The organism is Leucobacter chromiireducens (genome assembly GCF_003917135.1).
In the GTDB taxonomy this organism is placed as follows: Bacteria; Actinomycetota; Actinomycetes; order Actinomycetales; family Microbacteriaceae; genus Leucobacter; species Leucobacter chromiireducens_A.
Map to the genome: position 1 here is coordinate 57,672 of NZ_RPDI01000006.1, position 57,671 is coordinate 115,342.

At 69.8% G+C, this 57,671-nt stretch carries 48 protein-coding genes (2 of these 48 cut by a window edge); 28 read left to right on the forward strand and 20 right to left on the reverse strand.

The genetic code is table 11. The features are described 5' to 3' along the window. Both EGM46_RS04355 and ychF read right to left on the reverse strand, forming a co-directional pair. Positions 1–4,164: the 5' portion of an SdrD B-like domain-containing protein gene (locus EGM46_RS04355; protein WP_241156172.1), read on the reverse strand. Its footprint begins 12,177 nt before the window's first position; the window shows 4,164 of its 16,341 coding nt (coding positions 1–4,164); the start codon lies at positions 4,162–4,164; the stop codon falls past the left edge of the window. A gap of 184 nt (positions 4,165–4,348) precedes the next feature. Continuing rightward, entirely contained in the window at positions 4,349–5,422 is a 1,074-nt protein-coding gene (gene ychF, locus EGM46_RS04360) for a redox-regulated ATPase YchF (RefSeq protein ID WP_125098953.1), read from the reverse strand. A gap of 51 nt (positions 5,423–5,473) precedes the next feature. Here ychF and EGM46_RS04365 point away from each other — a divergent pair, with 51 nt between their 5' ends. The 3 genes from EGM46_RS04365 to rmuC all read left to right on the forward strand — a co-directional run bounded on the left by EGM46_RS04365 (position 5,474) and on the right by rmuC (position 9,440). Continuing rightward, a complete protein-coding gene (locus EGM46_RS04365) occupies positions 5,474–6,058 on the forward strand; it encodes an exonuclease domain-containing protein (protein ID WP_125098954.1) in 585 nt (194 codons plus the stop codon). A 169-nt stretch (positions 6,059–6,227) separates the two neighbouring features. Further along, entirely contained in the window at positions 6,228–7,988 is a 1,761-nt protein-coding gene (locus tag EGM46_RS04370) for an HNH endonuclease signature motif containing protein (protein ID WP_164512811.1), read from the forward strand. Positions 7,989–8,090: 102 nt separating this feature from the next. Continuing rightward, positions 8,091–9,440 carry a DNA recombination protein RmuC gene (gene rmuC, locus EGM46_RS04375; protein ID WP_125098956.1) on the forward strand — a complete coding sequence of 450 codons (1,350 nt, stop codon included), beginning with the start codon at positions 8,091–8,093 and terminating at the stop codon, positions 9,438–9,440. A gap of 10 nt (positions 9,441–9,450) precedes the next feature. Here the strand turns inward: rmuC and EGM46_RS04380 are convergent, their stop codons facing one another. Then, complete coding sequence (locus EGM46_RS04380) at positions 9,451–9,927, reverse strand: hypothetical protein (RefSeq protein ID WP_125098957.1); 477 nt, start codon at positions 9,925–9,927, stop codon at positions 9,451–9,453. 151 nt (positions 9,928–10,078) lie between these two features. After that, positions 10,079–11,062: a class II fructose-bisphosphatase gene (gene glpX / locus EGM46_RS04385; protein WP_125098958.1), complete on the reverse strand. Its 984-nt coding sequence runs from the start codon at positions 11,060–11,062 to the stop codon at positions 10,079–10,081. Positions 11,063–11,240: 178 nt separating this feature from the next. Between glpX and fbaA the strand changes: the two genes are divergently transcribed. Further along, positions 11,241–12,269 carry a class II fructose-bisphosphate aldolase gene (gene fbaA, locus EGM46_RS04390; RefSeq protein ID WP_125098959.1) on the forward strand — a complete coding sequence of 343 codons (1,029 nt, stop codon included), beginning with the start codon at positions 11,241–11,243 and terminating at the stop codon, positions 12,267–12,269. After that, positions 12,269–13,093, forward strand: coding sequence for a DUF6264 family protein (locus tag EGM46_RS04395; RefSeq protein ID WP_125098960.1), 825 nt, complete (start codon positions 12,269–12,271; stop codon positions 13,091–13,093). The genes fbaA and EGM46_RS04395 overlap by 1 nt, the downstream gene beginning before the upstream one ends. 70 nt (positions 13,094–13,163) lie before the next feature. Here the strand turns inward: EGM46_RS04395 and EGM46_RS04400 are convergent, their stop codons facing one another. Further along, positions 13,164–13,784: a M15 family metallopeptidase gene (locus tag EGM46_RS04400; RefSeq protein ID WP_125098961.1), complete on the reverse strand. Its 621-nt coding sequence runs from the start codon at positions 13,782–13,784 to the stop codon at positions 13,164–13,166. A 104-nt stretch (positions 13,785–13,888) separates the two neighbouring features. Continuing rightward, positions 13,889–14,920 carry a 4-hydroxy-3-methylbut-2-enyl diphosphate reductase gene (locus EGM46_RS04405; protein WP_125099022.1) on the reverse strand — a complete coding sequence of 344 codons (1,032 nt, stop codon included), beginning with the start codon at positions 14,918–14,920 and terminating at the stop codon, positions 13,889–13,891. 141 nt (positions 14,921–15,061) lie between these two features. On the opposite strand from EGM46_RS04405, the gene xseA reads away from it, so the two are divergent. Both xseA and EGM46_RS04415 read left to right on the forward strand, forming a co-directional pair. Continuing rightward, complete coding sequence (gene xseA, locus EGM46_RS04410) at positions 15,062–16,279, forward strand: exodeoxyribonuclease VII large subunit (protein WP_125098962.1); 1,218 nt, start codon at positions 15,062–15,064, stop codon at positions 16,277–16,279. 142 nt (positions 16,280–16,421) lie between these two features. Beyond that, positions 16,422–16,946, forward strand: coding sequence for an Lrp/AsnC family transcriptional regulator (locus EGM46_RS04415; protein ID WP_125098963.1), 525 nt, complete (start codon positions 16,422–16,424; stop codon positions 16,944–16,946). 21 nt (positions 16,947–16,967) lie between these two features. Here the strand turns inward: EGM46_RS04415 and EGM46_RS04420 are convergent, their stop codons facing one another. Beyond that, positions 16,968–18,116, reverse strand: coding sequence for a class II histone deacetylase (locus tag EGM46_RS04420; protein ID WP_125098964.1), 1,149 nt, complete (start codon positions 18,114–18,116; stop codon positions 16,968–16,970). Positions 18,117–18,375: 259 nt separating this feature from the next. Between EGM46_RS04420 and EGM46_RS04425 the strand changes: the two genes are divergently transcribed. The 8 genes from EGM46_RS04425 (at position 18,376) to EGM46_RS04460 (ending at position 25,806) form a co-directional block, all read left to right on the forward strand. Continuing rightward, positions 18,376–19,374, forward strand: coding sequence for a sugar ABC transporter substrate-binding protein (locus EGM46_RS04425; RefSeq protein WP_125098965.1), 999 nt, complete (start codon positions 18,376–18,378; stop codon positions 19,372–19,374). Positions 19,375–19,399: 25 nt separating this feature from the next. Beyond that, positions 19,400–20,971 carry an ATP-binding cassette domain-containing protein gene (locus EGM46_RS04430; RefSeq protein ID WP_125098966.1) on the forward strand — a complete coding sequence of 524 codons (1,572 nt, stop codon included), beginning with the start codon at positions 19,400–19,402 and terminating at the stop codon, positions 20,969–20,971. Between the two features lie 13 nt (positions 20,972–20,984). Further along, positions 20,985–22,034, forward strand: a complete 1,050-nt coding sequence (locus tag EGM46_RS04435) for an ABC transporter permease (protein ID WP_241156173.1) — start codon at positions 20,985–20,987, stop codon at positions 22,032–22,034. A gap of 23 nt (positions 22,035–22,057) precedes the next feature. Continuing rightward, positions 22,058–22,345, forward strand: a complete 288-nt coding sequence (locus EGM46_RS04440) for an exodeoxyribonuclease VII small subunit (protein WP_125098967.1) — start codon at positions 22,058–22,060, stop codon at positions 22,343–22,345. Between the two features lie 2 nt (positions 22,346–22,347). Next, positions 22,348–23,043, forward strand: coding sequence for a DUF4245 domain-containing protein (locus EGM46_RS04445; RefSeq protein ID WP_125098968.1), 696 nt, complete (start codon positions 22,348–22,350; stop codon positions 23,041–23,043). After that, a complete protein-coding gene (locus tag EGM46_RS04450) occupies positions 23,040–23,714 on the forward strand; it encodes a carbonic anhydrase (RefSeq protein ID WP_125098969.1) in 675 nt (224 codons plus the stop codon). Before EGM46_RS04445 ends, EGM46_RS04450 begins: the two co-directional genes overlap by 4 nt. Positions 23,715–23,770: 56 nt before the next feature. Further along, a complete protein-coding gene (locus tag EGM46_RS04455) occupies positions 23,771–25,177 on the forward strand; it encodes a class II fumarate hydratase (RefSeq protein WP_125098970.1) in 1,407 nt (468 codons plus the stop codon). Between the two features lie 116 nt (positions 25,178–25,293). After that, a complete protein-coding gene (locus EGM46_RS04460; protein WP_125098971.1) occupies positions 25,294–25,806 on the forward strand; it encodes a tetratricopeptide repeat protein in 513 nt (170 codons plus the stop codon). On the opposite strand, the gene EGM46_RS04465 is transcribed toward EGM46_RS04460, so the two are convergent. Beyond that, on the reverse strand, positions 25,803–27,023 hold the full coding sequence (locus tag EGM46_RS04465; protein WP_125098972.1) for an MFS transporter: 1,221 nt from the start codon (positions 27,021–27,023) through the stop codon (positions 25,803–25,805). The genes EGM46_RS04460 and EGM46_RS04465 overlap by 4 nt on opposite strands. 155 nt (positions 27,024–27,178) lie before the next feature. On the opposite strand from EGM46_RS04465, the gene EGM46_RS04470 reads away from it, so the two are divergent. Beyond that, complete coding sequence (locus EGM46_RS04470; protein WP_125098973.1) at positions 27,179–27,853, forward strand: FadR/GntR family transcriptional regulator; 675 nt, start codon at positions 27,179–27,181, stop codon at positions 27,851–27,853. A 407-nt stretch (positions 27,854–28,260) separates the two neighbouring features. Here the strand turns inward: EGM46_RS04470 and EGM46_RS04475 are convergent, their stop codons facing one another. Further along, positions 28,261–29,655 (reverse strand): PhoH family protein, encoded by a 1,395-nt coding sequence (locus EGM46_RS04475; RefSeq protein WP_125099023.1) that lies wholly within the window; start codon positions 29,653–29,655, stop codon positions 28,261–28,263. Between the two features lie 266 nt (positions 29,656–29,921). Between EGM46_RS04475 and mtnA the strand changes: the two genes are divergently transcribed. The 6 genes from mtnA (at position 29,922) to EGM46_RS04505 (ending at position 36,379) form a co-directional block, all read left to right on the forward strand. Further along, entirely contained in the window at positions 29,922–31,004 is a 1,083-nt protein-coding gene (mtnA, locus tag EGM46_RS04480) for an S-methyl-5-thioribose-1-phosphate isomerase (RefSeq protein ID WP_241156175.1), read from the forward strand. Positions 31,005–31,091: 87 nt separating this feature from the next. Then, positions 31,092–32,147 (forward strand): BMP family ABC transporter substrate-binding protein, encoded by a 1,056-nt coding sequence (locus EGM46_RS04485; protein ID WP_125098974.1) that lies wholly within the window; start codon positions 31,092–31,094, stop codon positions 32,145–32,147. A 125-nt stretch (positions 32,148–32,272) separates the two neighbouring features. Beyond that, complete coding sequence (locus tag EGM46_RS04490; protein ID WP_125098975.1) at positions 32,273–33,859, forward strand: ABC transporter ATP-binding protein; 1,587 nt, start codon at positions 32,273–32,275, stop codon at positions 33,857–33,859. Further along, positions 33,856–34,995 (forward strand): ABC transporter permease, encoded by a 1,140-nt coding sequence (locus EGM46_RS04495; protein WP_125098976.1) that lies wholly within the window; start codon positions 33,856–33,858, stop codon positions 34,993–34,995. The genes EGM46_RS04490 and EGM46_RS04495 overlap by 4 nt, the downstream gene beginning before the upstream one ends. Next, positions 34,992–35,906 carry an ABC transporter permease gene (locus tag EGM46_RS04500; RefSeq protein WP_125098977.1) on the forward strand — a complete coding sequence of 305 codons (915 nt, stop codon included), beginning with the start codon at positions 34,992–34,994 and terminating at the stop codon, positions 35,904–35,906. Before EGM46_RS04495 ends, EGM46_RS04500 begins: the two co-directional genes overlap by 4 nt. Further along, positions 35,903–36,379: a cupin domain-containing protein gene (locus tag EGM46_RS04505; RefSeq protein WP_125098978.1), complete on the forward strand. Its 477-nt coding sequence runs from the start codon at positions 35,903–35,905 to the stop codon at positions 36,377–36,379. The genes EGM46_RS04500 and EGM46_RS04505 overlap by 4 nt, the downstream gene beginning before the upstream one ends. Here the strand turns inward: EGM46_RS04505 and EGM46_RS04510 are convergent. From EGM46_RS04510 to EGM46_RS04545, 8 genes are all read right to left on the reverse strand, one after another. Beyond that, positions 36,369–37,433, reverse strand: coding sequence for a CPBP family intramembrane glutamic endopeptidase (locus tag EGM46_RS04510; protein ID WP_125098979.1), 1,065 nt, complete (start codon positions 37,431–37,433; stop codon positions 36,369–36,371). The genes EGM46_RS04505 and EGM46_RS04510 overlap by 11 nt on opposite strands. After that, on the reverse strand, positions 37,430–38,464 hold the full coding sequence (locus EGM46_RS04515; protein ID WP_125098980.1) for a DUF1648 domain-containing protein: 1,035 nt from the start codon (positions 38,462–38,464) through the stop codon (positions 37,430–37,432). Before EGM46_RS04515 ends, EGM46_RS04510 begins: the two co-directional genes overlap by 4 nt. Continuing rightward, positions 38,461–38,856 carry a GntR family transcriptional regulator gene (locus EGM46_RS04520; protein WP_125098981.1) on the reverse strand — a complete coding sequence of 132 codons (396 nt, stop codon included), beginning with the start codon at positions 38,854–38,856 and terminating at the stop codon, positions 38,461–38,463. Before EGM46_RS04520 ends, EGM46_RS04515 begins: the two co-directional genes overlap by 4 nt. A gap of 41 nt (positions 38,857–38,897) precedes the next feature. Beyond that, positions 38,898–39,821, reverse strand: a complete 924-nt coding sequence (locus EGM46_RS04525; protein WP_206427496.1) for a class C sortase — start codon at positions 39,819–39,821, stop codon at positions 38,898–38,900. A 116-nt stretch (positions 39,822–39,937) separates the two neighbouring features. Next, positions 39,938–41,413: a SpaH/EbpB family LPXTG-anchored major pilin gene (locus tag EGM46_RS04530; protein ID WP_164512812.1), complete on the reverse strand. Its 1,476-nt coding sequence runs from the start codon at positions 41,411–41,413 to the stop codon at positions 39,938–39,940. Between the two features lie 113 nt (positions 41,414–41,526). Further along, a complete protein-coding gene (locus tag EGM46_RS04535; RefSeq protein ID WP_125098982.1) occupies positions 41,527–44,307 on the reverse strand; it encodes an Ig-like domain-containing protein in 2,781 nt (926 codons plus the stop codon). A gap of 246 nt (positions 44,308–44,553) precedes the next feature. After that, entirely contained in the window at positions 44,554–45,717 is a 1,164-nt protein-coding gene (locus EGM46_RS04540; protein WP_125098983.1) for an acyl-CoA dehydrogenase family protein, read from the reverse strand. A 67-nt stretch (positions 45,718–45,784) separates the two neighbouring features. Next, positions 45,785–46,972 carry a CaiB/BaiF CoA transferase family protein gene (locus EGM46_RS04545; RefSeq protein ID WP_241156176.1) on the reverse strand — a complete coding sequence of 396 codons (1,188 nt, stop codon included), beginning with the start codon at positions 46,970–46,972 and terminating at the stop codon, positions 45,785–45,787. Positions 46,973–47,110: 138 nt separating this feature from the next. Here EGM46_RS04545 and EGM46_RS04550 point away from each other — a divergent pair, with 138 nt between their 5' ends. After that, positions 47,111–48,637 (forward strand): PucR family transcriptional regulator, encoded by a 1,527-nt coding sequence (locus EGM46_RS04550; RefSeq protein ID WP_125098985.1) that lies wholly within the window; start codon positions 47,111–47,113, stop codon positions 48,635–48,637. Here the strand turns inward: EGM46_RS04550 and EGM46_RS04555 are convergent. Both EGM46_RS04555 and EGM46_RS04560 read right to left on the reverse strand, forming a co-directional pair. After that, positions 48,634–49,611: a LysR family transcriptional regulator gene (locus EGM46_RS04555; RefSeq protein WP_125098986.1), complete on the reverse strand. Its 978-nt coding sequence runs from the start codon at positions 49,609–49,611 to the stop codon at positions 48,634–48,636. The two genes, EGM46_RS04550 and EGM46_RS04555, sit on opposite strands and share 4 nt — an antisense overlap. An 83-nt stretch (positions 49,612–49,694) precedes the next feature. Continuing rightward, positions 49,695–50,879, reverse strand: coding sequence for a MalY/PatB family protein (locus tag EGM46_RS04560; RefSeq protein ID WP_125098987.1), 1,185 nt, complete (start codon positions 50,877–50,879; stop codon positions 49,695–49,697). 376 nt (positions 50,880–51,255) lie between these two features. On the opposite strand from EGM46_RS04560, the gene EGM46_RS04565 reads away from it, so the two are divergent. The 5 genes from EGM46_RS04565 to EGM46_RS04585 are packed head-to-tail and all read left to right on the forward strand — an operon-like array spanning position 51,256 to position 57,548. Then, positions 51,256–52,884, forward strand: coding sequence for an ABC transporter substrate-binding protein (locus EGM46_RS04565; protein WP_125098988.1), 1,629 nt, complete (start codon positions 51,256–51,258; stop codon positions 52,882–52,884). 8 nt (positions 52,885–52,892) lie between these two features. Next, a complete protein-coding gene (locus EGM46_RS04570; protein ID WP_241156177.1) occupies positions 52,893–53,882 on the forward strand; it encodes an ABC transporter permease in 990 nt (329 codons plus the stop codon). Next, positions 53,879–54,745 carry an ABC transporter permease gene (locus tag EGM46_RS04575; protein WP_125098989.1) on the forward strand — a complete coding sequence of 289 codons (867 nt, stop codon included), beginning with the start codon at positions 53,879–53,881 and terminating at the stop codon, positions 54,743–54,745. The genes EGM46_RS04570 and EGM46_RS04575 overlap by 4 nt, the downstream gene beginning before the upstream one ends. Next, on the forward strand, positions 54,742–56,400 hold the full coding sequence (locus EGM46_RS04580; RefSeq protein ID WP_241156178.1) for an ATP-binding cassette domain-containing protein: 1,659 nt from the start codon (positions 54,742–54,744) through the stop codon (positions 56,398–56,400). Before EGM46_RS04575 ends, EGM46_RS04580 begins: the two co-directional genes overlap by 4 nt. Next, on the forward strand, positions 56,397–57,548 hold the full coding sequence (locus EGM46_RS04585; RefSeq protein ID WP_125098990.1) for a peptidase C39 family protein: 1,152 nt from the start codon (positions 56,397–56,399) through the stop codon (positions 57,546–57,548). The genes EGM46_RS04580 and EGM46_RS04585 overlap by 4 nt, the downstream gene beginning before the upstream one ends. A 114-nt stretch (positions 57,549–57,662) precedes the next feature. Here the strand turns inward: EGM46_RS04585 and EGM46_RS04590 are convergent, their stop codons facing one another. Then, positions 57,663–57,671, reverse strand: partial view of a hypothetical protein gene (locus EGM46_RS04590; protein WP_125098991.1) — the end only. 624 nt of this gene lie beyond the right edge of the window; 9 of the gene's 633 nt are visible here — the last part of the coding sequence; its start codon lies beyond the right edge, outside the window; its stop codon occupies positions 57,663–57,665.

Here is a 57,671-nt window from a genome sequence, read left to right on the forward strand (position 1 = left end):
GACGCCGTCGAGCTCCGCGGTGCGCTCACCGAAACCGGCGACCTCCTCGAAGATCGCCTCGAAGCGCTTCGGGAAGGAGCCTTCCTGGCCGAACGAGACGGTGAACGTCCCGTCGCCATCGTCGTGGATCCCTCGCTCGCGGGAGTTGTCGTAGTCGAAGCGCGGGGCTTGCGTGAGCGGGGCGGCGAAGTCGGCGGCGAGGATATCGCCGCGCGCACCGATCACCCGAACCCCGGTGAGGTATTTGAGCGTGCTCGTATCGGTGATCGAGACGTGGGTCGCGTCGAGATTGTAGACGGCGTCGTCGGCCGGAGTCGCGGGATACACGAACTCGTAGACGAGGGTGTCGTGGAACGACGCCGGATCGTACATGCCGAGCCACTCGTCGTACTCGGTCGCAGCGGGCACGTATACGTCTGGCCCGTGGCCGGAGTAGTAGGACCAATTGGCGGTGTTCACGTTCCAGATGCTCGCGAGGTACTCCCCCGTGCTCCCCATCGGGATCACCTTGTTCGCAAGCGACGTGTTGTCATTCGCGCCAGTACGAGACTGCGCGAACGGGTAGGCGACGAGCGAGTTGATCGAGGTGCTGGCGGTGCGGGTGAGCTCGCGATCGCGCCCGAACGTGTCGGTGGCGGTGAGCTTCGTCGCCTGTTTTCCCGTCACGGATGACGAATGGAAGCGGCCCATGTACTCGATCACGTCGTTCTGCGTGCCGGCCATCTGCGGGGCCGCGTCGTTGCTCTCGCGCGAGAACTCGAGGTGCACCGATACGCGCGAGACGGGCGACTCGGGCTGCACATCCGCGTCCCAGGCCTCTTTGTAGTATGGGTGCTCACTCACTCCGGCGACGGAGTCGTACGTGGTGAACAACTCGCTGTCCGGGGTGCCAGGCCGGGCGGTGGCGATGCGCCAGAACCCGGCGCCCTCCTGGGAGTTCTCCACCCAGGCGTCGCCGGGAACGGTCTTCCAGAGCACTTCCTTTCCGTCGACCATGCGGAAGAGGTCGACCGAATCGAGGTACGGTCGCATGTCCTCGCGGATCTTCAGGTAGTACAGATCGAACTGTGTGTGCGGGAGCGCGACATCGACGCTGACGCGCTGGTCGTTGTTTTCTGACGCAGCTGTCGGCCGGGTGAGCGTCGTGGTGAAGCCGCCGAGCGACTTGTAGCCCTGGTCGAGGGTGTAGTCCTGCGTGTTGTAGGTGGAGCCGCGGTTCCACCAGCGGTAGATGTCGACCGAGTAGGCATTTCCCGCGCCGAGCGGCTGCGTCACCTGGTTCACGCCCTCGATCTTCACCGCGGTCTGCGTCTCGCGGACGTTCACCTGGTGCTGCTGGCGCGCGAGCTTTGCCTCCTCGTAGGGAGGTTCCTGCGTCCCGATGAAGGTGGCGCGCAGCGTCTGCGACGAGCCGATCTCGATGTCCGCGCGGTACTCGACGAGCGCGACCGCGCGAAGCCCTTGGACGCGCAGATCCTCCCCCGAAACGACGATCTTCGCGATGTCGCCGAGCGTCACATCCGCCGCCGAGACCTCTGCGCCGCTGAACCGCTGCTCCTTTCCTGCGGCGCTCACGAACGTGATCACGGGATCCGTGATGGCGTCGAGGAACGGCTGCTGGAGCGCGATCTTCGAGAATTTGAGCGCCCCCGTCTTCGTGGGCGCAAGCATGTCGATCGTGTAGCTCGAGTGGGGCGAATTCACGCCCTTCGTGTCGATCTGGTACTCCGCAGCGAAGGTCGACTCGTAGCCGACGTTCGTGGTCTGCTGCGTGCGCTGCGAGGCGTAGACGCCGACGACGTCGACGACGGGCGCGAGCTCATTGGGGAGCCGGATGTCGATCGTGCCGGTCGCTTCACGGGTGGCGTCCCGATCATAGGGCTTCGGCTGATAGGTGCGGATCTTCGCGTTGATCAGGTGCTGCGTGTCGAGCTTCGCGCCGGCTTTCGCCGTGATCGTTGCGAATTTCACGGCACCGTCGGTGGCGAGCGCACCGGTCTCGATCACGATCTTCGCCGCGTGCTCGGGCAGGGCGATCACCACGTCGCCATTCGCCTCGGGGCTCCCGAGATCCAGCTCGGTGGCGGTGCCGTCGAGCGTTTCGACGCTCACGCGCACCCGCTCCGCCTGCGCGAAGAGCGCGGAGCGAAGGGTGAGCTCGGCGTCGCGGAGCCGCTCGACCTTCGGGTTCACCTCGAGGGTCGTCGTCGAGTTCGCGGCCGCGGTGCCGTTCACGCCGAAGAGGAAGTCGATCGCGGTCATCGCGCCGTAGTCCACCGTCGCCCGGTCCGCCGTGCCGTCGATGCGCACGGCGATGTTCGGCACGACCTCCTTCGGGTAGATCACGGTGTAGCCCGCATCGATCGGCGTCTCGTGCGGAATCTCGGTGTATGTGGTGTTGCCGCCGAAGTCGTCGTTGCTCGCGACCTTCTCGATGAAGACCGCGGTCGCGGTCGCCGACACGTCGCCGACGCGGACTGGTGCACCGAACACCTTGATGGTGACGGGCAGAAGCTCGCCGGCCTCCACCCGATCACCGAGCCCGAGGACGAGCGTGCGGTCCCAGCCCAGCTCCCGCAGCTCCGCAAGATCGAAGGTGAGCGTGACGAGGCCCGTGGTCGGATCCGGCTCGGAGACCGTCGGCGTGAGTGACTCGGCCGATGTTTCCCCGGTCTGCTCGTCCGTGATCCGGTAGCCCACGCGCGCGTCCGCGAAGCGCTCGAGCTCTGCCTCAGGGATCTCGTAGCTCACGCGATCCGGCACAACATCCGGATCAAGCTCATAGCGCACCGTCGGGTCGAAGGTCGGCGCGTTCGATGCGCTCCGCAGCTCCGCAATCTCGGTGTAGGTCTCGTATCCGTAGACGACCTCCCGCTGCTGGGCGGTGTGCGAGAAAGTGAATGCGTACTCTGGCACAACGATCTCGCGCTCGACGATGCGCGTCTTCGACCAGTTCGCGCTCTTCGCGAAGAGGACGTTGGTGATCGCGGTGACCCGGAACGTGGTGGGCGGGTTCGGGAAGCCCTGCCGGCTCAGTGGCAGGGAGATCAGGAACTTGCGCTCGGCCGCGCCCGCCGCGCCCGCTGGCGTGATCGCCTGCTTGTTCGCGCCGTGCTCGCGGTCAATCGTGAGCATTCCGGTTCCGGAATACGTGTACGGGATCTCGTCGGTGAGCTCGCTCGTGCCGTCCCAGTCGGTGACGTCGTAGATGAGCACGCCGCCCTGGCCAGGCACGCCGACGAACTGCCCTGATGTGTCGTTTCGATCCTCATTCGGGGTGGCCGGACCGTCTTCTGCGTACCGCCAGCGGTTGATGTCGAACGGGATGATGCCGTTCACATCGCTGTCGGTCGAATCAATGTCGAAAGTGACCGAGTAGCCGTCGATGTTGGCGGCGACGTTGTCCGAGGTGTTCGAGAGGGAGTAGAGGTAGTCAACGTACTGGTAGCGATCCCAAATGGGAACGAGGTCCGGGCCGCCGCCCGGGACGTGCGACTCGATCTTCGTCTCCCAGCGCAGGTCCGAGGAGATCACCGAGACGCGCGACTCGTCGTCGAGCTCGTTCGGGGTGGTCCACGAGGAGCCCTCGACGCGGTTGAACATCTCATAGGAGACGGAACCGTTGATCTCAAAACGTGTGCCTTCCGGCACGCCGCCGTACGGCCCGTCTGAGCCGTCGTTGTAGGTCGTCAGGAAGATATCGAACGCCGGGTTCACTCCGGCACGCAGGTCGCCGTCGTACTCCATCACGATCGGGCCGCCCTGCACGGTCGTGTCCGAGAGCACGTTCCAGCCGCCGCCAGCGCTCACCCGCCCTTGCACACCGAGCGGGCTCGGGGCGCGGTCCCGCCCGACCACCCGATACTCGTCACCGACGTACTCGAGCGAGGGCAGGAAGATGGAGACGGTGACGCCGGTCGCCGCCCCGGATGCGTAGCCGGGAACGAGGCGGTAGTTGATCTTCGTCTCGGAGCCGGTCGAGAGCACGATCGACTTCGAGTTGAGGTATCCCGGATCGCCCTCGGCGACGGTGCCATTCAGCGTGATGCTCGGCGTCTCGGCGGCGTGGGCCGCGGGGAGTGCGCTCGCGCCGCCCGCCACATCAGCGAGCACCAGCATGAGAATGAGGGCAGCCGACGCCACCCCTGAGAAGATCTTCTTCAACGCCTGTCCCCCGAGGCTGCGACGGCCTCAATCCTCTCGCTCTGTTCCCCGACCGACCCGCGCGGATCGGTGTGTGCGTTCGATCGCCACCTGCGACCGCGCACGCACGCGCCTGTTCGCCCCATTGCGCACCGATCCTCCCCCCGAGGATCAGCCTCGTCCGGGAGTACTCCCGGACGTCACGCTAGACGTTGAAGCGCCACTCGCAGACGTCGCCGTCCTGCATCACGTACTCCTTGCCCTCCATGCGTGCTTTGCCCTTGGCACGGGCCTCGGCGACCGACCCCGCCTCGACGAGGTCGTCGAAGGAGATGATCTCGCCCTTGATGAAGCCCTTCTCGAAGTCGCCGTGGATCACGCCGGCGGCCTGGGGCGCGGTGGCGCCCTTGCGGACGGTCCACGCGCGGGCTTCCTTGGGGCCTGCCGTGAGGTAGGTCTGCAGGCCGAGGGTGTCGAAGCCGACGCGCGCGAGCTGGTCGAGGCCGCTCTCCTCCTGGCCGATCGACGCGAGCAGCTCAGCGGCGTCCTCGTCGCTCAGCTCGATGAGCTCGCTCTCCAGCTTCGCGTCGAGGAAGATCGCCTTCGCCGGGGCGACCAGTGCGGCGAGCTCGTCGAGCTTCGCCTGGTCCTGCAGCACGCCCTCATCGACGTTGAACACGTACAGGAATGGCTTCGCAGTGAGCATGCCCAGCTCACGGATGGGCTCGAGGTCGATCCCGCTCAGCGAGAGCAGCGTGCCGGCGTTGAGCGCCTCAGCGGCGGCCTTCGCCGTCGCCACCACGGCCGGATCGATCTTCTTGGACTTGAGCTCCTTCTCGTAGCGCGGCAGCGCCTTCTCGATGGTCTGCAGGTCGGCGAGGATCAGCTCGGTGTTGATCGTCTCCATGTCGCTCGCGGGGTTCACGTCGCCGTCGACGTGGATCACATCGGGATCGGAGAAGCCGCGCACCACCTGCGCGATGGCGTCGGCCTCGCGGATGTTCGCGAGGAACTGGTTGCCGAGTCCTTCGCCCTCGCTCGCCCCGCGCACGATTCCAGCGATGTCGACGAACGACACCGGGGCGGGGAGGATCCGCTCGGAGCCGAAGATCTCGGCCAGCGTGTTGAGCCGCGGGTCGGGCAGGTTCACCACGCCAACGTTGGGTTCGATCGTTGCGAACGGGTAGTTCGCGGCGAGCGCGTCATTCTGAGTCAGCGCGTTGAACAGGGTCGACTTGCCGACGTTGGGGAGACCGACGATTCCGATAGTAAGAGCCACGAGAGTCCAGTCTACCCGGCCGGTGTCAGAGGGGTATGCAAAGCTGAGTAGGTGCCCGTAGATTTCACCGCGATCGATTTTGAGACCGCCAACAGCCATCCGTCTTCGGCGTGCTCCGTTGGGCTGGTGCGCGTGCGGGGTGGCGTGGTCGTTGACCGCGCCGAGTGGCTCATCAAGCCGCCCCCTGGGCACGCGCAGTTTCTCCCGTTCAACATCAAGATCCATGGCATCACTCCGGCCATGGTGGCCGGCGCGCGCGACTGGGCCGAGCAGTTGACCGAGCTGCGCGACTTCATCGGGAGCGACATCGCGGTCGCGCACAATGCGAGCTTCGACATGGGCGTCATCCGGGCCGCGTGCGCGGAGACCGTGACGCCGACCCCGAAGCTGCGGTACCTGTGCAGCGTGCAGGTATCGCGGAAGACCTACGAGATCGCCTCGCACCGGCTGCCGCTGTCGGCCGCCGCCGCCGGCTTCGTCGATTTCGCGCACCACAACGCGCTCGCCGACGCCGAAGCGTGCGCCGCCATCATCACCGACGCGGCGCGGCGGCACGGCGCGAGCGACCTCACCCAGTTGGCGAAGACCGCCGGGCTCCGGATCCAGCAGCTCAAGGCCATCCCGCTCAAACTGTAGCCTCGGCCTGCGCGCTGGGCTTCCGCCGGACCCGCGTGCCACCCCCAACTTTCGGATGAATTTCTTTCCGCTTTCGGGATCTGGGCTTCCTCGTGCGCCGGCGGATTTTCCGCGTGATTCCGCGGTTTTCGGAGCCCTGAATGTCAGTGGTCCCTGCTTTACTGGCGGCATGCCTTCCACCCCAGACCCTCCCCACTTCGCCCCGCAGAGCGAGCGCCGCGGCGGCGCTCCTCGCTCGGGATCTCGCGTGCGTTTCGCCCCCGCGTGGCCGCCTGACCCGCCGCCGGACACGGGACCCCAGCTCGCAGCGGGCGCACCGGACGCACCGAGCGCACCGGGCGCACCGGGGAGCGCCGACCTGCCCGACGATCCCGACCCCGATGGGCGGCTCGCGGGGGCCGTGCGCGGCGTGCTCGCGGCGCACCGTGGGAGCCGCGCGGCGATTGCGCGCCTCCTCCCCGGCGCAGACACCGATGTCGTGCCCCCGGCCGTCGGGCTCAGCATTGTCGACGAGGTGGTCAGCGCACTGGAGGCCTTCGAGGTCCTCCAGAACACGATCGCCGCGGCCCGCTTTCACGCGCTCTCGGCCGCGCATGACGCCGCCGTGCGTCGCGTCGAACACGGCACGGGGGATTTCCCGCACCGCTCGTTGCGCGCCGAGATCGCCACCGCCCTGCACCAGAGCGAGCAACGCGTCGACCAGGAGATCTCCCTCGCGAGCGCACTCACCGCCCAGTTCTCTGCGACGCTCGCAGTGCTGCTTCGCGGCGAGATTTCGGCGGCGCACGCGAGAGCGATCGTGGAGTGCGCCTCGCCACTCGGGCACGCGACGGACGCGCGCGCCGCCCAGCTTCGCGCGCGCTACGAAAGCGAGACGCTCGCGCGGGCTCGCACTCACACGCCGCACGGCCTGCGCCCCATCGCGCGGCGAATCGCGCAGCAACTCGCTGCGACACTCCCACCGCCGGATGCGCCTGACCCGTCTAACACCCCGGACGGCGAGGGGAGCCCCGATGCTCCCACCCTGCCGGAAGTGAAGCTGGGCGATGATCGGCGGGTGCGCGTGTGCGATCTCGACAACGGGATGTCCGAGCTCATCGCGTTCATGCCAACGATCGAGGCGCACGCGATCACCGACCGCCTGGCGCAGCTCGCCAAGTCTGCCGCGGTCACCGAGCCCCAGCCCGCGGCATCACGGCCCGCCGGCGAGCCCGGCGTGCGCGACGCGCGCAGCGGTCTCCCGCGGAGGAGCTCCGACCAGATCCGGTCGGACGTGCTGCGAGATCTGCTCCTGGCCGGCACGCCCACGCGATTGATCGCGGGATCGCCAGAAGAAGCCGTGCGAGCTCGCGTGCAGGTCATCGTGACCGCGAGCGACCCAGCCGACTCGCCGAGCGTGACGACACGCCCTGCAGCGACCCGAGCGGCGCCGGCGGAGGCACGGTTCGAGGTCGCGGAGCTGGTCGGCGCGGGCGTCCTCCCGCCGGAGGCCGTGCGCGGCTACGCGAGGCACACGGACACCTGGGAGCGCGTCACGGTCTCGCCGGAGAGCGGCGCGGTGCTGCGCGTGGACACGTATCGCCCCAGCGCCGCCATGCGGCGGTATCTCGGGGCGAGGGATCTGCACTGCAGGTTCCCGGGCTGCCGGGTGCCGGTGCACCGCTGCGACATCGACCACACCGTCCCAGCGGCAGTCGGCGGGGACACCGCGACGAACAACCTCGCGCACCTGTGCCGAGCCCACCACACGATGAAGCACAACTCGGACTGGGAGATGCGGCAGTTGGCTGACGGGACGATCAGCTGGCGCGCTCCAACCGGGCGGCTGCACACGACCGAACCGCCCAGCCGGACACGGTTCGTCCGATCCGATACGCCGACGCCTGCACACCGCCTCGCCGTCGAGCACCCAGACGGCATCCCGTTCTAGCGCAGTGAGCCTCACGGTCGCTGCGAGGCTCACAGCCCCCGCCGACATGCCGAACGCACCCCGACACCCACCAATGTCCGAGGTCCCTGCCATCCTGAACCCATGACTCCCCTGACCCTCACCCTTCTCATCGTGCTCGTCGCGCTGCTCGCCGCCGCGGTGGGCGCCGGAGCGGGCGTCGCGGTTCGCGGCCGTGCCGCCCAGCGAGATCTTGCGCGCGTCACCGCGGAGCACGCCGCAGACGCACAGCGCGAGGTCTCGCTCGCCACGCAGCACGCGCGGCTGGACGCGGAAGCGGGCGCCAGGATCCTGCGCGAGGAACTCGCGGCGGCAGAAACACGAGCGGAAGGCCTCGAAGCTCGCCTCCGCGACGCGCACGCGAACGCGCAGCAGCGCTCCGAGCTGGATCGCGAGGAGCAGCGGGTGCTGCAACAGCTCGCGCCGCTGCGCGAGAGCCTCGGCAAGCTCGAAACCACCGTCGCGACCATGGAGCAGCAGCGCGCCGCGCAACACGGCGAGCTCACCCAGCAGCTCAAGCAGGCCGCCCTCGCGGAGGACAAGCTGCGCGGCACCGCGGAGAGCCTGGCCGCGGCGCTGCGTTCGAACAACACGCGCGGCATCTGGGGGGAAACGCAGCTCCGGCGCATCATCGAGGCCGCAGGCATGCTCGAACGGGTCGACTTCGACGTGCAACCGCAGTTCACCACCGAGAACGGTACGCTCCGCCCCGACGTGGTCGTGCGCCTCCCCGGAGGCAAGTCCATCGCTATCGACGCGAAGGTGCCCTTCGCCGCCTACCTCGAAGCGCAAAACCTCACCAGCACGGATGCGAGCGTCGACGCGCGCCGCACCGAGCTCCTCGCCCAGCACGCGCGAGCGCTCCGCGACCACATCATCGCGCTCAGCAAGCGCGACTACGCGTCGGCGCTCGCCGACTCCCCCGAGTTCGTCATCGCGTTCCTGCCCAGCGAGTCGCTCCTCTCCAGCGCGCTCGACACCGACCCCCTGCTGCTGGAATACGCCTTCGAACGCCGCGTCGCGCTCGCCTCACCCGTGAGCCTGTGGGCCATCCTCAAATCCATCGCGCACAGCTGGCGGCAAGACTCACTCACCGCGGAGGCACGCACACTCTTCGACCTCAGCCGCGAGCTCCACGTTCGCATCGGTCGCAGCGCGAACCACCTCGACAAACTCGGCCGCACGCTCGCGCGCGGAGTCCAGGACTACAACGCCTACGTAGGCTCGTTCGAGCGCCAAGTGCTTCCCACCGCGCGCAAGATCAGCGCGCTCAACGGGGAGCAGATCGCACCGGAGCCGACGCAGCTCGACATCGCGGTCCGCCCGCTCATGGCCCCCGAGCTTCGCGCGAACGACACGGACGACAGGGATGAGGCGGACGACACGGACGAGACGGACGACACTGACGATCCCCGGGGAACCGCCCAGCCGTGAGCGCGGGGCGCTACCCGCCCTCGCCGGGAAGCGCCATCATCTCCAACGGGGTCCCGTTAGCCGTGCACTTCGAACGGATCTCCTCGGCCACCGCGGAGAGCGTGTCGGGATCGTTCGCGGCAGCCGCCTTCTGCGCCTTCACGAGGAGATCCGACACCTCCGATTCCTGCGGCGCGATCGACCGCCACAGATCGTTCAGCATCTGCTGCTGGGCGGCAGCAACGTCGGGGTCCCCCTCAGCGTTCCAGAAATTGCTCGTGAGGCGCAGTTCAAAGAAACTGAGGATACTGACCTGGCCGCACTCGTAGTCCGTGTCGGTGCTTCGGGATGGCACGTCGACCACAGGGTTCTCGGACGGGGTGCTCTCCGGCGCCACCTCGTGTGAGCGGGCCTCCGCTTCCACCTCGGGGGCGGAACCGCACGCGGAAAGCGCCAGGAGCGCGGCCCCCGCAATCACCATCACTGTCGCCTGAGCGCTTCGCATCATTGACCTGCCTCACGTGAGTGCGCCGAGCCGCGCTCAATCACGGGCCACGGCCTGCAAATAGTGCTTTTGAATAGCCTACTCACAGGTTCCGCGAAGTGCAGGTCTCAGCGCCCGCCGCGCCAGGTGGGCGTCCGACGCACTGCAGCAGGGATTAGTCCCAGCGGCTGGGATCCATGTCGCTGATGACGTGGCGGATGGTGCCCGAGTGCGAGCGCATCACGATGCTCTCCGCGCGCACGAACGGCCCGCGGCGCTGCACGCCGTCGATGAACTCGGCGTCGGTGATCCCAGTCGCCACGAAGTAGCAGTTATCGCTCGACACGAGGTCGTTGGCCTCAAGTACCCGGTTCAGGTCGTGCCCGGCGTCGATCGCGCGCTGGCGCTCCTCGTCGTCCTTCGGCCACAGACGCCCCTGGATCACGCCACCGAGCGCCTTCACGGCGCACGCGGTGATGATGCCCTCGGGGGTGCCACCGATGCCAACGCACATGTCAATGCGCGAGTCCCAGCGGGCTGCGTTCACGCCGCCCGCGACGTCGCCGTCCATGAGGAGGCGAGTGCCGGCGCCCGCCTCGCGGATCTCGCGGATGAGGTCGTCGTGACGGGGACGGTCGAGCACCGCGACGCGGATGTCGGACACGTCCACCTGCTTCGCGCGGGCGAGCGCGCGGATGTTCTCGCCGATCGGACGGGTGATGTCGACCACCCCGACGCCCTCCGGGCCGCACACCAGCTTGTCCATGTAGAACACGGCCGACGGGTCGTACATGCTGCCGCGATCCGCGACCGCGATCACCGAGAGCGCGCCGGGACGCCCCTCAGCGGTGAGGCGGGTTCCGTCAATCGGATCGACCGCGACGTCGCACTCGGCGCCCTCGCCATTGCCGACCACCTCGCCGTTGTACAGCCAGGGCGCGTCGTCCTTCTCGCCCTCGCCGATCACGACGGTGCCCTTCATGTTGACCGTCGAGAGAAACCGACGCATGGCATCAACCGCGGCACCGTCGGCGGCGTTCTTGTCGCCACGGCCGATCCACGGGGTCGCACGCATGGCCGCAGCCTCGGTCGCGCGGACGAGCTCCATCGCGAGGTTGCGGTCGGGCTGCCATTCGCCAAGCGAAACAGGTTCAGTCATGCCAGCTAGCCTATCGCTTCCACCTGCCGTTCACGGCCCGAACACGTAGACTGGAACCGCGAATCGGTGCGCACCGGGTTTCGCCACAGACGTCCGGCGCGCCACGCGAGCGGACGGAACCGTCACCGCAGGCGCAGCCACACCAGCACCACCACACCACACAACACGAGGAGCACACATGCCCGTCGCAACCCCGGAACAGTACGCAGCGATGCTTGACGCCGCGAAGACAGGCGGATTCGCCTTCCCCGCGGTCAACGTCTCGAGCTCGCAGACCCTCAACGCTGCGCTCCAGGGTTTCGCCGAGGCCGGCTCCGACGGCATCATCCAGGTGAGCTTCGGCGGCGCCGACTACTTCGCGGGCCACACTGTGTCGAACCGCGCGGGCGGCGCTATTGCCTTCGCCAAATTCGCTGAGGAGGTCGCGAAGGCCTACGACATCACCGTCGCGCTCCACACCGACCACTGCCCGAAGCAGCACCTCGAGAACTTCGTGCTGCCGCTCGTCGCTGCGAGCGAGGAGCGCGTCGCGCAGGGTGGTCTCCCCTACTTCCAGTCGCACATGTGGGACGGCTCGGCTGTGCCGCTCGGTGAGAACCTGGACATCGCCAAGGAGCTCCTCCCCCGCATGGCCGCCATCAACGTGATCCTCGAGGTGGAGATCGGCGTCGTCGGCGGCGAAGAAGACGGCATCACGCACGAGATCAACGATCAGCTCTACACGACCCTCGACGACGCCGTCGCGACGGTCGAGGCGCTCGGGCTCGGCGAGCAGGGTCGCTACCTCACCGCACTCACCTTCGGCAATGTGCACGGCGTGTACAAGCCCGGCGGCGTGAAGCTCCGCCCCGAGCTGCTCGCAGAGATCCAGTCGGGTCTGCAGGCGAAGTACGGCACCGGCGCGAAGCCGCTCGACCTCGTGTTCCACGGCGGCTCGGGATCCTCTGCTGAGGAGATCGCTGAGGCGGTGCGCAACGGCGTGATCAAGATGAACATCGACACCGACACGCAGTACGCGTTCACCCGCCCCGTCGCAGACTTCATCCTGAAGAACTACGACGGCGTCCTGAAGATCGACGGCGAGGTCGGCAACAAGAAGCAGTACGACCCGCGCGCCTACGGCAAGGTCGCGGAGAGCGGCATGGCCGCGCGCATCGCGCTCGCGGCTGAGCAGCTCGGGTCTGCCGGCAAGTCGGTGAGCGCATAGTGTCTGACCCGCAGGCGCAGCAGCCCGAGGCGCAGCAGCCGGACGCGCAGCAGCCGGACGCGCAGCACGCACCGGCGCCGCACGCACAGGCGCGCCCGGCGCAGCCCGCGTACGGCGAGTACGCCCCGGAGGGGTGGGAGTGGAAGCCCGAGGGCGCTGACACCGCCCCGCAGCCGGACGCCCCGCGGACGCTCGGCGTGCCGCACAACCTCGGCGCGCCGGCGGCCTCCGCCACGCCAGGCGCCGCGGCACCCGGGACCGGCTCGGCCTCGCAGGCGCCCACCGCGCCGAGCAACGTGGGAGCGCCCGGAGCGCAGCAGCCGGGCGAGCAGCAGCCTGGAAACCCGCAGGCCTACCGCGCCGCCGCTCCCCAGCCGGGCCCCGTGTACGGGATGCCCGGCCCCGATCGACCGCGCACGGGCGACCGCGTCATCACGATCATCCTGCTCGTGTTCGGCGCGTTCGGCGCGCTCAGCGTTGCGCGCTCGTTCTTCGGGCTCGAGACGCAGATCAGCCTGATGGGAACGCTGATCGGGATCGAGGAGCCACGGGTCGCCAGCTGGGTCGGCACCCTTGGCACGGTCAGCGCGCTCGTCGTGCTGCTCGTGTGGGCACTCAACCTGCTGTTCTCGATTCAGCGGATGCGCGCCAGGAAGCTCGCCTTCTGGGTGCCGCTCGTCGCGGCGGTCATCGCGTTCGTGATCGTGATGGTCGTACCCATGGTGGCGATGGGCGGCGCGCCCGAGATCATGCAGCAGATCGAGGCGGACCCCAACGGCTCGCTCTCGAAGATGCTCGAGTCCCTGCAGGAACTGCAGCCGTAGGCTGCGGACCTACCCCGCTGAACGCAGCACGCGCTCCGCGCGCGTCCACACGACCAGCGCCGTCGCACGCTCACTCCGGGCGGGCGGCGGCGCTGTCGTATGGGGCCGGGCACGCCCCATCGGCGTCAATGGTGGCGAGCTCGAAGTGCCAGTTCTCGTTGGCGTAGATCTGGCACAGCCCAAACTGCGCGCCGTACTGCCCCAGCCACAGCGCCTCCTCGAGCCCGCCGATGTCCACGGCATCGCCCCGCACGTGCGCCGAGCGCTCCGGGGTGTCCACCCAGTGGCTGGCCTCCTCCTCGCTGCCGTACTCGGCGATCGCGTCGGCGCGCAGCTCCGCCTGATAGGCGGGGCTGCGCCAGCCGGAGTTGAGCCGCAGCTCCAGCCCGTCCGCTCGCGCACCCGCTGCCGCAGCCTGGACGGCCTCCCGCAGCTCGGGATCCAGGCCGCGCACCCCCGGGTGGTCGGCGTCGACCGCGATCCCGCTCGGATCGTCGACGGCGCCGTTGCCCCCGAACTGGGCTTCGGAGGCCAGCGCACCGGGGCCCAGCGCTCCGGGGCTCTGTGCCGCGCGAGCCCCCTCGCCCGTCTGCAGGAGCAGGAATCCCCCGACGAGCGTGGCGACGGCGAGCGTGGCGACAATTGCGGCGATCGCGGCGTTGGCCGCGCGTGAGCGATACGACATGAACATGCGTCCAGTCCACCAAGACCGGTGTTGCCACGTCGTATGCGCTGCAGCATACGCTCACGATATGCCTGCGCGAGAACGTTCGGCGGGCAGATCGCGGCGGAAATCTAGCGGACGCGGCCGCCCAGCGCGCGCTCGTCGCGCTTGCCGCTGGCGTCCTGGCGGAGCTCCTTCGGCAGCGAGAACACGAGATCCTCCTCGGCGGTAACGGTCGCCTCGACGTCCGCGTAGCCGGCGTCGGCGAGGTCGTCGAGCAGCTCCTGCACGAGCACCTCGGGCACCGACGCGCCGCTCGTCACGCCGATGGTGCGCGCACCGTCGAGCCACTCCTGCTGCACCTCGCTCGCGAAGTCGACGCGATACGCGGCCTTCGCGCCGTATTCGAGCGCGACCTCCTTCAGCCGCACCGAGTTCGACGAGTTCGACGAGCCGACCACGAGCACCACGTCGGCCTGCGGGGCAATCTTCTTGATCGCCACCTGCCGGTTCTGTGTTGCGTAGCAAATGTCGTCGCTCGGCGGATCCTGCAGATTCGGGAAGCGCTCGCGTAGGCGGCGCACCGTCTCCATGGTCTCGTCGACCGAGAGCGTCGTCTGCGAGAGCCACACGAGCTTGTCCGGGTTCTTCACCTCGAGCGTGTCGACGTCCTCCGGCGAGTTCACGATCGTGATGTGATCCGGCGCCTCACCGGCCGTGCCCTCGACCTCTTCGTGCCCGGTGTGGCCGATGAGGAGAATCTCGAGATCCTGCTTCGCGAAGCGCACGGCCTCGCGGTGCACCTTCGTGACGAGCGGGCAGGTCGCGTCAATGGCGTGCAGGCCGCGATCGTCGGCCGCCTGCACGACCGCAGGCGAGACCCCGTGCGCCGAGAACACGACGTTCGCCCCCTCGGGCACCTCGTCGACCTCCTCGACGAAGATGGCGCCCATCTTCTCGAGCGTGTTCACCACGTGCACGTTGTGCACGATCTGCTTGCGCACGTACACGGGGGCACCGAATCGATCCAGCGCCTTCTCGACCGCAACGACCGCGCGGTCCACCCCGGCGCAGTAGCCGCGAGGAGCCGCGAGCAGCACCTTCTTCGCCCCCTCAACGGGAACGTCTTTGAGCCGGCCGACCTCGCGCCGCATGCGCGGCATCGCGAGGCTCACAACGGGGGCGCCGATGGTGCGCTGATCGGGCTGTTGCACGGTCGTAGTCATGCGGAAGATTCTACCCGGCCTTCCTCAACGCTCGCGGGGACGGCGGCAAACCAGGATCCCGATCAGTAGGGTGGTCGCATGGCCGAATCAGGAACCGCCCCAGCGACCCGGGACACCCCCTGGCCCGTTGCGCTCATGAGCGAGAAGATCGCCGCCTGGATCGAGCGGCTCGGCCAGGTGTGGGTCGAGGGCGAGATCACGCAGTGGCAGGTGCGCGGCGGGCACGTGTACGGCAAGCTCAAGGACCTCGGACAGGACGCCACCGTGAGCTTCACCGTGTGGCGCTCCGTCGCGCAGCGACTCACCAGCGACTTCGCGCAGGGCGACCGGGTGATCGCGCTCGTGAAGCCCAACTTCTGGGTGAAGGGCGGCTCGCTCACCGTGCAGGTGTTCGAGCTCTCGCACGTCGGCCTCGGCGAACTCCTCGAACGGCTCGAACGACTCCGCCGCCAGCTGCAGGCCGAGGGGCTCTTCGACGCCGCACGGAAGCGAGCACTCCCCTTCCTGCCCGGGCGGATCGGGCTCATCACCGGGCGCGACTCCGACGCCGAAAAGGACGTGGTGCGCAACGCGACCCTGCGCTGGCCAGGCGTGCAGTTCCGCGTGCACTACGCGGCGGTGCAGGGCGATCGGGCGGCCGGCGAGGTGGCGGCCGGCATCGAGGCGCTCGATCGGGATCCCGACGTCGACGTGATCATCGTCGCCCGCGGCGGCGGCGACTTCCAGAACCTGCTCCCGTTCAGCGACGAGCTCGTGCTACGCGCTGCGGCAAGCGCGACAACGCCGATCGTGTCGGCCATCGGGCACGAGGCTGACCGGCCCCTCCTCGACGAGGTCGCCGACCTCCGCGCCTCCACCCCGACCGATGCCGCGAAGCGCGTGGTACCCGACGTCGGCGAGGAGCTCGCGGGCATCGACCAGGCGCGGGCGCGGATGTCGTCACGCCTCAGCCAGCTGCTCGCGCACGAGACCGACCGCATCGCACAGCTGCGCGGCCGCCCCGTCCTGAGCGCCCCGGAGCGGCTCGTCGACGAGCGCGCAGAGGAGCTCGTGCGCTGGATCGCGCGCGGCACCGAGCTCACCGACCGCGCCGTCGAGGATCGCCGCAGGGAGCTCGCCGATCTGCGCGCGCGGGTCACGGCACTGTCGCCGCGCGCCACGATGGAGCGCGGCTACGGCATCGTCCAGCTCGCCGATGGCTCGGTGCTCCGCGGCACCGCAGGCGCGCCGGAGGGCACGGAGTTGACGATCGCGCTCGCCGACGGGCGGATTGGCGCGGTCTCACGGGGGGCGTAGCTGGCGCGGCGCGGGGGTGCAGCTCCCACGGCGGGGCCGCAGCTCGCCGGGCGGGGCCGCAGCTCGCCGGGCGGAGGCCTCCGCTGACCGGCGCGCCGCCGCACTCCGCTGGGGCGCGGCTCCCCCGTGCCATACTGCACGAATGGCTAAGTCACGCAGCGAAGCGACGGACCCCCGTCCCCCGCGCACCGAGGGAACCGAGGAACCGCCGCCGCTGTTGGACCGCGTCGACGAGCAGCTCATCGGCCTGCTCGAGGAGGACGGCCGCATGAGCTACGCCGACCTCGGCGCCGCCGTTGGGCTGACGCCGGGCGGGGCGCGAGCGCGCGTGAAGCGCCTCCAGGAGCGCGGCGTGATCCGTGTCATCGGGGTGACGAGTCCGCACGCGGTGGGCCTCCGGAGCATCGCGTCCCTGCACATCGAGGTGAGTCACGACATCGACCGCGTCGCGAACGAGATTTCCGCGATCGACGGCGTCCGCTACGTGGTGCTCGGTTCAGGCAGCTTCAGCCTCCTGGTTGAGGTGTACGCACCGGCGCCGTCGGATCTCTTCTCGCTCATCAACCGCCAGGTCAGGGAGGTCGATGGGGTCTCGCGCATCGAGACGTTCATGTACGACTCCGTGCACACGCACCGCCCGGTCTTCCCGACGACCAACGGGCGATAGCCGCGCTGCCCGAGCCGTGCGTTACGGCGTGGCCGCGCCGCCCGCTCCATCCTCGACGATCATGCCGAGCGCACGCGCGAGCTCCGCGGACTGCGTGATCACGTCGGCCTGCCAGGCTGTGAGCGGCTTGGTCGGCGATGCGCCGATGGACACCTCGAACGGGTCCACCACGTCGGTGGTGATCCCGCTCATGGCCTCGAGCACCGCGATGCCGCAGAAGGGCACGTGCACCGAGGAGTAGCCGCCCTCGTGAGAGAACACGACGCGCCCCTCGCAGGCCTCGTCCGCGATGTCGAGCAGGCGCTCCGCGATCCCACGGAAGCCGTGCGATGTCACGCTCATGCGGCCCAGCGGGTCGAACGCCGACGGGTCGAAGCCGCTCGACACGATCAGCAGGTCAGGGGCGAACGCGCGGATCGCGGGACCGGCGACGCGCTCAACCACGGACCAGTACGCACCGTCACCGGAGCCTGCCGGCAGCGGGACGTTGATGTTCGTCCCAGCGCCGGCACCCCCGCCCTGCTCATGCACCTGCCCGGTGTCGACAGGGAAGAGCCCATCCTGGTGGACAGAGATCGTCAGCACATCGGGATCATCCCAGTAGATCTTCTGCGCCCCGTTGCCGTGGTGCACGTCGTAGTCGAAGATCGCGACACGCTGCACGAGCCCCTCAGCGCGCAGTGCCTCGATCGCAATCGGAACGTTCGCGAACAGGCAGTAGCCGCGCCCCTGATCGGGTTCCGCGTGGTGCCCAGGGGGGCGCACGAGCGCGTACGCGTTGCGCACCTCCCCGCTGAGCACGGCGCGCGCGGCGGCGAGTGTGCCACCGGCGGCGAGCTTCGCAAGCTCAAACGCCCCACGCCCGAACGGGGAGAACCCGTCCCCCGCGTCGCCGCCCTCGGCTTCGGACTGCGTGCGAATGCGCGCGACGTGCGCCTCGGTGTGCACGCGGAGGAGATCCTCGTCGGAGACCTCGCGCGCCGGGACCCTCGTGAGTGATTCCAACAGGCCGGACACTTCGACCAGGCCAGCAAACCGAGCCTTTGAATCCGGACTCTCAAAGTTCCGGTAGGGCTGCACGTAGCCGCCTGAGGGCACGAGCCCAGCGTGCGTGCCTGTGTCGTGCCACGCGTACTTCTCGTGCCACACGTACCCCGTCTTGCGCGTCATTGCGGTGTCCTTTCGGGTTGCCCAGAATGCCGGCGCGCATCGTCGCCCTTGCCGGCGCGATCAACCATAGGGATTGAATTCATAATTCGCAATCGAAAACGCGTTTTGAGTGACGAAACAGAAACAAACAAAATTCATGATTGACTATCCAATCCATCTCGTGGTCATATTGTTCACGCCGCGGGTCAAGGAATCGCCCCGCGGAACCGCTGTTCCCGCGTTCCGCGTGGAGCCGCGTCATCGACAAAGGAGTCAAGACATGAAACGTATGCGCCGAACCCTCGCCGTCGCCGCGGCCACCGCCATCACCGCGCTCGCGCTCAGCAGCTGCAGCACCGGCGGGGGCGCCGGCGCGCAGCCCGGTGGCGACGCCGGCGGCGCGGGCGCCGAGGGCGCTGTCGCGATGAGCTTCGCCGGCCTCGACATCCAGATCTGGAACGACATGTTGCCGTTCATGGAGGCGAAGGTCACCGAGGCTGGCTACGAGTTCGTCACCGACGATCCCAAGTGGAACGCGCAGACGCAGGTGCAGGACTGGGAGTCCTGGATCGTCCGCGGCGACATCAAGGCCATCATGGGCTACCCCGTACAGTCGGACGCAGTGGTCGCCGTGACGAGTCAGGCGAGCGATGCCGGCATTCCAGTGCTTGGGTACGGCAGCACCTGGGACGGCGTCAGCGGCGCGGTCGTGCTGGATCACGAGGCCGACGGCCGCGACGCCGGCACGCGCGCCGCCGAGTGGATCGCGGAGAACTACGGGTCAGAGCAGGTGGACGTGGCATTCCTCGGCTGGCCCGACACCGATCTCGGGCGCCTGCGCGGCAAGGGGATGCTGGACGCCCTGAACGAGGCTGACCTGAACCTCAACATCACAGAGCACAAGGTCCTGAGCCTCGATGACGGCTACGCCGCAGTGCAGAACCAGCTGAACGCGGTACCCAATACGAAGGTCTGGCTGGCGATCGCGAATGATCCGGCGCTCGGCGCCTACCAGGCGCTCACGGACTCGGGAGTCTCGCCGACCGACGACAGCATGCTGCTGCTCAACCTCGACGCGACGGACGCCGAGCTCGAGATCATCGCGGAGCCCAAGTCGTTCTGGCGCTACGCGTTCATCGCGCCGGCGCGGGAGCTCGCGGAAGCGAACGCCGACATGCTGATCGACGCGGCGCAGGGCAAGAGCGTCACTGATCAGACCGTCCCCACGACGGAGATCACGGCGGCAAACGCAGAAGACTTCCTCCTCGCCAACCAGTAGTCGGATCGCCCCGAAAAGGACACACATGCACGCGCACACAGCACCCAGCAGTGCAGCTCCGCGGCTCGCGTACTCGGGCGTCACCGTCGAGTTCGGCGCCACCCGGGCGCTCGACGAGGTGAGCTTCGCGGCCGCCCCTGGCGAGATCATCGGTCTCCTCGGCCACAACGGCGCAGGGAAGAGCACCCTCTGCAATGTGACCACCGGCGTGATCCAGGCGAGCTCCGGCGAGTTCAGCATCGACGGGGTACCCGTCTCTCGCAAGCTGACCCCGCGGGATGCATCGCAGCTCGGCATCACCGTGATCCACCAGGAGCCGGCGCTGGCCCCCAACATGACGGTCCTGGAGAATCTCTTCCTCGCCAGGAAGGCGCCGCACCGGCACGAACGGCGTCGGCTGGCGTCCGAGGCACTCGCCACCGTTGGCGCGGATATCGCGCTCGACATGCCGGTCGAGACCCTCGGGCTCGGCGAGCGGCAGCTCGTCGACCTCGCCCGCGGACTCCTCGCCGGGGAGATGAAGGTGCTGCTCCTCGACGAGCCGACGGCCGCGCTCGGGAAGGCGGAGACGGAAGCGCTGCACGCGCTGATCCGATCCTTCGCTGCCCGCGGTGTCACGGTGCTCTATGTGTCACACCGCCTCCCCGACATCCTCGAGGTGTGCACGAGGATCGTGGCGCTCCGCGGCGGCCGCCAGGTCGTCGACGGCCCCACCGCCGACTTCACGCCAGCCAAGCTCGCGGCCGCGCTCGTCCCCAACCTCCGCTCGCTCGATCTCACCCACACGGCCCCGGGCCGGCCACTCGTTGAACTCACGCGTGCGGGGAAGGGCGGGGCGGTCGGAACGCTGGGCTCGGCGGCTGAGCCGCTGGGCGGAGGTGCTCAAGCCCAGCAGCTCGATCACGCCGAAGCCGAGCTCGTCGTTCGCGCGGGCGAGGTGGTCGGCCTCTTCGGGATGGCTGGCGGAGGCCAGTTCGCGCTCGCGGCCCGCCTCGGGGGCGCGGCGGAGCCGCTCCCGTTCCGGCTCGACGGGGCGGCCGTCAGATTCACGTCTCCGGCGCGCGCGATCGCGCACGGCGTGTTCTTCGTTCCTCCGGACCGCGACACGGAGGGGCTGATCAGCTCGGAAACCGCCCTCGACAACGTCATGCTCCCCTGGTACGGGCGCTTCGGCGCCGGCGGGTGGTGGGTCACCTCGCGCTCGGGCGCCTCGGTGTACGAGCGTGCGCGCGCTGGCCTCGACATTCACGGCCCCGCCGCCGACGCGGAGGTCTCGCAGTTCTCGGGAGGCAATCGCCAGAAGCACCTCCTCGCACGCTGGTTGTACCCGGTCACCCCGCGCGTGCTGATTCTCGCGCAGCCCACACAGGGCGTCGACGTCGGCGCACGGCTCGACATCGTCGAGGCCGTGCGCGCGGCCGCGGCCGACGGCGCGGCGGTCATTGTTGCCTCGAGCGAATCCGACGAGATCGCCAGCATGTGCGACCGCGCCGTCACCGTGCTCGGCGACGAGCTGCGCGCGGTCCCCCGCTCACCCCAGTTCAACGAGGATCTCCTCGCGTCACTCCTGACCCCGGCCGCAGCCGTCCGGGCCTGATCGAAAGCTTGCCATGAACTCTGAACGTCTGAAGATCTTCGCTGCGAAAAACGGCATCTTCCTCGCCCTGATCGTCCTCATCGCCGTGTTCTCGATCATGCGGCCCAACTTCTTCTCCTTCGCGAACGGTCAGAGCATTCTGCTGCAGGCCGCCGAACTCGGTCTCATTGCGATCCCCGCGGCGTTCCTCATCATGTCGGGGAGCATCGACCTCTCTGTTGGCTCGGTGGCGTCGGCGGCGGCCATCACCGGCGGGCTCACCATGAGCAGCACGGGCTCCACCCTCCTCGGATTCCTCGCGGCGATCGTGACCGGGATCATCGCCGGCGCACTGAACGGTTTCCTGATCTCCTACCTCGGGCTGAACTCCTTCGTGGTGACGCTCGGCGCACTCTCCGTGTGGGGCGGCCTCGCTTTGCTCCTGTCGGACGGGCGGACCATCCCGCGCGCGGAGCTACCCGACGCGTTCCGAGCCATCGGCACGCTGAAGATCGGCCCGGTGCCGGTCCAGATCGTCGCGCTCATTCTCGTGATCGCCCTCGGGTGGTACGTCCTGAACCACACGAAGTTCGGCAAGGAGGTGAAGGCGATCGGCGGCAACGAGCGCGCCGCGCGCCTGATGGGCATCAACGTGAAGCGTTCGCGCTTCCTGCTCTTCATCGCCACCAGCGCGTTCGCCGCGATTGCCGGGCTGTTCCTGTCGGCGAAGGTGCAGTCGGCGAACCCCAACATCGGCTCCGGGATCGAGCTCGAGGTGCTCACCGTCGTACTGCTCGGCGGCGTGGCCTTCGAGGGCGGTGTCGGCCGGATCAGCGGCGTCGTCGCTGGCCTCCTCTTCTTCCGCGTGCTGCGCGCCGGGCTCGTCTTCATGCAGGCCTCCCCGTTCCTGCAGACGATCCTCGTCGGCGCAACCCTCATCGTCGCCGTCGCGCTCGACAGCTCGGTGCAGCGCATCATCCGCTCCTCGTGGGCCAAGCTCGGCCGCACCGCCGCGTCGGACGACGATGCCTCGCCCGATCGGCCGGGCACGCCTGCGCAGCAGGAGACACGCAGCCCGAGCTGAGCCGCGGCGGCTAGACTGGGCGCATGTCTGTTTCCGAGACCCGGGATCCCGCCGAACTCAGCTATGAGGACGCGCGCGACGAACTGATTCAGGTGGTCCAGCGGCTGGAGCAGGGTGGCAGCACCCTCGAGGAGTCGTTGACGCTGTGGGAGCGCGGCGAAGTGCTCGCCGCGCGCTGCGAGGAGTGGCTGCTCGGAGCCAGGCAGCGCCTGGAATCGGCGCGCCAGCAGGCCGGGGCTCAGCAGGCCGGAGCTCAGCAGGCCGGGACCCCAGACGCCACTGAGGCCGAGACGCTGGAGGGCCGCGCGTAGAGATGGCGAAGAAGAACAAGCCGCCCGTCGTCGTCGCGGAGCTCGGCCGGCCCGAGACGCCGTCCGAGACCGCGGCGCGCAAAGCCCGTGACAGCCGCCTCTACCGGCAGCGCAAGACCGTCAACAACCTGGTCTTCTCGCTGCTCGTGACGCTCGGTCTCGTGATCGTGATGGTGCTCATCGTGCCACGCGGCACGGGCGGCTACGAGGACCACACGGTCAACGTGTCCGAGCTCGCCTCCGAGGCGTCCCCGAGCGCCGGGCGCACGCTCGCCGCCCCCGCGGTCGACGATGGGTGGAAGGCCAAGCAGGCGCTCCTGCGCTCCGGCAGCGGCGTGACCTCGTGGCAGATCAACTACACGACCGCGAACGAGGCGTACGCTGCGGTGACGCAGGGCTTCACCGCGTCGGGCGATCCGGTGCCCGAGCTGTGGGTGTCGCAGCAGCTCGAGCAGCAGGCTCCAACCGGCACCGAGCAGATCGGCGGCATCGACTGGATCGTGTACGACCACCCCGACCGCAAGGCCGACGAGTCGAACATGATCTTCGGCCTGCAGGGCACCTGGGGCACCGACACGATCCTCGTGTACGGGACCGACTCCCCCGCCACCATCCGTGTGCTCGCGGCGCAGGTCGCCGAGTCGCTCGGCACGCCGGACGGCGAGGCCGATCCCACCGCATCGAAGGAGACCGAATGACCGCGCCACGCGTGACCCCGCAGCAGGCATGGGACGCGTTCGCCGCCGGCAATGAGCGCTTCGTCAGCGGCGTGTCCGCGCACCCGAACCAGGACGTGGAGCGCCGCTCCGAGCTCGTGAACTCGCAGGCGCCCGACGTCGCCCTCTTCGGCTGCTCCGACTCGCGGCTCGCGGCCGAGATCATTTTCGACTGCGGGCTCGGCGACCTGTTCATCGCACGCAACATGGGGCACGTCGTGGCCGAGTCGATCACCGCGTCCATGGAGTACGCGGTCACCGCGCTCGGCTCCGCGCTCATCGTGGTGCTCGCGCACGACTCGTGCGGCGCGGTCGCCGCCGCGATCGACCAGACGAGCCGCACCCCGGGCGAGACGACCGCTTCGGTACGCCACACGCTGGCGCCGATCCAGCCCGCAGTGCAGCAGCTCTGGCTGCAGGGCCGCACCGACACCCCGTACGTCGACGCCTCGCAGATCGACGCGAACGCCGTCGGCCGCGCCCACCTCGCCGCAACCGTCAACGAGCTGCTGCGCACCTCGCGGGCGATCAGCGACGCGGTGGATGCCGGGCGCCTCGCCATTGTCGGGTGCCAGTACCGGCTCACCGAGGGGCGCGCCGTCCCGTACACCGTGGTCGGCCCCGTCGAGCTCGAGCTCGCGCCGCTCGACTAGTTTTCGTTCCGTATCCCTCAGACGTTTCCCACCCACCCCTCAGACAAAGGACAGCTGTGACCGAAGAGATCGAGTACCGCATCGAGCACGACACGATGGGCGAAGTCCGCGTTCCGAAGAACGCGCTCTACGCGGCGCAGACGCAGCGCGCCGTCGAGAACTTCCCCATCTCCGGCACCGGCCTGGAGCCCGCGCAGATCGTCGCCCTCGCCCGCATCAAGCGCGCCGCGGCCATCGCGAACAAGGCGCTCGGGATCCTCGAGGCCCCCATCGCCGACGCGATCGTCGCGGCCGCCGACGAGGTCATCGCTGGCGCGCACCACGATCAGTTCCCCGTCGACACGTACCAGACCGGCTCGGGCACCTCGTCGAACATGAACACCAACGAGGTGCTCGCCACGCTCGCCACGAAGCACCTCGGCGCTCCCGTGCACCCGAACGACCACGTCAACGCGTCGCAGTCGTCGAACGACGTGTTCCCGACCTCCGTGCACATCGCCGTCACCGGCGCGCTCATCGAGCAGCTGAAACCCGCCCTCGCGCACCTCGCCGAGGCGTTCGAGGCGAAGGCCGAGCTGTGGAAGTCCGCCGTGAAGCCCGGGCGTACCCACCTCATGGACGCCACCCCCGTCACGCTCGGCCAGGAGTTCGGCGGCTACGCCGCGCAGATCCGCTACGGCATTGAGCGCATCGACGCGGCCCTCCCCCGCGTGGCCGAGGTGCCGCAGGGCGGCACCGCCGTCGGCACCGGAATCAACACCCCGCTCGGCTTCCCCGAGAAGGTCATCGCCGAGATCGCGCAGTCGAGCGGCCTGCCCATCACGGAGGCGCGCAACCACTTCGAGGCTCAGGCGAACCGCGACGGTCTCGTCGAGGCGTCGGGCGCGCTGCGCACGATCGCGGTCTCGCTGACCAAGATCAACAACGACATCCGCTGGATGGGTTCGGGCCCCAACACGGGCCTCGCCGAGCTGCACATCCCCGACCTGCAGCCGGGCTCCTCGATCATGCCGGGCAAGGTCAACCCCGTCGTCCCCGAGGCCGTGCTCATGGTCTGCGCGCGCGTGATCGGCAACGACGCGACCATCGCGTGGGCCGGCGCGTCGGGCGCCTTCGAGCTCAACGTGCAGATCCCCGTCATGGGCACCGCACTGCTCGAGTCGATCCGCCTCCTCGCGAACGCGTCGATCGTGCTCGCGGACAAGACCGTCGCCGGTCTTGAGGCGAACCTCGACCGCGCTGCGGCGCTCGCGGGCATGAGCCCCTCGACCGTCACCCCCCTCAACCGCCTCATCGGCTACGAGGCTGCGGCGAAGATCGCCAAGCACTCGGTCGCCAAGGGCATCACGGTGCGCGAGGCAGTGGTGGATCTCGGCTACGTGGAGCGCGGCGACGTCACCGAGGCCGACCTCGACAAGGCGCTCGATCTGCTCTCGATGACCCACCCGGGCGTCGCGAAGTAACGCGAGCCGCGAGTTCGCGCGGGGTGGGACGGCTTCGGCTGTCCCACCCCGCGCTGCGTTTCTGGGGGAGGCTGCCTCAGCTCGCTGGCCCCACTGGCCCGGCTAGGCTGAGTCCCATGACTGAAGCCGCCGAACACCCTGATCCGGATCGCGCGTGGCAGGAACGCGTCGACGCGGTGTGGGCTGACGCCGCGCTCGGCGACGCCGTGCGGCTTGAGCGCATCACCGCCCTCGTCGCCGAGCTCGACCCCGCCGACCCGCGCGGGCCGTTCGAGATCGGCGGCGCGCACGACTCGGCGGGCAACGAGGCCGCGGCTGCCGCGCACTACGAGCGGGCCATCGAGCTCGGGCTCGCCGGCCGGGCCAGGGCCGAGCTCACGGTGCAGTACGCCTCAACGCTCCGCAATCTCGGCCGCGCCGACGAGGCGGTCGCCCTGCTCGCGGCGCACGTGTCGAGCGCCGACCGCGACACGACGCTCGGCGCGGCACCCGAGGCGTTCCTCGCCCTCGCGCTCCACTCGGCCGGCCGCGAGACGGAGGCCCTCGCGGTGGCACTCGACGCACTCATCCCGATGGTGCCGCAGTACCAGCGCTCGCTGCGGGGGTACGCGCGTGAGCTGCGCGGCTAGCGCCCGCGGCGCTTGATCACCCTCGTGAGCAGGATCCCGATCGCGCCCTGCGCGATCACCGCAACCACGAGCGCACCCAGCACGCCGTCCCAGCCGCCCGTGAGCTGCCGCAGTGCGCCGGCGCCGAGCGGGCCGAGCGTCGCGAGCGAGTAGCCGAGGGACTGCACCACGCCGGACACCCGCGCCGACTCCCCGGCGTTCGCGCCGAAGCCGGCGATCAGGGCGAGCACGAGCGGGAACGCGCACATCCCCACCCCGACGAGCGCGGCCCACAGCTCCGGCAGCGCCGCCGGGGCGAACAGGAGCCCCGTGAGCGCCACCACGCTCGCGAGCGCGACGAGCACAAAGCCGACGCGCATGCCGCGGATGCTGCGCGCGAGCGGCACGACGATCACCGTGGCGGGCACCCCGACCGCCATCGTGATCCCGAGCAGCATGCCGGCGCGCGGCGCGGAGATCCCGGCGTCGATCGCGATCGACGGGAGCCACCCCATCGCGACGTAGCTGAGGAGCGCCTGCAGCGCGAAGTACGCGGCGAGCAGCCCGGTGCCGGCGGGGAGGGGGGTGCGGACGCGCGGCGCCTGCGGTGATTGCGGGGCCTGCTGCAGTGACTCCCGGGCCTGCGGCAGTGACGCAGGAACCTCCTGCAGTGGACCGCGCGGCATCACCATCGCCCACACGAGCGTGGCGAGCAGCGCAGGGGCCGCCCACAGCGCGAGCCCGACGGTCGGCGAGCCGACCGCCGTCGCGAGCGGCACCGCGACGGCCGCGGCGGTCGCGGCCCCCAGCGACATCACCGTCGAGTATGCCGTCGTGACCGGCCCGATCCGCTGCCCGAAGTGCGCGCGCACCACCGCGGGGAGCAGGATGTTCACCACGGCGAGCCCGCCGGTGGCGACGACCGTGCCAAGGATCACCACCCACGGCTGCGGGATCGCGCGCACCGCGAGGCCTGCGGTGAGCCCGATCATGCCGAACAGCACCATCCGCTCGGCGCCGAGCCGGGCGGCGAGCCGCGCGGTTCCGAGGCCGGCGAGCGCGAACACGGCGGTGGGAATCGCGGGCACCAGCACGGCGCTCGCCGGGGTCAGCGCGCCGGACTCGGTGAGCGCCGTGAGGAGCGCACTCGCGCTCGTCACGCCGAGCCGGAGATTCAGCGCGACGAGCAGGAGCGCCACCAGAATCGACACCGCGCGCGCCGAGAACCGCCGAGACATCACACCATCCAAACCGCGCGGCGCCGGACGCCGCGCCCACCACACGTACCGAGGTTGCGGGATTCGATGGGTTATCCGCGCTGAACCCCGCACCCGCGACCAGGACAGCCAAACATCCAACGTCTGATCATCGGGCGTGGACTATCATTGCACACATGGCACTCGATCCGGTACAGCAGCGCTCGCTGAGCGATCAGGTCGTCGAGCGGCTTCGGGCCGAGATCGTCGAGGGGCGGTGGGCCGTCGGCGAGCGGATCCCGCCCGAGCCGCAGCTCATGGCCGACCTCGGGGTGGCGCGCGGCACGCTCCGCGAAGCCCTCCGGGCGCTGCAGTACACGGGGATGCTCGAGATTCGCCGCGGCGACGGCACCTTCGTCCGCGCGATGAGCGAGGTGCCTGGCGCGCTCGCCAGGTCGGGCGGCACGCTCAGCGACGTCCTCGAAGCCCGCACCGCGCTCGAGCCCGTGCTCGCGCGGCTCGCCGCGGAGCGCGCGCAGGACCCCGACACGGAGCTCATCGCCGCAGCGCTCCGGGACCGGGCCGCCGCCCAGGATGCAGACTGGGTCGCCGCCGACGTCGCAGTCCACGAGGCGATCGCGCGCGCCGCGCACAGCCCGATCCTGTTCGAGGTCTACACGGCGCTCCTGCCGCTGCTGCACGAGTCGATGCGCGCCGCGCAAACGCACGATGGCTTCTGCCGCGACGAGCGCCGCGGCCACGACGACGTGCTCGCGGCGATCCACGCGCGCGACCCCGAGGCGGCTGCGGCGAGCGCCGCGGCGAACCTCGCGGCCACCGAGGAATGGCACGCGGGGCTGCCGCGGGCGTAGCGCTACAGCGATCTTGTTACTCCTCGTGCGTCACAGGGTCGCTCACTCCCCCGCCGCGATGAGCGAGTGTTGAGCGGCAAGGATCGTCTCCTCCGAGCCGGTCGCGCGGAGCGACGCGCTGAACGACCGGCTCGGCGACGACGAATAGGTTGAGGTCAGGACCGATAGTGACGGAAAGGGGCGTCGCGGCCCAGGTGAACATCTCGTGCCGTGACTACGCATAGTTGGGCCTGGGCCTCGTGCGCGGAGGCAGCACGCCGCCCCGCTCTGGGGTGAAGAGTTCACACTGAGTACGCGGCGCTGAGCAGTGCGAGTGCGTGCGGTGCGGGCGCGGGATGTGCTTCTGAGCTCAGCGCACAGCACGGCGGCGCCCCGGCTCAGCCGGGACGCCGCTGCCTGCCGCCTGGCTAGTCGCCCAGCAGCTCCGTCACGAGCGCCGCGATGTCGCTGCGCTCGGAGCGCGTCAGCGTCACGTGCCCGAAGAGCGCGTGCCCGGTGAGCTTCTCGATCACCGCGGCGATGCCGTCGTAGCGGCCGACGCGGAGGTTGTCGCGCTGCGCGACATCGTGCGTGAGCACCACGCGCGAGTTCTGCCCGATCCGGCTCAGCATCGTGAGCAGCACGCCGCGCTCAAGCGACTGCGCCTCGTCGACGATCACGAACGCGTCGTGCAGCGAGCGGCCGCGAATGTGCGTGAGCGGCAGCACCTCGATGAGGTTCCGCGCGACCACCTCGTCGAGCACGTTCTCCGACACGATCGAGCCGAGCGTGTCGAACACGGCCTGCGCCCACGGGCCCATCTTCTCCTGGTGGTCGCCCGGCAGGTAGCCAAGTTCCTGGCCGCCGACGGCGTACAGGGGCCGGAACACCATGATCTTGCGATGCTGGCGGCGCTCCAGCACCGCCTCGAGGCCGGCCGCGAGCGCGAGCGCCGACTTCCCGGTGCCGGCCGAGCCGCCGAGCGAGACGATCCCCACCTGCGGATCGAGCAGCAGGTCGATAGCGAGCCGCTGTTCGGCGCTGCGCCCGCTCACCCCGAACACCTCGCGGTCGCCGCGCACGAGGTGCAGCCCGCCCGGTCCGTCGATGCGGCCGAGCGCCGAGCCGCGCGGGGAGTGCAGCACCACCCCGGTGCCACGCGGCAGCTCCTCCGCCGCCGCGACGCCGTCGAGTCGCTCGCTCTCCCACAGCGCGGCCATCTCCGCCTCGTCGATCGACAGCGTCACCATGCCGGTGTAGGTGTCGTCGGCGGCGAGTTCGGCCCGGTACTCCTCAGCCCCGAGCCCGAGCGCCGCGGCCTTCAACCGCATCGGCAGGTCTTTGGAGACGACCGTCACCTCGCAGCCGTCGTTCGCGAGGTTCTGCGCCACCGCGAGGATCCGCGTGTCGTTGTTGCCGAGCCGCATCCCGGAGGGCAGCCCATCCGTGCTCGTGTGGTTGAGCTCGACGCGCAGCGTCCCCCCGGCGTCGCCGACGGGCACCGGGAAGTCGAGCCGCAGGTGCGTGGCGCGCAACTCGTCGAGGAACCGCAGCGCACGCCGGGCGAAGTAGCCGAGCTCGGGATCGTGGCGCTTGTGCTCGAGCTCCATCAGCACCACGATCGGCAGGACGACCGAGTGCTCGGCGAAGCGGAAGAGCGCGCGCGGATCGCTGAGCAGCACGGAGGTGTCGAGCACGTAGGTGCGGAGCTGCTCGCTGCTCCCCGCGATGCGTTCCTGCTCGGGCGGTGTCGCGAGCGCGGCGTCGGGCGTGGTTTCGCCCGAGTGAGCGGCTGCTGCGGGGTGAAATGCGGGGTGATTCATCTCGGCCACGATGGCTCCTCTGCCCCGAGGCGCGAGCCCCGGATCAGCGAGACGACCATCACTCCCATCGAGGTGGTTGGCCGCCTCGACCGGGCACCCTGCCCGATGGCACATACGGTACGCCGCCTTTCGCGCCGCCCGTGCGCAGACACGCGCTCGGTCGTGTGAACGTTGCGTGACCGTTTCGTATCCCAGCGGCACCGAGGCCCGCTGCTGTGGTCCGACAAGATTCGGGTATTCTTGCTGTGCGATACCACGCACGGGGGATGACAGGCCTCCCTTGGTTGCTGCAGAAGGAGCCCTACTTGCGCACGATCGACTGGATCGACGGAGCTATCGAACTTGTGGACCAGACGCTGCTGCCCCACCGACTCGAACAGCGCCGAGTCACCGAGCTGAGCGAGCTGATCACGGATATTCAGCGGCTCGCGGTGCGTGGCGCCCCGGCGCTCGGCGTCGCAGGCGCGATGGGCGTCGCACTGATCGCGGCTTCGGTCGCCGCTGCCGGGGGCGACGCCGAGCTCGACCGCGACGAGGTTGTCCGACAAGCACGCCTGCTGCGCGAGGCCCGCCCCACCGCGGTGAACCTGTCCTGGGGCGTCGACCGCGCGCTCACCCGCCTCGCCGAAGGCCCGGCAGCGATCCTCGACGAGGCGCTCGCCATTCGCGACGAGGACATCGCGGCGTGCATCTCCATGGGGCTCCGCGGCGCTGACCTCACCCGCGAGCTCACCGGCAAGGATCCCGTTCGCGTCATGACCATCTGCAACACGGGCGGCCTCGCCACCGTGGAGCGCGGCACCGCGCTCGGCGTGATCCAGACCCTCCTCGAGCAGGGCTCGCTCGCCGAGGCGCTGCCGCTCGAAACGCGGCCGCTGCTGCAGGGCGCGCGGCTCACCGCGTGGGAGCTGCAGCGCATGGGCGCACCCTTCCGCCTGCTCATCGACTCCGCCGGCCCGTTCCTGCTCTCGCGCGGGATCGCCGACGCCGTGTTCATCGGCGCCGACCGCATCGCGGCCAACGGCGACTCGGCGAACAAGATCGGTTCCTTCTCGCTCGCGCTCGCCGCGAAGCACGCCGGGGTCCCCTTCATCGTGGTGGCCCCCGAGTCGACCATCGACATGCAGACCGCGAGCGGCGCCGACATCGAGATCGAGGATCGCGGCGTCGACGAGGTCGCCGGCTTCGGCGGCACCCGCACCGCCCCCGAGGGCATCGACGCGGTGAACCCCGCGTTCGACGTCACCCCGCACGAACTCATCACCGCGATCGTCACCGAGCGCCGCGTGATCCGGCCAGGCTCGGGCGAAACGCTCGCGACCGTTCCGCTCGCGGCACTCCGCTCGTAGGCTGGAGCTACTTCCCCCGGTCACCCTCGTCACCGGCGGGCACACGCTGTACCCCTCCCTCACACCACCTCCGAAAGGAACACAACAATGTTCTTCACCAAGCGCCGCGCCCGTGCGGCACTCGTCGCCGGCGCGGCAACGGCCGCCCTGCTGCTCACCTCCTGCGCTGGCGGTGGCGGCTCGGCCGACTCGGGTTCGTCCGCAGAGGGCCCCAGCTTCATCTACATCACCAGTGACCCGATCGGGCAGAACGAGTTCCTGAAGTCGGGCAAGGTCGGCATCGACGCCGTCGCGAAGACCTTCGAGGGCTCGGCCACCACGTACGAGTCGAAGGACGAGGCGCAGCGCCGCACCAACCTCGAGGCAGCGATCGCGAAGGCCCCCGAGGTCGTCGTGATGCTCGGCTTCCAGTTCGGCGACATCGCCAAGGAGCTCGCCGAGCAGAACCCCGACCAGAAGTTCCTCCTCATCGACACCGCCGTTGACGGTGCTCCGGAGAACCTCTACCAGGCGACCTTCCGCGAGCAGGAGCCCTCCTACCTGCTCGGCGTCGAGGCCGGTCTCCTCACCGAGGCCGACAAGGTCGGCTCCGTGATCTCCGTGGACAACCCGCTCCTCAAGAAGTACTCCGAGGGCTTCGCCGAGGGCGCGAAGAGCGTCAACGCGGACGTCGACACCGTCGCACCCCAGGTGATCGGTGGCGACAACCCCTTCGCTGACACCGCTCGTGCCAAGGAGCAGGCGCTCGCCTACGCCGGCACCGGCGTTGACCAGATGTTCGCGGTTGGTGCGGCATCGAACGGCGGCATCATGGAGGCCGCTGCGGCGAAGGGCTTCTCGGCGTACGGCGTCGACGCGAACCAGTGCGGCATGGCACCCGGTTCGGTCGTTGACGGCACGATCAAGGCCGTGAACAAGGTCGTCGAGACCGTCGTCGGCGAGATCATGGACGGCAAGAGCTCGGCCGAGGCGACCACCTCGTTCGGCCTCAAGGAGGAGGGCATGACCATCGTCAGCCTCACCGACGAGGCAGCCGACTCGCAGTGCACCGTCATGGAGAACGCTGACGTGCTCAAGCAGGTCACCCAGGTCCGCGACGACATCGTCGCAGGCAAGATCACGGTCACCGACCCGCTGGCCTAGGCAATACACTCGTGGCCGGGAGGTTCCGCGCGTGCGGTGCCTCCCGGCCACAGCTGCTTCCCCTGCGACGGCCACGTAGCCACACGCTCCCCCGTCACCCACCCGCCTATTGAATGGAGCCAACGATGACCGCTGAGGTTTCGATGCGCGGCATCACCAAGCGCTTCCCCGGTGTGCTCGCCGACGACAATGTCGACCTCGAGGTCGCGACCGGCGAGATCCACGCGCTCATGGGCGAGAACGGTGCGGGGAAGTCGATTCTGATGTCGATGCTCGCCGGCGTGATGCAGCCCGACGAGGGCGAGATCTTCATTCGCGGGGAGCGCGTCAGCTTCTCGTCCCCGCTCGACGCCATCGATGCCGGTATCGGCATGGTGTTCCAGTCGTTCAAGCTCTTCCCGTCGCTCACCATCGCGGAGAACGTCGTGTTCCGCAGCGAGCCGACGAAGCGCGGCCTCATCGACCGCCAGGCCGCCAACCGCCGCGTCGCGGAGATCGCGGACAAGTACGGCCTGCAGCTCGACCCGACGGCGCGCGTCGACGCGGTGCCCGTGGGCGTGCTGCAGCGCGTCGAGATCGTGAAGGCGCTGTACCGCGAGGCCAAGGTCCTCATCCTCGACGAGCCCACCGCAGTGCTCACCCCGCAGGAGACCGAGCGCCTCTTCGACGTGCTCCGCGCGCTCAAGGCCGACGGCCGCACGATCATCCTCATCACGCACAAGCTGAACGAGGTCATGGCGATCTCGGATCGCGTCACCGTGCTGCGCGATGGGCGAAATGTCGCCGAGCTCGTCACCGCCGACAGCTCCCCCGCCGAGATCACCCGCCACATGACCGGCCGCGACGTCGACCTCACCACCCCGCCGCCCGCGCAGGAGCCCGGCGCCACCGTGCTCGACGTGCGCGAGCTCACCGTCCCCGGCTCCGGCGGCCGCCCGGCCGTCGACACCGCGAGCCTCGCCGTGCGCGCGGGCGAGGTGGTCGGCATCGCCGGCGTCGCCGGCAACGGCCAGGTGGAACTCGCGGAGGCCATCATCGGGATGCGGCGCGCGAGCGCCGGCGCGGTGCACGTCTCCGGCGCCGACCTCAGCCGGGCAACGATCGCGCAGCGCCGCGCCGGTGGCGTCGCCTATGTCCCCGAGGATCGCCACGCCGTCGGCAGCGCCGGCTCGGCGAGCGCGGTCGACAACCTCGCGCTCGGCCACCACCGCGCCGCGCCGATCCTGCAGCGCGGGCTGCTCTCGCGCGGCGCCATGGTGGAGCACGCGAAGCGCCTCATCTCCCGCTTCGGCGTGAAGATCGCCGGCCCGGCGACCCCGGTCGGCACGCTCTCGGGCGGCAACCTGCAGAAGATCGTTGTCGCGCGCGAGCTCGACTACAACTCCCCCGTGCTCATCGCCGAGCAGCCGACGCGCGGCGTCGACATCGGTGCGATCGAGTCGATCCACCGCGAGCTGTGCCAGTACCGGGACGGCGGCGGCGCGCTGCTGCTCATCTCCGCTGAGCTCAGCGAGATCATGTCGCTGTCCTCGCGCATCCTCGTGATGTTCGAGGGCCGCATCGTCGCCGAGGTGCCGAAGGCCGACGCGACCGAAGCTCTCCTCGGCCTGTACATGGCCGGACACACTCCGGAGGCGCAGCACCGACCCAGTGCGCCGCTCACCACCCAGGCGGCGCAGGCTGCCGCCACGCAGAAGGAGACCGCACGGTGAAACCCCTGCAGAGTTTCGGCCGCTGGCTCGCCAGCCCGATCCCCGTTTCGGTGGTGCTCGCACTCCTGATCGGCGCGTGCTTCATGCTGATCGCCGGGGTCGACCCCGTGAGCGGCTACATCGCGATGGTGAACGGTTCGTTCGGCAGCGGCCCCGGGCTCGCCAACACGCTGCAGCGCGCGGTGCCGATCATCGGCATCGGGATCGCGATCGCCGTCGCCTTCCGCGCCGGCGTGCTGAACCTCGGCACCGAGGGCCAGGCCGGCCTCGGCGCCCTCGCCGGCGGGATCGTGGCCATCTACGTGCCCGGCCCCGCCGCACTCATCGTGCCGCTCGCGTTCCTCACGGCGATCGCGGTCGGCGCGGCGTGGGGGCTTATCACCGCGCTGCTGCAGAACCTGCTCGGCGTGCCGATCCTGCTCTCCACGCTGCTGCTCAACTACCCGGCGCGCTACTTCTCCTCGTGGCTGATCCGCTACCGGCTCGATGAGCCGAGCTCGGACCTCGTCGCGAGTGAGCAGGTGCGCCCCGAGGTGCAGCTGTCCATGCTCGTGCCGCGCGACTCGGCGTTCGCTGAGTCGCTGCGGAACACGCTCGGCGCAACGCACCCCGTGACCGCGATCCTCACCGGCGTGAACTGGTCGATCATCGTGCTCATCGTCGTGGTGCTCGGCGCGATCTTCGTGAACCGCCGCACCCGCTACGGCTTCGAGTCGGGCCTCGCCGGGCAGAACGCCGAGTTCGTGCGCTACAGCGGCGTACAGCCCGGCCCGCTCGTCACCCGCACGATGGCGCTCTCGGGCGGCCTCGCCGGCCTCTTCGGCCTGATGCTCATCATCGGCGCCCCGAGCACCCGTCTCATCGAGGGCTACTTCGTGCAGACCAACTTCGCATGGACCGCGCTCCTCGTCACGCTGCTCGCGCTCTACCGCCCGGTCGGGATCGTGATCGCCGGACTGTTCTTCGCCGCCATCATGGTCGGCTCCGACGCCATGGGCCGCGAGCTCGGGCTCTCCCCGCAGATCGCGGCGGTGATCCAGGCGCTCGTCATCATCCTCCTGGCGTTCCGCGTCGCGCTCCCCAGGTTCCGCAAGCGAACAGCCACCAGCACCGCAGCAAAGGAGGACGAGCGATGAACTTCCTCGACCTGTTCACCGAGGACCTGATCTCCTCCGTGCTGCGCGCACTCATCCCGGTCCTGCTCGCCGCCCTCGGCGGCATGCTCGCGGAGCGCGTCGGCATCTTCAACATCGGCCTCGAGGGCATGCTGCTCATCGGCGCCTTCGCCGGCGTCGCCGGCTCGTTCTTCACGCACAACTGGATCGTCGGCGTCATCGTCGCGATGGTCTCCGGTGCGCTCTTCTCGCTGATCCTCGGCTACGGCGCGGTGTACCGCAAGGGCGACCCGATCGTGCTCGCCATCGCCATGAACATCCTCGCGGTCGGCATGACGAGCTTCCTGATCGTCGCGATCTTCGACGTGCAGGGCGTGTTCCAGGATCCCGGCATCGACGGCATCCCCGTGTGGCGGATCCCGATCCTCGCGGACATCCCCTGGATTGGTGCGCTCTTCGCGCTCACCCCGCTCGGCTACCTCGCGCTGCTCCTCGTGCCAGCGCTCTGGATCATGCTGTTCCGCACCCCGCTCGGCCTGCGCATGCGCGGCGTCGGCGAGCGCCCGCTCGCCGCGGCAACGATGGGCGTCAACCCGCAGCGCTACCAGCTCGGCGCGGTCATCGCCTCTGGCGCGCTCGCCGGCCTCGGCGGCGCGCAGCTCGCCCTCGGCAACGTGGTGCAGTTCACGGAGAACATGTCGGCGGGCCGCGGCTGGATCGCCGTCGTCGCGGTGATGCTCGCACGCGCGCACCCCGTCGGCGTGCTCGGCGCCGCGCTCCTCTTCGGCTTCGCCGACGCGCTCGGCTTCCGCCTGCAGTCGTTCGGCCTGCCGCAGCAGCTCACCGACGCCGGCCCGTACGTGCTGACGCTGCTCGCGCTGATCCTCATGAGCCGGCGCTTCCGCAAGACGCGTGAGGCGGCCGTCGCGTGACCGGAGGCGTGCTCCCCGAGGAGGCGGCGCGCTGGGTCGAGCGGCTCGACCTCGAGCCGCTCGAGCACGAGGGCGGGCTCTTCCGCCAGATGCACCTCGACGAGCACTCGAGCGCCATCATGTACCTGCTCGCTGACCCCGACTTCTCGGCGTTGCACTCGCTCGCGTCCGTCGAGGTGTACCACTGGTACGCCGGCGCGCCGCTGCGCATGCTGCTGCTGCACCCCGACGGGCGCGCGGAGGAGCGTTTCCTCGGCCCGGATCCCGATTCCGCGGAGTTCCCGGGCCAGCTCCCGCAGCTCGCGGTGCCGGCTGGCGTGATGCAGGGTTCCTCGTCCGCCGGCGAGTGGACGCTCATCGGGACGACGATGGCCCCGCCGTTCGAGTGGGACGGCTTCGCCCTCGGCGAGCGCGCCGCGCTGCAGGAGCGCTACCCGGCAGCGGCCGAGCGGATCGCCGCGCTCACGCGGTAGGCGGCGGAGTGCCCCCAGCTTGCTGAGTGCCCCCAGCTGGCTGAGTACTCGCGGCCTGCGCACCGCCGCGAGCCTTCCGCGGGGCGAGCTCCGGTTGCCTGGCCGGGGAGAACTGCCCGGTCGCAACCAGGATCACCAGCGCCACCGCGATCACGATCCAGCCGCACACGCCGAGCGGCAGCACGAGCGCCGGATCGACGTCCGCCCCCACCGCGACCACAAGGCCGAGCAGGCCAGCCGAGGCGTTCAGTGAGGCGTGGCCGATCACGGCGGGCCACACGGAGCCCGAGCGCAGCCGCGTCCACCCGAGCAGCGCGCCCCAGAACACGCAGCCGACCGTCATGAGCGCGACGCCGCGCCAATCGGTGAGGCCGAAATTGTAGCCGAGCAGGATCAGCGGCGAGTGCCAGAGCCCCCAGATGACACCCGAGAGCGCGAGCGCCGGCCAGGTACCGAGCGGGCGGAGGGCCGGGAGCAGCCAGCCGCGCCAGCCGATCTCCTCCCCAAACGCGGCGAACGCATTGATCACCACGCCGAGCGGCAGGCTCAGCAGCTGGGCGAGGACGAGCAGCTGCACGGGCGGCAGCGGCACGTCGACACCGGCGGGGACGCTCGCTGCGATGGCCGCGGCGAAACCCGAGAACTCGACGAGGTCGAGCTCCGCCCACCCGAACGCGGCGGCCACCGCGACGCTCGCAGCCACGAGCAGCGTCGGCGCGAACACGGCCGCGACGATGAACCACACGACGCGTTTCGCCGGGCGCAGGGGCCACACCCCGAGGAAGCGCAGCCGCTCCCCCGCCGGGACCCGCGCGAGGAACACCACGGCGAGGGTGGCGAGCGCCGGGGTCCACATCATCACGGGGGCAAGCACGCCGAGCAGCGTGGCGAAGCCGGGGCTCTCGGCACCGCGCAACCACAGCGGCAGCGCCACGAGCCAGGCCAGGCCACCGGCGAGCACGATGAAGAGCGCGACGGCGCCCCACGGCACCCCGGCGAGGCGCGGCGCGGCGGCGCCGTGGGTCTGGGGCGCTTGGGCGTTCGGCGTGGTCATGCAGTACCTCCGTGTGTCGAGTCGGCCCCATCCACGCGGGCGGCGAGCCCGGTCAGCAGCGCGGCCGCGGTGTCCGCGTCGTCAACGGTCACCGCGAAGATGCGGCCATCGTGCCGGGTGACCACGATACCGCTGCCGGCGCGCAGCACCACCCCGGTGCGGCCGGGTGCCCAGCGGATCCCCCAGCCGCCAAAGTCAGCGAGCGGCTGAATCGACTCGGCCGAGGCGTGCCCCACCTCGGCGAGCGGCACGCGAAGCACCGGCCAGCCGAGCGCGGAGCGCGCCGTGAGCCCCGCGGCGTCCACGCGCACCCGAAACACCGTCGTCGCGGGAATCAGCACGGCGATGAGCGCGCCGACGCCGAGCAGGATCCAGGCCTCGGGCCGTCCGTCGCTGAGCAGCCAGATCCCGCCACCCCAGAGGCACGCGGTCGCGCCGAGCAGCACCCCGACGAACGCCGCGGAGCTGCGGGCCGTACGGTACCACACCGCGCGCTCCGAGATCCCGAGCTCCATCGCACGCGCCGGTTGCGTGTCGCGCTCGTCGACCGTGACCGCCGGCTGCACGGCCCAGGCGAGGGCGCCGCCAAGCGGCAGGAGCGCGATCCCGAGCAGGCCCGCCCAGCCGAGCGGCGGGGCGAGCCGCGCGTCGGCGACGTCGAGCTGGATCACCGCCCCGGCGACGAGGAAGAACTGCAGCATCACGGTGGTGCCTGCGCTCAGCGCGGCGAGCAGGCGGTTGAAGCCCGACCAGCGCGGGAGCCTGCGTTTCCGCCCGGAGGCCGAGCCGACGCTCGCGAACCAGAGCAGGAGCACCAGCGGCACGCCGATGCCCGCGCTGAGCGCGGCGAACGTCCACGGCGGCCCGAAGCCGTCCGGGCCGTGCATGCCCGACCAGTGCGTTGCCGCGGGATCCGGCAGGCGCGGGAGCCACACGAGCAGGAGCGCAGCCGCGAGCGCCGTGATCCCGAGCGGGACGATGAGCGCCACCCACCTCGCGGCGGACCGGGCACGGCGCAGTTCGGCGTTCACGCTGGCACGCTCCGCTCGGCCGGGCCCTCGCCCGCGGCGGGGCCGGGGATCGCGTTCGAGACGAGCGCGGCGAGCGCGGCCCCGGAGAGCCCCAGCTGCACGGCGCGCTCGACGAGTGCGGCGACCTCCGTGCGCAGCTCGGCCATGGCCCCGGCTGCCGGTGTGACGACCGCTCCGCGCCGCCGCTTCAGTTCGATCAGCCCCTCATCGCGCAGCAGCTGGTACGCCCGGAGCACCGTATGCACGTTCAGTTCCAGGCCGGCGGCCACCTCTCTGGCCGGTGGCAGCGCCTGCCCGGCGACGAGGCGCCCCGCGGCGATGTCCGTCCGCACGGAGTGCGCGATCTGCGCGTACAGCGGCAGCTCACTGTCCTCGGAAATGCGAATCATCATGGCGGCGTCCTCCTCGGGTAATAATTCTACCCGAAGTCGAACTATTCGTGGGGGTCGCCGGGCGCGGCCGCTGCGGCGGCGGCGTGAGACCCGGTGCGCGGCCGCGACGGGAAGCCAGCCCGCCAGTACCACACGGCAGTGCCGACGAGACCGGCACCGGAGATGACCGCCCACCACGGGAAGCCTGGCACCTCGGGGCGTTTCCCCGCCACGTCGAGGTCCGCCTGGGGCGTTGGATCAATGCGCTCCCCTGTGACGAGGATCCGATGCGTGTTGACGCCGAGTGGGGTGCAGGTGATCAGCGTCATGAGGTCGCGGCCGGGCACCGCGCGAATCTCCTCCGTCGCGTCAGGGGCCACCACCTGAATATCAAACACCCGATAGCTGAACACGCGACCCAGCACCTCGACGCTGAACGTGTCGCCGTTCGACACTCGATCGAGATTCGTGAACATCGTGGCATTCGCGAGCCCGCGGTGCCCAGTCAGCACCGAGCGCGTCCCGTCCCCGCCCACCGGCAACGATGTTCCTTGCAGGTGCCCTACACCTGCGAGGAGGGTCGCGTCGCTTGTACCGTGATAGACCGGGAGGTCGAGATCGATCGCCGGCACACGCAATCGCGCCAATGAACCAGTGGGATCCGCGTCAAGCAGCCCCCAGTAGTCGAGACGGGTCTCCGCGGATCCCGTGCCGGCTCCGGCGGCGATGTTTGCCCCCGACGCGAGAATCGCACCGGCCTCAAGGAGCTCGTTATACTCAGTCGCTTCTGCGATCGCGGCGGCGATCTCAGACTCGGCTTTCACGCTATTCGCCCGGGTCTGATCAAACACAATGTTGGATTGATTGCGCTGAGACACCCACGATGCGGCGGTGGGATAGACCAAGAGTGACATCCCGCCCAGCAGCGCAATCGCGATGACAAGATTGACCCATTCGAAGCGCCAGCGGCGGCGCTGCGTGGTCACTGCAGCCATCGAATACCCTTCCTGAAGATGCACGAACCCTGTACCAAGCCGGTCCGCTCATGGGATGAGGGGCGGGGCCCCAATTTGGCACCCCACCCCTCAAGCACACCAGGGCGCTACTCCTGGAGCTGGTTCCGCTTCCGCCGTGCGTTCAGCAGCACACCAGCCACTGCGAGGAGCGCCACACCACCGATGCCGAGCAGCACGGTCCCCGCAGCACCGGTAATCGGCAGGTTCGGCAGGTCGCCTGGGTCGGAGCCGATCTGGGTGTTCACCACCACGAGCTCGGCGTCCTCCCCGGTGACCTCAAACAGCTGCCCGCCGACAAGCCCCTTGTAGCCCGCAGGAACCGAGGTCTCGTACACACAGTACTTCCCCTCAGCCAGAACCGCGTTCGGAGTCTTGCCATCGGTACCCGAGACGTCGCCGTCAACCACCTTCGTCGCGGTGGGCGCCGGTGTTGCAGGACAGTTGGTCGCGCCAGCTGACGCGGTATAGACGTCAAACGTCGCCCCCGCGAGGGGGACGTTCGAGGCCGCCCCCTTATTCGCTGCCTCCTTCATGATGTGTGCGCCTCCGAAGAAGTCATCGGGGTCGACCACCGAGGGGCCGGTGCCTGGGTCTGTACTCGTGCCGTTGATCGTAATCTGGGCCTCGTTGGCAGTGGAGCCGCTGCCGGTTGCCGTCGCAGTAATCGTGAGGATCAGTTTGCCGCCCACGTTCGCGTCGAGCTTCGCAAGTCCCGGAGCGAGCATGGTGAGCACGACCTCGTCTCCGCCTGCCCCGCTCGGTGTCGTGAGCGTGTAATCGGTGCCCGCCACGAGCGGAACGTCGGTACCGCTCGGATTCTGCAGTACGACAGTGCCCCCGGTGTACGTCAGGAACGCGGCGAGCTGGTCATTGATGCGCACCTCATCGTATGTGCCGTCATCAGCGAGCGGCGGGATCGGCACAGTCACGTCAAAACTCACCTGGTCGCCCACCACAGTGCCATCCTTCGTGGCTCCCCCGCCGACCAGTGAATTCTTGGGGTAGATGTGTGGATTGTAGTTCCATACGGGATCACCTGCTGCCCCAGTTCCTGGGTACGGGATCGTGATCACCGTCGGCGTCGCTGCGGGAATCGCGTTCTCTGCCGGCGTGCTCTCATAGACCACATATGCGTGGTCGGCCGGCAGCGAAAACTCGGTGGCGCCATCGGCAGCGGCGGTCGTCTGCTCGGGGAGGCACGTGAGCGTGAGCGTTTCGCCGCCCTCTTCTGCGACCGGGTTCCCCCCGCCGTCGATGGTGACCGTCACACCAGCGAGGCGCTCCCAATCGGCCGGGATCGTGAGATCAATCTCCTCGATGGTGCACGCGGTGAAGCCCGCAACAAGTGGGGTGGCGCCGCCCGTATCGATCTGAGATCCGTCATTGGGTCCCAGGTTGCCGGATTCGGGCTGCTCAAGCTTGTGGACGGTGAGCGTGCCGGTGCCGCCATCACCCGGAGCCGCCAGCGCTGGCCCGGCGATCATCGTGACGGTGCCGACCGCGATCGCGGTGACACTCAGGAGGGATAACGCCGTGGTACGGCGAGTACGCGAACTATTCACAACAGTTCCTTTCGTTGGGCACTGCGTTGTACAAAGTTGGTGGGAAAGCACTCCGGCACTAGCGGGAGACGGCGGCTTGCGGGCCAGCGTGCGCGCGCGAACGGTCATCGCTCTCACGGCGCACCACCAGGAACGACTGAGTCACCTCTCGCGAGGTTCCACCGACGCCAGCCGTAGCCCCCTGCGGCGATGAGCAGTCCGACGCCGCCACCGAGCGTGAATACCCACGCCCCAAGCCCGCCAGTGATCGGGAGCTTCGGCAGGTCCGTTGGAGCTGCGGCAACGATGCGGATGACCTGGTGTGTGCCCTGCGGCACATCGGCGATTCCTCCCGGGAGTGCGACCCAACAATCCGCTGGCGCGGCAGCCACGTTCTGGATGGTTGCGACGCACTCGTCACGGCCGAGATCAAGAGCTTCGTACCCGATGATCGACAGCCCGTCAGGGGCGGTACCGGAGAACTCGTACTCCCCCGGTCGCGCTGGGATCTGCGGCATCCCGTCAGTGAGTTCCACATGAAAATCGGCGACGTCCGTGCTGCCGGAGAGCGACCAGCCGTCAGTCGGTGCTGCGGTCTGGCCACCGAGCCGATGCGACACGAAGCTGAGGTGCGCGGTCTGGTTCCTGATGGTGCAACTCAGAGGTTCAGCGAGGTCGGCATCAGCTGGGACCGTGATCGTCGCGGCGGCCGGCTCAAACACCTCGGTCGGGAGCGCGACACCGTCCGCGTCGACGCACTCAACTGCACCGAGTGGAAGATACTTCCCGGCGTCAGCGTCAGGACTTGGGTCGGTACGGAGTCGCTCACCAACGGTGTACGTCACCTCCCGTTGAAGTTCCGCTACTGCACCGCCACTCATCACCACGGTCTCGGCACCGTCGGATACCGTGATCTCCCAGTTTTCGGGAGCGACGTCCGCGATCCCCGGCGCCGGCTCTGAGACCGGCTCGACAATCTTCAGGCCGGTCATCTTCAGAGGAATCAAGACGAGCAGCTCGCAGGGCGGCGCGCTCACCTCGGAGACGTTCCCCGCACGGTCGGTCTGTGTCACGGTAAACGTGTATGTTCCGTTTCCGAGGGCGGGGTCGACAGTGTAGGTCCAGTTCGTTCCGGAGACGATCCCCTCACCCACACGTTCGTCGGATTCGAAGACCTGCACCGTCGCTTCGGCTTCCACGCCGCTCCCAGAGAACGTCGGTGTCGTGTTCTCCGTCGGGCTCACTGGGCAGAGCATCGTCAGCGGCGCGGGCGCGACCGTATCGACGGTGAAAGTGACCCCCCACGTGGTCGGGTTCTCGGGGTCATCCGGGTTCGACGGATGACTCGAGAGATTGAAGTTCCCAGGCACCTGATCTGTTTGAATCGCGACCACCGTATACTCCCCGTCCGTGAGCACCGGCGAGGGTCGATACGTAAAGCTCCAGTTCCCGGACGCGTCAACGACGACATCGCCAGCTTCGACACCCTCGTGCTCGCCATCGACGAGCTGCACGAGGCTCGGGTCATTGAAGTCGGTGATCGAGGTGCCTGCGGCAAGCTTGAGCGAGATCGTGTGACCGGGGGTACCCGTCCCGGAGATCGTGATCTCGTCATTCGCGTTCGTGTGTGAGCCCTCTGGCGGCGTCGTAATGACCGGCGCATCAGGGAGCGGGATGTCATAGCCGTAGTACACCGTCGCGGTTTCCCAGCCTTCAAGCGCACCACGCTCGGTCATCTGGCCGGACGCGTCGAATAGCTCAGCCGCGGTGTAGGAGATCACCGGGGACCCATAGGACGAGTTTGGCGTGAGCGGGTCACGCGCCTCCGGCCAGGCGACGAGCTTGTAATACCCGGTACCCCCGGCGTCACGAAAGTCAATCGCACCGTCGACTGCGACGTTCTCAGTGAGCCCCTGTGCGCCTTGCTCGGCCGTCCATCCCATTGCGGGAGCATCAGGCCGCGCAGACTGCGCGAGGTTCTTGATGATGTACCGCTCGGCCGAAGAACGACTGTCGCGGGAGAGGTTGCCGGACAAGCGGATTGGACCGGTGTTGATCGACTCCACGAGCGAGTTGTCCTCGTTGACCCAGGCGTACCACATGCTTTCGGTGATCGTTCCGGTGGGCCCCGCCTCGGGAGCCGCGTTTCGGGTCGCGTTGTTGACGAGGTCCAGCCCGACTGAGTTGGGCGGCAGCACGCCGGCGGGCTGACCATTCAGACCGTAGTCGAGTACGGCGCCCCAGTTCGCTTGCCCACCGCTCCAGAGCCCTTGGATGTTGTCCCACGGGATGCGATACTGCGGCCCGGTGATCGCGGTCGAGACTCTGCCGCCGTAGTACCAGTAGAACGTCATGGGCTCCACCGTAAGCGCAGAAGCAATCCATGACGTGGACGTCGTCGGGGCCCCCGTCGCGTAGCTGAAGTAGTAGTTCAGCGTCGACTCAAGTCCCCCTGGGATATTCGTTGCCGCAGGCGTGTTCGCGATATCGATGTCCCCCTCGACTGACATCACGAGAAAGTCGTAGCCACCGGAGACGATCACCTTGTGGATCGTAAAGTACTCGTCGCGGTTCTGCGCCCACGCTGTTGCACCGGCTTGCCCGCCGCCCAGCGTGTTGATGTAGCGGTGGCTCTTGAGCGCCGAACTGGTGTTGTAGTCATGCCCCACCCGGAGCTGCTGTCCATTCACCGACTGCAGGTTCCCTGTGACGGGATCGACGTACCCGTGCGGCACGCGAATCACGACATCGCCGCGCAGCTCGTCGACATCGCCATCGATGCGGTCCCAAAACGCCTGGACCTTGTACACGACGGGCGCGTCGGGGTCGGCCGCAGCAGCCGGCTCTGCACCAGCACCCACATGGGCACTCGCAAGCCCGAACACCGCAATGCACAGCGTGAGGATTGCGCTCACGACTCGCCGAGCGCGCGAGCGCGGTGCTCGCCCCTGGACTGGCGCGGGCGCACAGGTTCCCCAAGTTTTCTTCAGTTTTACCACCCCCCGGTGTTGTGCACAGCCTAGACATACACACCTGCAAATGTCTATGCCCGGTACATGAAGAGACCATGATTTGCACACAGAAACCCCACGAGCACCAGGAAAAGCCTGTTGCTCGTGGGGCTCAGAATGAAGGGCTTCCGGGAGGGGAAGCGACGCCGACTAGAACGCGGCGATGCCGGTCAGCTCGCGCCCGATCACGAGCTGGTGCACCTCGTCGGTGCCCTCGTACGTGCGCACCGACTCCAGGTTCGCCATGTGGCGCATCACGGGGAAATCGTTCGTGATGCCGTCGCCACCGAGGATCGAGCGGCAGTTGCCCGCGATCTTGATGGCCTCGCGCACGTTATTCAGCTTGCCGACCGAAATCTGACCGTAGGTGAGATTGCCGGCGTCCTTCAGGCGGCCGAGGTGCAGCGCGAGGAGGAGGCCCTTCTCGTACTCGACGAACATGTCGGCGAGCTGCGCCTGGATGATCTGCTTCGAGCCGATCGGCGCACCGAACACCTCGCGGGTCTGCGAGCGCTCGACGGCCACCTCGAGGCAGGCGCGTGCCGCACCCATGACGCCCCAGGCGATGCCGTAGCGCGCCTCGTTGAGGCACTTGAACGGCGCCGAGAGGCCCTTCGCCTCGGGCAGGATCGCGTCGAGCGGCAGGCGCACATCGGTGAGCTCGATCTCGGTCTGCAGCGAGGCGCGCATCGAGAGCTTGTTCTCGATCGCGGTCGCCTGGAAGCCCGGCGTATCGGTCGGCACCACGAAGCCGCGGACGATGCCCTCCTCGTCCTTCGCCCAGATTACGCCCACCTTGGCGATCGTGGCGAGGCCGATCCAGCGCTTCTTGCCGTTGAGCACCCACTGATCGCCATCGCGGCGCGCGGTGGTAAGCATGGTGTTGGGGTCGGAGCCGCCCTGCGGCTCGGTGAGCCCGAAGAAGCCAACAGCCTCGCCGCGGCCCATGGCCGGCAGCCACTGCTGCTTCTGCTCCTCAGAGCCGAACTTGTAGATCGCGCCCATGGCGAGCGAGCCCTGCACGGAGAGCGCGGTGCGGAAGCCCGAGTCGACCGCCTCGAACTCCATCGCGACGAGGCCGTACGCCACCGAGGAGGCGCCCTTCAGCCCGTAGCCGTTCATGTACATGCCGAACGCGCCGAACTCGCCCACCTCGGGGAGCAGCTCGACGGGCAGGCGGCGATCCTCGAACGCCTGGTCGATGATGGGCTTGATGCGGGTCTGCGCGAACTCGCGCGCCTTCATCTGCCACTCGCGCTCCTCTTCGGTGACGAAGTCGGAAACGTTGAACAGCTGGTCGATCGTCGTGGTCATGATGCTCCTTTGTCGGGATCTCGGAAAACGTGCGGGGTTCGGGGCTGGCGGCCGCGGAGCGCTGGGCTCAGGCGTCGCGCCAGGTGGCGTCCTGGTGCTCGCCGACGCCGGGCGGCGGCGCGGAGTAGCGCGCCGGCGTCGCCGAGAGCGAGATCGGCAGCGCCACGGAGCGCAGGGTGTGCGCGGAACCGTCCGGTGCGACCGCCGGGGTGTGCGCGACGGGGCTCAGGTCGAGCGTCTCGGCCAGTTCGAGCGCCTGCGCGATCGTGTTCACACGGCCGGCCGGGATGTTCGCGCGGGTGAACTCGGTGATCCACTCCTCCGCGGTGCGGGTGGCGAGCGGCCGCTCGAGCGCCGCGCGCAGCGCAACGCGGTGCGCCACGCGCTGCGGGTTGTTCGCGAAGCGCTCGTCCGCGGCCAGCTCGGGCACGCCGAGCACCTCGCACAGCCGGGCGAACTGCCCATCCGTGCCGACGGCGAGCGCGATGGCCTGGTCGGCCGCGTCGAGGGTCTCGTACGGCGAGATCGAGGGGTGGGCGTTGCCCATCCTGCCGGGCGAGACGCCGGTCTCGAGCGTGGACGAGGCCTGGTTAGCGAGCGCCGAGAGCAGCGAACCGAGCAGCGTCACCTTCACGTGCTGGCCCTGGCCGGCGGTGGGCGATCCCGCGGTGTCGCGTGCGCGAAGCGCAGCCTGGATCCCGATCACCGAGTTCAGTCCCGTCAGGATGTCGACGAGCGCGACGCCCACCTTCGTGGCCTCGCCGTCCTCCTGGCCGGTGATGCTCATGAGGCCGCCGACCGCCTGCACGAGCAGGTCGTAGCCGGGGAGGTCGCGGCCCTCGGTGTCGCCGAAGCCGGAGATCGAGCAGTAGACCACGCCGGGGTTCGCCGCGGCGACGGCCTCGTAGCCGAGGCCGAACTTCGCCATGGTGCCCGGCTTGAAATTCTCGATCACCACGTCGGCGGTGCGGGCGAGCTCGCTCGCACGTGCCAGCCCATCGGGATCGCGGAGGTCGCACACCACGGAGCGCTTGCCGCGGTTCACCCCGGCGAAGTAGGTGCTCTGACCGACGGCGTTCGTCGGCGGGCTCCACTGGCGCGTGCCGTCGCCTTCCGGGCTCTCGATCTTGATGACGTCGGCCCCGAGATCCGCGAGGATCATCGTGGCGTGCGGGCCCGCGAGCACCCGGGAGAAGTCTGCGACCCGAATCCCGGCAAGTGCGCCGGCCGCGGCCTGCTCCGTATGGTCGTTCACCGTGAATCCCCGTCCGTTCGTGTCATCGCGGGCGGCGTCGTCGCCTCGCCTTGTGTGGCCAGTGTACGGCGCCCCTACCAGCAACCAACCCGCGCGCTTGCATAGGCCATCGCGCATCACCTGTGCAAGAATCTCACCATGGCCTCACTCTCCGACCTGCTCGCGCTTCCCGAACTGGGGCTCACTCTCGTGCAGTCCGGCCCGGGCGACCCCGAGGTGTCCTGGCTCTCCACCACCGAGCTCCTCGACCTCGGCGACCACCTCGAGGGCGGCGAGATCATCCTCACTACCGGGCTCTCGCTCGGCGCTGGGGACCCCAGGTGGCGCGACTTCGTCGCCGGCCTGAGCCGCGCGCGCGTCGCCGCCATCGGCTTCGGCATCGGTGTGAACCACGACCGCATCCCCGCCGCACTTGTGAGCGCGGCCAGCATGTATCGCGTCGCGCTCTTCGAGGTGCCACTGCCCACCCCGTTCATCGCGGTGAGTAAGGCCGTCGCCGGCCTCATCCGCGCCGACGAGCTGCGCGCGGCGCGCGGCGCGCTCCAAGCCCAGCAGCGACTCCTCGATGGCGCGCGCGGTACGCAGGATCCCGCTGAAGTACTCGCGAGCATCGCGCAGGCCACCGGGAAGCAGCTCGCCCTCCTCACCTCGGACGGAGCGGTACTCGCGAGCACCCAAGGCTTCGCCGCTTTGGCGACCGCCGGGGCGCCCCCGGAGACCATCCGTCTCGACCGGGAGGGTTCACTCAGTCTCGCCGTGGCCGGCGCGACCCCGCTCACCCCCGAGGGGCACGCGGTCATCGCCGCCGGCTCGATCGTGCTCTGGCTCGGGCTCCGCGGCGCGGACGCGGAGGAGAGCCGCGAGCGCGCGCGGTGGGAGCGCTTCACGTGGGCGGTGCTCACCGGCGCGGCACCGCCCGCGACGATCGAGATCCTCTCCACGCGCGTGCGGCTCCCGGAGCGCGTGCGCGCGGTCGCTGTACAGGGCTCACCCGAGGACGTATTGGACTGGCGACGCCGGCCACGCAGCGGCCACGACCGCTTCATCACCCCGGGGGGACTGCCGGCGCAGGCCCCCGGGCTCGCCCTCGCTTGGCAGCTCTGCGCCGACACTGAGGAGGCCACCGGGCACCTGCTCACGGTCGCGGCCGAGCACGGGCTCGACGCGGTGCTCGGCCGCCCCACCACGCCAGCCGATGCCGCGCTCAGCCTCCGCTCGGCGAACGCGCGCCTGAGCGCGCTCTCCGCGACCGCGCCGCTGTACGCGGCCCCGCGCGTGCCCACCGTGGTGTGGGCGGACCGCGACACCCCGTTCCTCGAGGCGCTCGTCGCGCTCTCCGACGCGCCGGCAGACATGGCGGCGGGCCACGCCGCGCTCACCCCGCACGACACCGCGCCCCTCAGCGCCCGCGTCCTCGGGCCGCTCTCGCGTCACGCGAGCGAGCTGCCTGGCGAGGAGGCCGAGCTGCTCCGCGCGACGCTGCGCGCCGTCTACGCCGCCGACGGGCAGCGGGGCCCGGCGTCCTCGGCGCTCGGCATTCACCGCAATACGCTGCGGGATCGCATCACCCGCATCGAGCGGTTGACGGGGCGCGCCCTCGCCGACGCCGACGATCGCGCGGAGCTGTGGCTGGCGCTGCGCGTCGAGGAGCTGACGGGACGCTAGGCGTTCTCACCAGCGCCGGGCCGCTCACCCAGCTCGACCGGATCGAGCACCCGCGCCGCCGCGCGCTCCAGCGCCGCGACCACGTCGTGCACCTCCTGGCGCAGCTCGCCCCTCGCGTGCAGGATGAGCAGCTGCCGCCCATCCCCCTCGCGGATCCCGAACGCGCGCACGCCGGGGTGCCGGTAGCTGAGCAGACTCAGCCGCGGCACCACCGACACGCTCATGTCGCGCGCGACGAGCTCCTGGACCACCATGTAGTCGTCGGTCGCGTGGCGGATATCGGGCACAAAGCCCTCCCGCTCAGCGATGCGCAGGAAGTGCTGCCGGCACGCCGGGCACCCCGTCACCCAGCGATCGCGCGCGTGCTCCGCGAGCTGCCGCCGCTTCGCCCCGGCCGAGCCGCGCCGCTTCGACACAATGAGCTGCAGCGGATCCCAGCCGATCGGGATCTCGACGACCTCGGCCCCGAAGTCCGGCGAGGCCTCCCCCTCGTAGCGGAAGACGAGCGCAACGTCGGCGCTGCCGCGGCGCAGCAGTTCGGGCACCGCGAACGGCTCCTGCTGCTCCAGCTCGATCGCGACGCCCGGCTCGCCGCGCCCGCCGCCCGCGGAGCCGCGCGCGAGCAGCTCGGACATGGCGGGGGCGACGATGCTCGTGCACGCCGACGGGAACGCGACCACGCGCACCGTGCGTTGCCCCTCGTCGACGATGCCGGCGACCTCGCGCGCCGCGCGCTCGAGGTGACCGTCGATGATCTCGGCGTGGTGCAGCAGCCGCCTGCCCGGCTCGGTGAGCTGCACCCCCTTCACGGTGCGCGTCACGAGCGTGACGCCGAGGCTCTCCTCGAGCCGGCGCACCTGGCTGCTGAGCGCCGGCTGGGTCCAGCCGAGCTCGCGCGCCGCCGCAGCGAACGAACCGTGCTCGGCCACCGCACGGAACGACATCAGCGCGCGAGGATCGATCCCATCAGCCATCTCTCCCCCTTCGCACCGGGTGCTCGCGCGACCCGAGGACCGCGCTACCCGTTTCCTGCTCGGCGTGCTCCCTGCGCGGCCTGCTACGCCGCGCGCTTCGCTGCGGTGGCGGCAGCGACGAGGCGCCGCACCGCCTCCATCGTATCCGCGTGCGAGAGCGCCGCGTTGAAGCGCACACTCCCGGCGCCCGCCGCGCCGCAGGATGAGCCGTCGGTCACGACGATCTGCGCGGCCTCGCGCACCGCCTCGGCAGCGCTCTGCCCCGCCCGGATCAGGCCGGTATCGCTGAGGTCGAGCCAGAGCAGGTAGGTCGCGTCCGGCGCGATCACCCGGATCCCGGTATCGGTAGCGGTGGCGTGCAGCAGCGCGATGGCCTCGCGCACCGTGTCCCCCAACTCGGCGATGGTGCCGCGCAGCCACTCGCGCCCCTCCGTGTACGCCGCGGTCGTCGCGACGACGCCGAGCACGGCGGTCTGGTGCTCGTGCCAGTGCCCCACCCGGCGCCACGCGGCGAGCTGCTCCGGGTTCGTGAAGATGAGCTGTCCGCACTTCGCCCCGGGAATGTTGAACGCCTTGGTGGCGGAGGTTGCGGTGATCGTGTGCGCCGCGGCACGCGCGGTGCGGGCGGCGTAGACGATGTGCTCGCCCGCACCGAGCACGAGCGGCGCGTGGATCTCATCGGCGAACACGATCCCGTCGAACTCGGCGACGAGCTCCTCGATCGCGGCGAGCTCCACCTCTGTTGCGACCTTGCCGATGGGGTTGTGCGGGTTGCACAGCACGATCAGCCTGGCGCCGGCCTCGAACGCGGCACGCAGCGCAGGCAGGTCGTAACGCCAGCCGGCGGTGCCGTCACGGAGCATGGGCACCTCGATGACCGGGTGTCCGATCTGCTGCGGCACCGACAGGAACGGCATGTAGCCGGGCGTCGGCACGATGATCGGCTGCCCGGCTGGCAGCAGGTGGGTGAGCACCGCCCGGAAGCCGGCGACCAGGTCGGCCACGGGGCGGATCGCGTCGGGGCTCGGCTCCCAGCCGTAGCGTTCGCGCAGCCAGTCGGCGACGACGCGCTGCAGGCGGGCGACATCGTCCTGTGCGAGGTAGCGGAGCGCGTCGGTCGCCACCGCGTCGGTCAGCGCGCGTGTGACCGCTGGCGCGCAGCCGCGCTCCATCTCGGCGAGCGGTCGGCCGAGTGGCTGCCGTGCTGCTGCTCCGGCGGTCGCTGCTCCGGCGGTTTCTGGCCCGGCGACCCCTGCTGCGATCTGCACCCCTGCTCCTTCGTGCTTGGCGCACCGGGTGGCGCGCACTGTTCATGCTAGGTCTGGGCGCCGGCCCGCAGCTCTTCGTTTCGGCTGGGGTGCTCTCTGTTTTCCTTGGGTCTCACGCTCCATCAAACTTGAGAAGTGGCAAACCGACGCTTCCGCCGCGCGAAGGGTGGGTTTGCCACTTCTCGATCCCGATCGAGGCGCACGTTACCTCGCAAGTCCGCGCGACTCACGCCTGAAATCACGCTCGGATACGCTTTCCCCGCGGGCGCCTTCACGCCCGCTGGGGCCGTCGGCCGCCAGTACACTCGATCCAGCACCCACCGCGACCGTGCGGGGGCGGGGCCAACCGGCCCCGGGCACGCAAAGGAGCGACACGATGCACACACCACTCACCCGAGCAGGCCGCCGCGGCCGCGTCCGTCTCGTCGCGGCCGCCGCCATCGCCGCCTCCCTCGCACTGGTCGGCTGCGCCGGCGGCGGCGGGGCCGCCGAGCAGGCGCCCGTCGAGCTCGTCGACACCGGCGCGGAACTCGACCAGGTCACCGTTGCGTTCCCCGGCTCGCTGGCGAACCTCTATATCGGCCAGGAAAGCGGCATCCTGAACTACAACCTCGCCGCCACCGTGCAGGAGGGCCTCGTCACCCAGGACGCGAGCGGCGCGGTCGTGCCGGCGCTCGCCGAGTCGTGGGAGACCCCGGACGACACCACCTACGTGTTCACGCTGCGCGAGGACGCGAAGTTCCAGAACGGCGACCCGGTCACCCCTGAGGACGTGGTGTTCAGCCTGCAGCGCGCCCAGGATCCCGAGCTCTCCCCCGGCATCTCCTACTACCTCGCGAACCTCGCCTCGGCCGAGAAGACCGGCGACCGCGAGGTCACGGTGAAGAGCTCCGCGCCCGACGCCACCTTCCTCGTCAACCTCTCCAACTCCGGCGCCCTCGTGGTGACCCAGCAGAAGTTCTGGGAGGAGCACGCCGGCAAGGTGGGCACGAGCTCGTCGCTGCTCATGGGCACCGGCCCGTACCAGGTGACCGAGTTCCAGCCGGACTCGCACGTGCTGCTCGAGCGCGTCGACACCTGGTGGGGTGGCGTACCGAAGGCGAAGACCATCCGCGTGAACTTCATCCCGGACGCCAACACCCGCCTCGCGGCGGCGCAGAAGGGCGACATCGACATCGCGTTCAACGTGCCGATCAACCAGGCGGCCGAGTGGCAGAAGATCAGCGACATGCGCGTCGAGTCGATGAACGACCTCTCCTACGTCGGCCTGCTGTTCGACGAGCGCGTCGCCCCCTTCGACGATCCGAAGGTGCGCGAGGCCATCGCGCTGAGCATCGACCGCGCCGCGATCGCGGAGAAGCTCCTCCGCGGCTACGGTGAGGCCGCCACCGCGATCATGACGCCCGAGTCGCTCGCGCAGGCCTTCGACGGCGACGCGGCACGCGCCGAGCTCGCGAAGATCCCGCAGCACGAGTTCGACCTCGACGCGGCGAAGCAGCTCATCGGCGAGACCGACGCCGCCGACCTCACGACCGAGCTCACCTACCCGAACACGGGGCCGCAGCTCGGGATCGCGGCGCAGGCGATCGCCGAGAACCTCGACAAGATCGGGATCACGGTGAAGGTGCGCGAGGTGCCCATCGAGGAGTGGCTCGCAACCATCGGTGACGGCGAGCACGGCCTCGGCTTCATGTGGTACTTCTCGACGACCGGCGACCCCGCCGAGGTGAACGGCTACCTCCTGGGCGCCGGCAACCCGAACGGCTTCGAGAGCGAGGAGGCCGTCGCGCTCATCGCGGAGGCGAACGCGCTCACGGACCCCGAGGAGCGCGCCGCGAAGCTGATCGAGCTCGAGACGCTGAACGCGGAGAACGTGGTCAACGCCCCGATCTGGTGGGGCAAGTCGGTCACGGCATTCTCGAACGGCGTTGGGCTCGCCGACTACGGCCCTTACACCTTCACGGGGGCGTGGGGCGCGCAGATGTTCGCCGCCGAGGCGAAGTAGTTCCCACCGTGTCCACCACCCGAGCAGGCGGCGCCCCGGGCGGGCGCCGCCTGGCCCGCACGCTGACGCTGCGCATCGGCGGGGTGCTCGTCATCCTGCTGGTGCTCTCGTTCCTCACCTTCACGCTGCTGTACCTCGCGCCGGGCGATCTCGTGAAGAACCTGCTCGGCAACCGGCCGAGCTCCCCCGAGGCCATCGCGGCGATCCGCGCGCAGTACCACCTCGACGACCCGTTCCTCGTGCGCTACGTCGACTGGCTGTGGAGCGCCGTGCGCGGCGACTTCGGGGAGTCGATCCGGCTGCAGCAGCCCGTCACCGCGGTCATCGGCTCGCGGCTCGGGATCACGTCGCTGCTGATCGGCCTGTCGTTCGTGCTCGCGCTCATCACGGCGGTGCCGCTCGGCATCGTGAGCGCGGCGCGCGCCGGCACCCCCGTCGACCGCGTCGCGAGCGCCACGGCACTCTTCGGCCTCTCCGCGCCGAGCTTCGCCCTCGCGATCCTCGCCATCACGGTGTTCGCGATCGCGATCCCGATCTTCCCGGCTTACGGCGCCGGCGATGGTCCGCTCGATCAGCTCTGGCACCTCTTCCTGCCCGCGGCGGTGCTCGCGGCGGGCATCGGTGCGATCCTCATGCGCATGACCCGCGCGGCGGTGCTCCGCGAGCTCGAGAGCGACGCGATCACGTTCGCGCGTGCGCGCGGGATCCCCGAGCTGCGGGTGCGGCGCATCGCGCTGCGCGCGGCCCTGATCCCGATCGTCACGAGTGCCGGGCTGATTCTCACGTTCATTATCGGCGGCACGATCATCGTCGAGACGGTCTTCGCGCTGCCCGGGATCGGCCAGCTGCTGCAGGAGGCGGTGCTGTTCAAGGACCTGCCGGTGGTGCAGGCGATCACCCTCCTCGTCGCGGCCGCGATCGCGATCATCACCATCCTCGTGGACATGAGCTACCTGCTGCTCGATCCGCGCGTCCGAGCACGGGAGCTGAGCGCATGACCCCGCGTACCCGCCAAGTGTCCCTGCTCAACGACGTGCGCGTCGCGCCGGGCCGGCCCCGCGACTGGGTGGCCACCGTGGCCGCCGTGTTCCTCGGCCTCGTGGTGCTCGCCGCGATCGCTTCCCCGTTCCTCACCGAGCTCGCCACGGAGCAGAGCATCCTCGACTCGCTGCTCCCCGCCGGCTCCCCCGGGCACCTGCTCGGCACCGACGAGCTCGGGCGCGACGTGCTGCTACTCACCCTCGCCGGCACGGGTTCCGCGGTCGCCGGCCCGCTCGTGATCGCGGCGGGATCCATGCTCCTCGCGATCCTCATCGGCACCGCGGCCGGCTACCTCCGCGGCCCCGTCGACTGGATCGTCGGCCGCATCGTCGACATTCTGCTGTCGCTGCCCGTGATGCTCGTCGCCCTCGTGGTCGCCGGTATCTTCGGGGCCGGCTACTGGGTGACCGTGATCATGCTCGTGCTGCTGTTTAGCCCGTCGGACATCCGGATCATTCGCGCCGGCGTGACCGAGCAGGCGCCGCGGCCCTACATCGAGGCCGCGCAGATGCTGTCGCTGTCGCCGGGGCGCATCATGTTCAAGCACATCGTGCCGAACGTGTGGCCACTCATCATGACGAACTTCATGCTCAACCTCGCGATCGCGCTCGTGACGCTGTCCTCGCTGTCGTTCCTCGGCATCGGCGTCGCGCCTGGCACCCCCGACTGGGGCCGACAGATCACCGACGGCCGCGGCATCCTCGGCGACAACCCGGCGATGATGGTGGTACCCGCGATCCTCATCGTGCTCGTCGCGATGGCCATCAACGTGCTCGGCGATCATCTCGGCGAGCGACTCCGCGAACGGGGGATGCAGTGATCACGTCTGCTGACACACAGCTCGACAGCCGGGGCACCGCGCCGGGGGTGTCGGTCTCGGGGCTCCGCGTCGTCGCGGGCGAGCGCACGCTCGTGGCTCCCGTCGACTTCTCGGTCGCGCCTGGCGAGCTGCTCGCCGTGATCGGCGAATCCGGATCGGGGAAGTCGATGACCGCGCGCGCCCTCACGGGCCTCCTCCCCCGCGGCGTCCACGCGACGGGCGATGCGCGCATCGACGACCACGCGTACGACCTGGCCTCCGGGCGCGACGCGGACTGGGCCGCCGTGCGCGGCCGGCGTGCCGTGTTGCTGCTGCAGGATCCGTTCACGAGTCTCAGCCCCGTGCTGCGCTGCGGCGCGCAGATCGCCGACACGATCGAGGCGCGCGCCGCGGCGACCGGGCAGCGGCTCGCGGCGACTGCCGTGCGCGCGGAGGTGCTGCGCCGCCTCGCCGAGGTGCGCCTGCCCGAGCGGGTGGCGCGGCAGTACCCCAGCGAGCTCTCCGGCGGCATGCGGCAGCGCGTCGCCATCGCCGCGGCGCTTGCCGCCGACCCGCGCCTCCTCATCGCCGACGAGCCGACCACCGCGCTCGACGCGAGCACGCAGGGCGAGGTGCTCGACCTGCTCCGCGAACTGCAGCTCGCGCACCAGATGAGCCTCATCCTGATCAGCCATGACCTCGGCGTCATCGAGGGGCGTGCCGACCGCGTGCTCGTGATGCGGCACGGCGAGGTCGTCGAGCGCGGCGACACCGCCGCGGTGCTGCGCGCCCCCGAGCACCCGTACACGCGCCAGCTGATCGCGGCGAACCTGTCGGTCTCGGATGATCTGCGCGAGCCGAGCGAGCGGCCCGCGCCGCTGCTCGAGGCCGAGCACCTGTCCAAGCGCTTCGGCGCGACGACCGCGCTCGCCGACGCGACCGTGTCCGTCGCGGCGGGTGAGGTGCTCGCGATCGTCGGGGAATCCGGATCGGGGAAGACCACGCTTGCCCGCGCGATCGCCGGCCTCGAACGACCCGACACGGGCGAGGTGCGGCTTGCGGGGCGCACGCTGCCGCCCGGGCGCCGCGGGCGCACCCCCGGCGAGATCCAGGTCGTGTTCCAGGATCCGTACTCGACGCTGAACCCCGTGTTCACCATTCGCGAGTCGCTCGACGAGGCACTGCGGGCCGGCGGGCGGGGCGCTGGCCGGGCACAGGCTGGCGGGCAGGGCGCGCGCAGCGTCGACGAACTGCTGCGGCTCGTCGAGCTCGATCCCGCGCTCGCCGATCGCCGGCCGGCGCAGCTCTCGGGCGGGCAGCGGCAGCGCGTCGCGATCGCCCGCGCACTCGCCCCCAACCCGCAGGTGCTGATCTGCGACGAGAGCGTCTCGGCGCTCGACGTCTCCGTGCAGGCCCAGATCCTCGGGCTGCTCGCCCGCCTGCGCGATGAGCTGCAGCTCGCCATGCTCTTCATCACGCACGACCTCGGCGTCGTCGCGCGCATCGCCGACCGCATCACCGTGCTGCGGCTCGGTGAGATCGTCGAGCAGGGCGACACCGGCAGCGTGCTACGCGCACCACAGCACCCGTACACGCAGCTGCTCGTCGCGGCTGCGGAGCGCGACAGCATCGCGCGCGGGCACGACGAATCACTTCCACGAGAGGAGCGGGCATGACCGCCGCAACGCACGATTTCACCCTCGACGCGCAGCCGGGGGCGCAGCTCCCCGACGAGCTTCGCGATTCTCTCCCGGCCGCGCGCGCGGCACTCTGGGACGTGGAGCGCGAGCTCTGGACTCCGCGCACCGTCACCGCCCGCGATCGATCGGGATCGGTGCTCGGCGCCGCGCTCACCGCGGCCCGGCCCTTCTCCGCGTATCGCAAGATCGTGGATGTGGTCGCTGGGAGCGGTGAGGTGTGGGCTGCGCTCGTCGCCGCCGCGCGCGATGACCGTGCCGACGCGCCGGGCACCGAGGAGCATCCCGCGCCGATCGCCGTGCACTTCGAGGAGCACCTCACCGTCGCCCCGCTGACCGAGGCGCAGCGCTCAGCGCTCGGTCCCGCGGGCTTCGCCCGCGCGGCCACCCCGGTGCCGTCGGTGCCGAGCACCCGGCAGGATGACGAGCACGGCGTGGCCGCGTGGTCGTTCTGGCGTGTGCCAGCGCCCGCGCGCACCGCGCCGTACTACGGGCAGACCACCGACGTGACGTGCGGCGCGGTGGCGGCGCTCACCGCGCTCGAGCAGCGCGGCCTCGGCGAGTTCCGCGCCGACGATGGGGCAGAGAACCGGGCGGCGGAGATCGCGTTCTGGCGCCGCGCGACGAACCTCCCGGCGTGCGAGCCGATCGGGCTCGCGGTCGAAACCGCGAAGCTCGGCGCGGACTCGGGCACGCTCGCCGCCCGCCCCCGCGTCTTCCTGAGCACCCCCGACCCGGTGTTCATCGAGGAGTTCTCCGAGCAGCCCTGGGAGCAGGAACTCCGCATCGACCTGCAGCGCGAGTCGCTGCGGCAGGCTGAGGCCCTCGGCTTGCCGCTCGAGCGGCGCTGGCTCGAGGTCGAGGAGATCGTCGACGCGGTGCGCGGCGGCGCGCAGGTGCTGCTGCTCATCGACCTCACCGAGCTCATCGCGGACCCGACGCCGCACTGGGTGCTCGCCACCGAGGTGGTGGGCGAGACGTTGCTCATCGCCGACCCGTGGGTGCAGGCGCCGAACGGCGAGACCTGGGTGGACACGTTCGCCCTCCCGCTGCCGTTCGCGACGATCGACCGCATCACGCGCTGGGGCACCCCGGCGTTCCGGGGCGCGATCATCCTCGAGCCCTAGCCCCGCGCACACGCGCCCCGCGCGGGCGGGAATCGAAACGTGGCAAACCGACCCTTCAGCAGCACGAAGGGTCGGTTTGCCGCTTCTCAGATGAAGTGAGCAGGAAAGAGCAAGCTAGTAGAG

Coding starts and splice junctions, on each gene's coding strand:
- EGM46_RS04370 (WP_164512811.1), top strand. CDS start 6,228: ATGCCTTCCACCCCAGACCCTCCCCACTTCGCCCCGCAGAGCGAGCGC.
- rmuC (WP_125098956.1), top strand. CDS start 8,091: ATGACTCCCCTGACCCTCACCCTTCTCATCGTGCTCGTCGCGCTGCTC.
- EGM46_RS04380 (WP_125098957.1), bottom strand. CDS start 9,927: ATGATGCGAAGCGCTCAGGCGACAGTGATGGTGATTGCGGGGGCCGCG.
- glpX (WP_125098958.1), bottom strand. CDS start 11,062: ATGACTGAACCTGTTTCGCTTGGCGAATGGCAGCCCGACCGCAACCTC.
- fbaA (WP_125098959.1), top strand. CDS start 11,241: ATGCCCGTCGCAACCCCGGAACAGTACGCAGCGATGCTTGACGCCGCG.
- EGM46_RS04400 (WP_125098961.1), bottom strand. CDS start 13,784: ATGTTCATGTCGTATCGCTCACGCGCGGCCAACGCCGCGATCGCCGCA.
- EGM46_RS04405 (WP_125099022.1), bottom strand. CDS start 14,920: ATGCCGCGCATGCGGCGCGAGGTCGGCCGGCTCAAAGACGTTCCCGTT.
- xseA (WP_125098962.1), top strand. CDS start 15,062: ATGGCCGAATCAGGAACCGCCCCAGCGACCCGGGACACCCCCTGGCCC.
- EGM46_RS04415 (WP_125098963.1), top strand. CDS start 16,422: ATGGCTAAGTCACGCAGCGAAGCGACGGACCCCCGTCCCCCGCGCACC.
- EGM46_RS04420 (WP_125098964.1), bottom strand. CDS start 18,116: ATGACGCGCAAGACGGGGTACGTGTGGCACGAGAAGTACGCGTGGCAC.
- EGM46_RS04425 (WP_125098965.1), top strand. CDS start 18,376: ATGAAACGTATGCGCCGAACCCTCGCCGTCGCCGCGGCCACCGCCATC.
- EGM46_RS04430 (WP_125098966.1), top strand. CDS start 19,400: ATGCACGCGCACACAGCACCCAGCAGTGCAGCTCCGCGGCTCGCGTAC.
- EGM46_RS04435 (WP_241156173.1), top strand. CDS start 20,985: ATGAACTCTGAACGTCTGAAGATCTTCGCTGCGAAAAACGGCATCTTC.
- EGM46_RS04440 (WP_125098967.1), top strand. CDS start 22,058: ATGTCTGTTTCCGAGACCCGGGATCCCGCCGAACTCAGCTATGAGGAC.
- EGM46_RS04445 (WP_125098968.1), top strand. CDS start 22,348: ATGGCGAAGAAGAACAAGCCGCCCGTCGTCGTCGCGGAGCTCGGCCGG.
- EGM46_RS04450 (WP_125098969.1), top strand. CDS start 23,040: ATGACCGCGCCACGCGTGACCCCGCAGCAGGCATGGGACGCGTTCGCC.
- EGM46_RS04460 (WP_125098971.1), top strand. CDS start 25,294: ATGACTGAAGCCGCCGAACACCCTGATCCGGATCGCGCGTGGCAGGAA.
- EGM46_RS04465 (WP_125098972.1), bottom strand. CDS start 27,023: ATGTCTCGGCGGTTCTCGGCGCGCGCGGTGTCGATTCTGGTGGCGCTC.
- EGM46_RS04470 (WP_125098973.1), top strand. CDS start 27,179: ATGGCACTCGATCCGGTACAGCAGCGCTCGCTGAGCGATCAGGTCGTC.
- EGM46_RS04475 (WP_125099023.1), bottom strand. CDS start 29,655: ATGAATCACCCCGCATTTCACCCCGCAGCAGCCGCTCACTCGGGCGAA.
- mtnA (WP_241156175.1), top strand. CDS start 29,922: ATGACAGGCCTCCCTTGGTTGCTGCAGAAGGAGCCCTACTTGCGCACG.
- EGM46_RS04485 (WP_125098974.1), top strand. CDS start 31,092: ATGTTCTTCACCAAGCGCCGCGCCCGTGCGGCACTCGTCGCCGGCGCG.
- EGM46_RS04490 (WP_125098975.1), top strand. CDS start 32,273: ATGACCGCTGAGGTTTCGATGCGCGGCATCACCAAGCGCTTCCCCGGT.
- EGM46_RS04500 (WP_125098977.1), top strand. CDS start 34,992: ATGAACTTCCTCGACCTGTTCACCGAGGACCTGATCTCCTCCGTGCTG.
- EGM46_RS04510 (WP_125098979.1), bottom strand. CDS start 37,433: ATGACCACGCCGAACGCCCAAGCGCCCCAGACCCACGGCGCCGCCGCG.
- EGM46_RS04520 (WP_125098981.1), bottom strand. CDS start 38,856: ATGATGATTCGCATTTCCGAGGACAGTGAGCTGCCGCTGTACGCGCAG.
- EGM46_RS04540 (WP_125098983.1), bottom strand. CDS start 45,717: ATGACCACGACGATCGACCAGCTGTTCAACGTTTCCGACTTCGTCACC.
- EGM46_RS04550 (WP_125098985.1), top strand. CDS start 47,111: ATGGCCTCACTCTCCGACCTGCTCGCGCTTCCCGAACTGGGGCTCACT.
- EGM46_RS04555 (WP_125098986.1), bottom strand. CDS start 49,611: ATGGCTGATGGGATCGATCCTCGCGCGCTGATGTCGTTCCGTGCGGTG.
- EGM46_RS04565 (WP_125098988.1), top strand. CDS start 51,256: ATGCACACACCACTCACCCGAGCAGGCCGCCGCGGCCGCGTCCGTCTC.
- EGM46_RS04575 (WP_125098989.1), top strand. CDS start 53,879: ATGACCCCGCGTACCCGCCAAGTGTCCCTGCTCAACGACGTGCGCGTC.
- EGM46_RS04585 (WP_125098990.1), top strand. CDS start 56,397: ATGACCGCCGCAACGCACGATTTCACCCTCGACGCGCAGCCGGGGGCG.